This is a genomic window from Agrobacterium sp. 22-221-1 (assembly GCF_053522445.1).
On record NZ_JBNWCL010000016.1, the window covers coordinates 1 to 56,680 of the forward strand.

The window sequence follows — 56,680 nt, forward strand, 5'->3', positions numbered from 1 at the left end:
CCGAAAAAACGGCCGCCTGCCTGCATCAGCCGGGTTTGCGATGCCCGGCTGATGCATCCAGTAAACCACAAATCCTCCACACAAGCCCGAGGATGACGGAGGAGAGGTTTGAAAACTTTCCCCGGCCGTAAGGTGTTCTCACAATGTCGTGTTAACAAGGATCGTTGACGCTGCGTTCGATATCGCGATGCTCCCCTACCCCTCGCTTATGCTAAACTCCCGCCAGACGATACGAGGAGCTTGCGATGTCCTTTTTTCCCGGTAACGATCCCGTCGCGGGTGATGCTTTTGCCTGCGACGCCATCGAGAACCTCATTATTCCCCGCACCAGCGACATTGGCGGCTTTGCCGTGCGCCGCGCCCTGCCGACCCGGCAGCGGCGTCTCGTCGGCCCCTTCATCTTTTTCGACCGCATGGGCCCGGCGATCCTGAAGGCCGGTGAGGCGCTCGACGTCAAGCCGCATCCCCATATCGGGCTTTCCACCGTCACCTATCTGTTCGACGGCGAAATCAAGCATCGCGACAGCCTTGGCACCGAGCTTGTCATCCGCCCCGGCGACATCAACCTGATGACGGCCGGGCGCGGTATCGTGCATTCGGAACGCACGCCGGAAAACCTGCGTGGCCACCCGCTTTCCATGTCCGGCCTGCAGACCTGGCTTGCCCTGCCGGACCATATGGAAGAAATCGACCCCGCCTTTGCCCATACTGCGAAGGAAGACATGCCGCTGATCGATATCAAGGGCGCTTCCGGCCGCGTGGTGATCGGCAAATTCGAGGGTCTCACCTCCCCCGTTTCGGCCTTTACCGATACGCTTTATGTCGACCTGACGCTGGAGCCGGGGGTGAAATTTCCCTTCTCCGCCGATCATGAGGAGCGGGCGATCTATATTCTGTCCGGTTCGCTCGATGTGGCGGGCGATATTTTCGCCGCCGATCAACTGCTCGTCTTCCGGCCGGGCGACGACATCACGCTTCAGGCCGGCAGCAATGGCTGTCACATCATGATCTTCGGCGGGGCGGCGCTCAATCAGCGCCGTTACATCTGGTGGAACTTCGTTTCGTCATCAAAAGAACGCATAGAGCAGGCCAAACAGGAGTGGAGAACCGGACGCTTCGATATCGTTCCCGGCGACGAAGAAGAGTTTGTCCCTTTGCCGGAAGGTTGAAATTCTATAGAAGTGTACGACATGCAGGAATGGACCGTCGGCTTTCCCGATGAAAGACGCTCCGGTGCCCCCTGCTGACCACGAGAAAAGGCCGAACGATTGACCGGAATGCCCCAGACCCCACTGCTCGACCGGGTGAATTTCCCCTCCGATCTCAAGGAGATCGACGATCGCGACCTGCCGGAACTGGCACGGGAACTGCGCGACGAGATGATCGACGCGGTGTCGAAGACCGGTGGCCATCTGGGTGCCGGCCTTGGCGTGGTGGAATTGACGATTGCCATTCACAAGGTCTTCAACACGCCCGAAGACCGGCTGATCTTCGATGTCGGTCACCAATGTTATCCGCATAAAATCCTCACCGGCCGGCGCGACCGCATTCGCACGCTGCGGCAGGAAGGCGGGCTTTCCGGTTTTACCCGACGGGCCGAAAGCGACTATGACGATTTCGGCGCCGGCCATTCCTCCACCTCCATTTCCGCCGGTCTCGGCATGGCCGTGGCGGCGGGGCTGGATCAGAGCGACCGCAAGGTGATCGCCGTGATCGGCGACGGTTCGATGTCTGCTGGCATGGCGTTCGAAGCGCTCAACAATGCCGGCGCGCTCGATGCACGGCTGATCGTCATCCTCAACGATAACGACATGTCGATTGCGCCGCCGACGGGCGCGATGAGCGCCTATCTGGCGCGTCTTGCCTCCGGCCGCACCTATATGGGCTTCCGCGATTTCGGCAAGAAACTGACAGCCTATCTCGGCAAGACCATCGACCGCGCCATTACCCGCGCCGTGACCCACGCACGCGGTTACGTGACCGGCGGCACGCTGTTCGAGGAGCTTGGTTTCTACCACATCGGCCCGATCGACGGTCATTCCTTCGATCATCTCTTGCCGGTGCTGCGCAATGTGCGCGACAACCAGAAAGGCCCTGTCCTCATCCATGTGGTGACGCAGAAGGGCAAGGGTTACGCGCCGGCGGAAGCCGCAGCCGACAAATATCACGGTGTCAACAAATTCGACGTCATCACCGGCGCGCAGGCGAAAGCCAAGCCGAATGCGCCGAGCTATACCAGCGTCTTCGCCGAAGCCCTGATCCAGGAAGCCACCCTCGACGACAAGATCATCGGCGTCACCGCCGCCATGCCGAACGGCACCGGCCTCGACAAGATGGCCGAGCTTTTCCCGACCCGCACCTTCGATGTCGGCATTGCCGAACAGCACGCTGTCACCTTCGCGGCCGGGCTTGCGGCGGACGGTTACAAGCCTTTCTGCGCGCTTTATTCCACCTTCCTGCAACGCGGTTACGACCAACTGGTGCATGATGTGGCGATCCAGAGCCTGCCGGTGCGTTTCCCCATCGACCGCGCCGGTTTTGTCGGCGCGGATGGACCGACCCATGCCGGTTCGTTCGACACGACTTTCCTCGCCACCCTGCCCGGCATGGTGGTGATGGCGGCGTCCGACGAGGCGGAGCTGAAACATATGGTGCGCACGGCGGCGGCCTATGACGAAGGCCCGATTTCCTTCCGTTACCCGCGCGGTGAAGGTGTGGGCGTCGAGATGCCCGCACGAGGTGAGATTCTTGAGATCGGCAAGGGCCGCATCATCAAGGAAGGCACCAAGGTTGCGCTGCTCTCCTTCGGCACCCGGCTGGCGGAATGCCTTGCAGCCGCCGAAGACCTTGAAGCGGCCGGCCTTTCCACGACGGTCGCCGATGCGCGCTTCGCCAAGCCGCTCGATCTCGACCTTATCCGCCAGCTGGCCAGCCATCACGAGGTGCTGGTGACCATCGAAGAAGGCTCCGTCGGCGGTTTCGGCGCGCATGTGCTGCATTTCATGGCGAGCGCCGGCCTGCTCGACCATGGCCCCAAGGTCCGGACGCTGACCCTGCCCGACCAGTGGGTGGAGCAGGCCAAGCCCGAGACCATGTATGCTAATGCCGGCCTCGACCGGGCCGGCATCGTTTCCACCGTGTTCAATGCGCTCGGCCAGCGTCAGGCCGGCGTCGGTTTCGCCGGCTGACACGATTGCCGGGACAGGAGGCGGGACGATCCCGCCTCTGCCTCAGGATGCAGCGCCATCGAGAAAACCGACGACATTTTCGATCCGCCCCTCGGCATTCAGGCTGACGACGTCGGTACCACCCGCAACATCGTCCCCATCAGGCGAAATGAGACGCCATGAGAAACGGGTGAAGTTGCCGTGGCCATCCGGGGTGCCGGCAAGAACGAAACGATATCCCGGAAATTTCTGCCGCGCCGCCTCGATCATCGCGGCGATCCCCTGCTGCCCCTCGCCCTGCATCAGCGGATCGACGTAGCGCGTATTTTCTGCCCATGCCTGACCGACGAGATGCCTGCGGCGTTCATTGTCCTCTTCGTTCCAGGCTGCGAGATAGGTTTCGGCGATTGCGAGATGCTGCGTCATGATTGCGCTCCTTCTGGTTGACGGCCCAAACATGCCGGCGGTCGGGAAGCGGAACAATTACCTCAGAGGTAATCGCATTGCCGCTCTCTTCTGCTAGGCTGCGGGCATGACACATCATCGAGAACATGTCGGCCAGGTGCTGAAGGAATGGCGTGCGCGCCGCAGGTTGAGCCAGCTCGATCTGGCGATGGAGGCGGACATATCCGCGCGCCATCTGAGCTTCGTGGAAAGCGGGCGATCATCTCCCAGCCGCGAGATGCTCGCGAAACTGGCGGAGCAGCTTTCCATGCCCGCCCGCGCCACCAACCGGCTGATGCTGGCGGCCGGTTATGCGCCTGTTCATTCCGAACGGCCGATGGATGCGCCCGATATGGCGGCGGCCCGGCAGGCGATCGAAACCGTGGTGCACGGGCATATGCCCTTTCCCGCCCTTGCCGTTGACCGGCACTGGAACGTCGTTCTCGCCAATGGGGCGATCGCGTCGCTTCTGGCCGGCGTTTCCGAAGAGCTGCTTCGCCCGCCGCTCAACGCCTTGAGGCTGAGCCTGCATCCGCTGGGCCTGAGTTCGCGCATCGTCAATCTCGCCGAATGGCGTCATCACCTGCTGGAACGCCTGCGCCGTCAGGTCGAGGAAACGGGAGACGAGGTGCTTTCCCGGCTGCATGTGGAGCTTGCGGCCTATCCTGCGCCAAAGGTCCCGCCGCATGCGGCCGGGGCCGATCCGCTGGCCATACCATTGCAGCTGCGCGATCCGTCATCGGGCGCAGTCCTGAGCTTCATTTCAACTACCACGGTTTTCGGAACGGCCACAGACGTCACGCTGTCTGAACTGGTGCTGGAATGTTTCTACCCCGCCGACGCGGCAACCCGTGAAGCACTGATGCAAGGCACCAAGGAGTAAGACCCGTGCACACCACTTATCTCATCGGCTTCCAGGTCCGTCCCGGCCAGCGCGAGCGCTTTCTCGAATTGCTGAATGCGCTGCTCGACGCCATGCGGCACGAAAAGACCTTCGTGAACGCAACCCTGCACCGGGATGGTGAAAACGAGAACCGCTTCCTGCTGCATGAGACCTGGAGCGACCATAAGGACGTGATCGACGTTCAGATTCACCGCCCCTATCGGCAGGCATGGCACGATGCCCTGCCCGAGCTTCTCGACGCCCCGCGCAATATTTCCGTCTGGCACCCCATGCGGGCGGATCACGCCGCATAGCGACATGAACGATGGGAAAGCCGCGCGCGCACCCTTTGCGCGCGCTAGGATTTTCGCGACAATATCCGCGGTTCGCCGATTTTGAACCAGGCCCTGGCGATCCTGCCGTTTTCAACTTCATAGATGCAGGCAACGTCGACCTCTCCCTTTCCTTCCGGAAAGTTCCGCGTGACCGTTTCATGGTCGATGACGACATTGCCAACGACAATGCGCGTCAGCAGTTTTCCATGCAAATCCGGCTCCTTGAAGCGCTCGATGTGACGCTCCCGAATCTCTGCCGCGCTTCCTGCCAGAAGCGTCGCCGGGAAAGCATAATACTGGCAATCATCCGCCCACCAGAGCATGAAGGCATCGATGTCACGGGCATTATAGGCCTCAAGCTGCTTTTGTACCGGCAGTTCGATTTCACTATTCAAAACGCACCTCTTCAAAAAACGTCGTGGCGAAATGGGTTCCTAGACGAGTGAATGTCCCGCATTGAAGGGCTCCGCTTAAAGCCTGATGGCCGTTTCCTCTTTCGCCGTCTTGATGACGACCATGGTGACAAAGCGCGCGACATTGTGCTGGTCGCGGAAGAGCCTGTCGCACAGGACGTCGAATTCTTCCATATCCCGCAGGCGCAGCATCAGCACGACATCGGTTGCGCCGGTGACGGCATAGGCCTGCGACACGGCCTCTTCGACACTCGCAATATCCAGAAAGCGGCGCATATGCTGCTCGCCGTGCAATTTCAGCTCCACCGTCACCAGAGCCTTGATCACGCGCCCCGCCTTTGCGGGGTTGAGGATCGCCACGATGCGGTCGATCACACCCGACTTGCGCAGCCGCTGCAGGCGGCGCAGGCAACTGGATGGAGACAACCCGACTTGGTCGGCCATGTCCACATTGGTGCGCGACGCATCGTTCTGCAAAAGGTTCAGAAGTTTTCGGTCGATCCGATCCATGCCGGCAGCATATCGCGCGCCGCCATATTTGCAATAAAATTGCATTAAACTGCAATCTTTGACCGCAAATGCGAAGGGGCCGGGATTAGTGAATGGGAACAACCTTCAGGGAGCCTCACATGTCACTTTTCCTGCCCGTCTGGCAAAAAACGCGGGAAACACTTGCAATCTACTGGGTGCTTGTGCGGATCACGGTTCCCATCGCCATTCTGACCGAGCTGTTGTCGAGGATGGGCGCGATCGAGGCGGTAGCGCCTGCCTTTGCGCCGGTCATGAACCTCATCGGGCTGCCGCCGGAGCTTGGTCTTGCCTGGCTGACCGCGATGCTGGTCGGCATATGGGGTGCGGTGCCGCTCATCTTCACGCTTGTGCCCGCATCGTCACTCACCGTTGCGGATATCACCGTTTTTTCGGCACTCATCCTGTTCGCCCATGGCCTGCCCATCGAACAGAAGATCATTGAAAAGGCGGGACCGGGCATGATCGTCACCACGGCGCTGCGCGTCGGCGGCGGATTGCTCTATGCCTTTATGCTGCACCACGTTCTGGAGGCGATGGGATGGCTGTCCGCGCCGGTAAACCCCGCCTGGATTGCAATGAGCGCCACGCCTGAATGGACCGCCTATTTCCTCGGCCTCGGAGAAACCATGGTCTGGATGCTCGTCATCCTGCTTGCACTTTCCCTTTGCCTTGAAATCCTCAGGCTGACGGGCCTGCTGGCGCTGATGATGAAAGCGCTCTCGCCCCTGCTGCGTCTTGCGGGCATTCGCGGCGAGGCCGAACATCTCACCGCCATCGGATTGTTCCTCGGCATTTCCTACGGCGCCGGCTTCCTGATCCGTGAGGCGCAATCGGGGACGATCTCGCCGCGTCAGGTGTTTCTGTCCTGCGTGTTCATGGGTTTTGCCCATAGCGTGATCGAGGACACGCTCGTGGTGATGTCGCTTGGCGCGGATGTCTATGGCGTTCTGGCCGGGCGGCTTGTTTTCGCCATTGTCGCGACCGCCGGCATTGCCGCCCTGCTTCACCGCCTGTCGGATGAGCTGTTCTTTGCGCGGATGTTCCGGCTACAGGGCACATAGAGCATTTCCAGGAAAAGTGGACCCCGGTTTTCCGTCCGGAAATGCGCCAAAACAAAGAGTTAGAGTGTTTTCGCGTTTCGAAGAAAAGCGAAAAAACTCTAAGCGGCGTTCCCCATCTGAAAAGCCGATGCAAAAAGGGGGCCTTTCGGCCCCCAATTCATAGGTTCAATCTGAAAGCCCGGATCAGAACTCCGTCCAGTCCTCATCCTTGGCAGCCGGCGCTTCGGCCGCACCGCCGAAGGCGCGGGCGAGGCTCTGGCCAAGGGCACGGGCCGGCGAGGCGACAGGCCTTGCGGTTGCGGAGGCCGATTTTACTGGCGCCTTGCGGGCCGGTGCGGCCGGCGCGGGCTGGAAGGCGGGCCTGGCGGAAGACTGGCGCGGTGCGGAATAGCCGCCGGCACTGGCAACGGCGGCGCGTGCGCCATCCATTCTGAACTGGCCGAGCAGGCTGTTCAGCGCTTCCGCTTCGCGAGCCAGCGAATGGCTGGCGGCGGTCTGCTGCTCCACCATGGCGGCATTCTGCTGCGTGCCCTGATCCATGGTGTTCACGGCCGTGTTGATTTCCTGCAGGCCGGTCGCCTGTTCGCGGGCCGCGACGACGATGGCGCTGACATGGGCGTTGATCTCTTCGACTTCCGCCACGATGAGTTCCAGAGCCTTGCCGGTCTCGTCGACCAGATTGACGCCGTTTTCCACCTGTTGGCTGGAAGCGCCGATCAGCGTCTTGATTTCCTTGGCTGCATTGGCGGAACGCTGGGCAAGTTCGCGGACTTCCTGCGCAACCACCGCAAAGCCCTTGCCGGCATCACCGGCGCGGGCGGCTTCGACGCCGGCATTCAACGCCAGAAGATTGGTCTGGAAGGCGATATCGTCGATGACACCGATGATGTTGCCGATTTCGCCCGAAGACTTCTCGATTTCGCGCATGGCGGCAACCGCCTTGCGGACCACGACGCCGGACTTTTCGGCACCGGCGCGGGCGCGCTGGACCAGATTGCCGGCATCTTCCGCGCCGCGGGCGCTATCGCGCACCGTGGTGGTGACTTCTTCCAGGGCTGCGGCGGTTTCTTCGATGGAGGCCGCCTGTTGTTCGGTGCGGCGCGACAGGTCGTCGGCGGCGGAGAGCATTTCCGAAGCACCGGCATTGATCGCGGCTGCGTTCTCACCGACCGTGCGCAACGCCTGCTGGAGTTTTTCGACAGCGCTGTTGAAGTTCACGCGAACCGGATCGATGGCAGGCGCAAAAGGCGTCTCGATGCGATAGGAAAGATCACCATCCGCGAGAGCGGCAAGGCCCTTGCCAAGCTCGGCGCTGGCAAAAGCGCTGGCGGCTTCGTCCTTGGCCTTTTCTTCCTCGTTGCGGCGGCGTTCAGCCTCCGTCGCGGAGCGCATGCGATCGGTCTCGCCGGCAAGGCGGGATTTTTCCAGCCCGGCTTCCTTGAAGACCAGAACGGCCTTCGCCATCTTGCCGACTTCGTCGCCACGATCCGTGGCCGGAACTTCCGTCGTCAGATCGCCATCGGCAAGCCGGCTCATCGCTGCCGTCATGCCGACGATGGGCGTGACGATGGAGCGCGACAGCGCCCAGATGAGGGCAACGGCCAGAAGACCGGCGACAGCGCCGCCACCCAGAAGCGCATATTTCAGGTTCAGTGCGGCTGCCTGCTGTTCTGCCGCGTAAGCGGCGGACAGGCCGTTCAACTGCTCCTTGATCTTGGCGGCGGAGGCGCGGAAGCCATCGAGCTGGCCCTTGGCCTGATTGCGGCCGATTTCGATGATTTCGGAAATCGGCGCTTCGGTCGTCTTGCGTGCGGCGATCTGCGGTTCCGCCAGTTCCTTGAAGAACACGGTGGCGGATTTCTGCATGTCGTCGATGGATGTCAGGATGTCCGGCCGGCCGACAGCCAGCGCACGGGCCTCATCGAGCTTCTTCAGCATCAGGTCGCGCTGGGCGAATACATCGTTGTAGGTACTGTCACTGCGGAACAGCAGGAAGCCGCGCTGGTTGACGGCCTGCTCCAGCATGGCTGCCGTCGCGCCATCCACGGCCTGGATGATATCCTTCGTGCGGTTGTTTTCGATCGTGACACGCTCGCTCCCCAGCGTCTGCCAGAATACGACCGCGGAAGCGAGCAGGCACACGCTCATCAAGGCACAGAAGGTGGCTATGAGCTTCAGATTGATGGGGAGGTTTTTAAGCGACATCGCAAACTCTCTCGGCGACCCGATGCCTCGAAGCAAGCGTCTGCGCTGCAACGGCCGCAATTTTGTGGATGGGAGGAGATGCCGTCATGGCAGGTTCCGGTGGCCGCACGGGCCTTGTGCACAAAGTGCAATACAAGCCTTTATATTGGATTAATCGAACATTCTGACTTTGCGGTGCAACATCAACGGGCGACAGCGGGCATCGCCGGCCCCTTTCAGCGATAAATCGCTTGCATCGGCGGGGTTTGGCGGTCATTGACACGGGACCATGTCCAAAACATCTGAAAATGAACGGCTTGACCAGCTTCTCGTGTCGCTCGGCCACTTCGCCAGCCGCTCGCGTGCGCGCGACGCGGTTGCGCGCGGCACCGTGAGCGTCAACGGTAAAATCGTCACCAAACCGAGCCAGACCGTCGCTGGCGATGCCGAAATCGCCATCAGCGATCCGGCGCAGGCCTATGTTTCGCGCGCAGCGCTGAAGCTCGTGGCCGCGCTCGATCATTTCCGGCTCGACCCGTCGGGCCATGACTGTCTCGATGTCGGCGCTTCGACCGGCGGTTTTACCGAGGTGCTGCTGGAGCGCGGCGCAAAACACGTCACCGCCATCGATGTCGGCCACGGGCAGATGCATACGAGAATCGAGAACGATCCGCGCGTGACCAATCTGGAAGGGCTGAATGCGCGCTTCCTGACGATGGATGATATCGATGACCGGCCCATCGGCTTCATCGTCTCCGACGTGTCCTTCATTTCGCTGAAGCTCGCGCTTGCGCCGGCACTCGAGCTTGCGGAAGCCGGCGCGCTGGCGGTTCTGCTGGTGAAGCCGCAATTCGAGGCGGGGCGCGACGCCATCAGCAAGGCCGGGCTGTTAAAAGAACCGGAAACGGCACCTGCCGTGGCCGCCGAGCTGGAGCGCTGGCTGACCGAGGACATGGGCTGGAAAAGCCTCGGCCTCATTCCCTCGCCGATTTCCGGCGGCGATGGCAACATCGAATTTCTTCTCGGAGGCGAAAAGCCATGAGCACACAGACCGTCACCATCAAGAGCCTCGGCGCGCAGGGCGACGGCATCGCGCACTGTCCCGACGGCCCGGTCTATGTGCCCTTCGCGCTGCCCGGCGAAACGGTCGCGATTGCGAAGGTGAAAGATCACGGCACCGTCATGTCGATAACGGAAGCCTCGGCGGAGCGCCGTGAACCGGCCTGCCGCCATTTCGGCCCCGATGGCAAGAACGGCACCTGCGGCGGCTGTTCGCTGCAACATCTTTCCGATCAGCCTTACCATGCCTACAAGCGGGAGCTGGTGGTTTCGGCGCTGAAATCGAAGGGCTTGACGCCGCCGGTGGACGATCTCGTCATCTGTCGCCCCGGTGAGCGCCGCCGCGCGGTGTTCGCCGCCCGCAAAACGGAAAAGGGCCTGCTGCTCGGTTTCAGCCAGGCGAACAGCCACCACATCGTCGCCATCGAGGAATGTCCCGTCACCTCGCCCGGCATCGTCTCGCGGCTGGATGCCATCCGTGCCATCGGCCTTTCCATGGTGGCGAATGCCGAACCGTTCCGCATCACCGTTCTCGAAACGCTCTCGGGTCTCGATATTTCGGTCGAGGGCATCAAGTCGGTCAGCGACAAGCAGCGGCGCACACTCACGGAAACGGTGCTTGCCATGCGCGGCATTGCCCGTGTTTCGCTCTCAGGCGAGATCCTGATCGAACCGCAAAAGCCGATCATCGAATTCGGCGGCGTTGCGGTTTCACCCCCGGCCGGCAGTTTCACGCAGGCGACGAAACAGGCGGAAGACGCCATGGCCGAGCTGGTGCTTGCCCATATCGGCAAATCCAAGCGCGTTGCCGATCTCTTCTGCGGTTCCGGCACCTTCGCGCTGAGGCTCGCACGCATCGGCAAGGTGCATGCGGTGGAAGCGGAAGACAAGCCGCTGAAGGCCCTGGACTTCGCCGCCCGCAACACACAGGGCCTGAAGCCGGTGAGCGTCGAGAAACGCGATCTCTTCCGCCGGCCGCTGATGACGAGCGAACTGAAGAATTACGATGCTGTCGTGTTCGATCCGCCGCGCGCCGGTGCGGAATTCCAGTGCAAGGAACTGGCCCGCAGCACCGTGAAGAAGATCGTTGCGGTGAGCTGCAATCCGCTGACGCTTGCGCGCGATCTTACCATTCTCACGGAAGGCGGCTATCGCATCACCCGCGTCACGCCGGTCGACCAGTTCCTGTGGTCGCCGCATGTGGAAGCGGTGGCGACGCTGGAGAAATAATCACCAGGCCGTATCGACCGTGCCGTTACCGACCACGCCCGAGCAGCGGCAGGCGCCGCCCACACGGCCGCGTTCCAGCGGGCAGACATAGGGCCGACGGCGGTTGGCGCTCTCCGGCGGGGTGATGACGCAGACGAAACGGGCGCGGCGCTGGCGGTCGCGGTTGCGGCCGGAATAATAATCCGAGCCATCGTCTTCGGTAATGACGGATTGCGCCAGAATGACATTGCCGGCGGAAGCCGCCGGAGGGCGCGTTATCGCCGCCGCTTCAGTGACAGTGGCGGCGCAGAGGAAGACGGACAGGGCGAACACGACGTGACGCATGCGGGTGGCTTTCGGGCGGTGACGTTGCATTATTTAACCCAACCCATATTGCCCGGTTGCTTAACCGCAAGGAATTCCTGCCGGAACGCTTAACGACGCATGAATGCCTCGAAGGCGGCGCGCGCTTCGGCGCTTTGCAGTTGCGCGATGAAATGACGGCCTTCCTCTTCGATGCGGGCGAGAAGATCGTCCGGATTGCCGCGAACCAGATCGCGGGCGATCTTCAGCGCCTGCTGCGGTTTGGCCGCGAGCCGGGTGGCAAGCGCCAACGTTTCGCTCTCCACATGTTCAGGGGCGACGACTTTCCAGATCATTCCGGCCTGCAATGCCTGCTCGGCGGAAAAACCTTCGCCCATGGCAAGCAGTGCAAAGGCGCGCTGGTGTCCCATGAGTTTCGGCACGAGCAGGCTGGAAGCCGCTTCCGGCACCAGAGCGAGATCCACGAATGGTGTCTTGAACAGGCTGCGGCTGGAAGCGACCGTCAGATCGCAATGCAGGTTCAGCGTCGTACCGATGCCGATGGCAAGCCCGTCGACGCCGGATACCATGGGCTTTTCGAAAGCGACGAGCGCTTTCAAAAGCTCAAGCGCGGCAAGCTTGCCCTTTCCGCCCGACATGGCGAAGGCCAGAAAATCGGCCATGTCGTTACCGGCGGAGAAGCAGCCTTCCGTGCCGAGAAAGGCGACAACGCGAATTTCCGGGTCCGCATTGGCAGCGTGGAGGGCGTCTGCCATGCGCAGATACATGGCATCGGTGATGGCGTTTTTTTTGTCCGGCCGGTTGAAGCGGATGGTCAAGACTTCCGGCGCATGGCCGACGCGCTCGACGAGAATGTGATCGTCCGACATCTGAGCCTCCTCAAGCCAATACGGTGCGGGCGGCGGCAAGGCTCGCCGCGCCGGCGATGACGCGATCCTTCAGCGCCGCCGTTTCCGCCAGCAGATTTTCCGCAGCGAAACGGCAAAGGGCTGCGCGATGTCCGCCCCTGCCATCATCGACGGCGGCCAATGCGCCCTTGGCGAGATAGGCGCCGGTGAGCGCCAGACCGAAAAGGCGCTGATAGGGCGTCGCGCCGGCGAGCGCGGTTTCGGTTTCGCCTGCCTTGATGCGGTCCAGCAGCCAGTCGGTCGCCGTCTCCAGATCGGCGAGGCTGGCTTCGAGATAACGGCCGGTCTCGCCGAGATCGTCGCGGTTCGACGCGGCTGTGCGGGCGGCGATCTCGCGCAGTTCGGCGATGAAACCGCGCACCTGTGCGCCCTCGGAGAGCGGCAGCTTTCGCAGCACCAGATCGATGGCCTGAATGCCGTTGGTGCCTTCATAGATCGGCGCGATGCGGGCGTCGCGCAGATAACGCGCCGCGCCGGTTTCCTCGATGAAGCCCATGCCGCCATGCACCTGAATGCCCATAGAGGCAACATCGACGCCGGCATCGGTGGAGAAGGATTTGGCGATGGGTGTCAAAAGGGCAGCGCGCTCCTGCCAGTGAGCGCGCTGCCGGGCGTCTTCAGTCGCATGCGCCATATCGATGGCATGCGCGCAGCTGAAGGAAATCGCCCGCGACCCTTGAGTGAGCGCCTTCATCGTCAGAAGCGTTCTGGCGATATCCGGGTGTTCGATGATCGGGCTCATGCCGGAGCCCTGCCAGCCGGGCGCCTTGCCCTGCGTGCGCTCCCTGGCATAGTCGATGGCCTTCTGGGTCGCCGCTTCGCAGATCGCCACGCCCTGCATGCCAACGGCAAGGCGGGCGTTGTTCATCATGGTGAACATGCAGGCGAGACCCTTGTTCTCCTCGCCGATCAGCCAGCCGAGAGCGCCCTTCCCTTCGCCGAATTTGCCGTCGCCGAAGATCATCGTGCAGGTGGGCGAGCCGTGAATGCCGAGCTTGTGTTCGAGCGAATGGCAGAACAGATCGTTGCGGCTGCCCGGCGCGCCGTTCTCATCGGGCAGGAACTTCGGCACGAGGAACAGCGAGATGCCGCGCGTGCCGGCCGGCGCATCCGGCAGGCGGGCGAGAACGAGGTGGATAATATTGTCCGCCGCGTCGTGTTCACCCCAGGTGATGAAAATCTTCTGCCCGAAGATGCGGTAAGTGCCGTCGCCATTGCGCTCCGCCCGGGTCTTCAGGACACCGAGGTCAGAACCCGCATGCGGCTCGGTGAGGTTCATCGTGCCGGTCCATTCGCCGGAGACGAGTTTCGGCAGATAGGTGCGCTTGAGGTCATCGCTGCCGTGGGCGACAAGGGCTTCCACCGCGCCCATGGTCAGCGTCGGGGCCAGCGCAAAGGCCATGGAGCCGGAATTCCACATTTCGAGAGCGGCGACATTCAGCATATGCGGCAGGTTCTGGCCACCGAATTCTTCCGGCGCCGTCAGGCTGTTCCAGCCCGCTTCCGCCCAGCGACGGTAAAGATCGGCCCAGCCATCCGGTGTCGTCACCTTGCCGTCGGTAAGCTTTGCGCCCTGGCGGTCGCCGATCTCGGCAAGCGGCGCGACCTCTGCGGTGGCGAAACGGCCGGCTTCGTGCAGAATTGCATCGACCAGATCTTCCCCAAGGTCTCCCAGCGCACCCGTCGACAGCGCGTCTTCAAGACCCGCTACATGTTTGAGTGTAAAGGCGATATCGTCCACCGGCGCGCTATACATGCTGCCTCCTCCCGAAGCTTTGGCATCTTGCTACTGCCTTCGGGCTAAATGATTTTTACGTAAACGTCAATTTGAAAATTCCCGTCATTTCGGCGGGATTGTTATAAAACTGTCATATGAATTTGCTCAGCATGCGCTGAAAGGCGCCTCGCCGCACGCCGCTCCCACACCGGAACGACGGACGCCTCCCTCCTCCCATCCAGCCGGTCAGGACTGCCACGATGGATCTCGTAACGCCCGTTATTCCCGGCCTTGTCTGGGCCTATCAATTTCATCCCGGTACGGCCCCCTGCCGGCGGCTTGCGCCCGATGCCGGCTTTCACGAAATGGCAGAGTGCGAAGGCTTCTTCTGGCTGCATCTCAACCTCGCCGATCAGCGTGTGGCGGGTTTTCTCGAGACCATTGACGGTCTCGATCCGGCGGCACGAGCAAGCCTCACCACCCATGAGACGCATCCCTCCATCGTGGTCGATGAAAAATCGCTTTACGGCACGCTTGTCGATTTCCAGCGGGAATTCGACAAGGAGACACGTGACTTCGGCTGGCTGCATTTTGCGGTGAGCGACCGTTTCATCATCACGACCCGCCTGCAGCCACTGCATTCGGTGGACCGGCTGAAAGCGGCGGTCGACAAGAATTCCAACCGCTACCTCACGCCATCACATGTGTTCGAGGGGCTGGTGGCGGAATTCCAGCGCTCGCTCATCAATCTGGTGATGGAGACGACGGAAGAGCTGAACGCCATCGAGGATATGGTCTATGACAGCGAGAACCGTGACGAGCGGCGGCGTCTTGCCCCGCTGCGCCGCACCGTGGTTCGCCTGCACCGGCATCTGCGCACCGTGCTGACCCTGATGCGGCGGGCTTCGGCCGCCGATGATGACGAGATGCCGAATGGTTTCGAGGATGTCGCCTCACGCCTGATGGGTCGTCTGGAGGCTGTCGACCACGATGTCTACGCCCTGCAGGAGCGGGCAAGGCTGCTGCATGAAGAAATCGATTCCAAACTCTCGTCGGAAACCAACCGGCACCTTTATATTCTGTCGCTGATGACGGCATTCCTGCTGCCGCCATCGCTGGTCACCGGTTTCTTCGGCATGAATACGGATGAGCTGCCGTTTACCGTCGGCACGGGCGGCACGCTGTCGGCCAGCATCTTCATCATGATTTCGGTTGCGCTCGCCTGGTTCGTGCTGAAGCGCGCGCGGATCTTGTGACAGCAAAAAGCCGCCCGGTGGCTACCGGACGGCTCTTTCGATTGAAGCGGCTCTATCAGCCGTAAGGCGAATAGCAGGGCTGGCGCGGGCCGTGATACGGCTGGAACGTGTTGCTATAGGCATCGTAGGAACGATAGCGGCCATAGCACCAGTTCACATGCGCGCGGCTCATGCCGCCACGATAGACTGGGCGATATTCGCGATAGACCGGGCGCGGACGATATTCCGGTACCGGGCGGTAGACTTCACGCGGCTGCGAGAGTGCGCCGCCGATGATCGCCCCCGTCGCAAAGGCTGCGAGCGGGAACCAGTAACCGTCATGGTGACGATAGCCCGGACGGTAATCGCGATAACCACGGTGGCCGCGATACCAGCCGCGACGATCGCCCCAGCCGTCGCGATCACGCCAATATTGCACGTTCACGATATTCTTGCTGGCATCGTTGCCTGCGGTCTCAACGCTCTTCGGCGCGATCGGCAAAGGCATTGCTGCTTCCGCCGGAACAATCGCTCCCGCAACCACAATCGCAGAAAGACCGACAGCCAGGATATTCTTCATATAGCTTCTCATCTGACTTCCTCCATTCACGACGGTCAACAGGCCGTTCTCCGTGAATAATAACACTTTTTTATTCTCATTCGGCCAGTTTTTCGGTCTGGCTGGAACATTGCAGGTTGCAGGCTAGGCGTTTTCGCCTGAACCCAGCATTAACGATCCCATCACGCTTCGTTTACCCGATCCGGCAGCGGCAAAACAAAAGCCCGGATCAAAATCCGGGCTTTCGAAAATCCTGTCAGCGGCTGTAAGGCGATACGCATATGCGGCGCGGACCGCTGCTCGGCTGATAGCTGTTGTCGTAAGCGCGGTAGGACCGCCAGCGGTTCTGGCACCAGGAAACATGGCTGCCGCCATAGGTCGGACGCGGCTGCTGCATGGCGCCGCCGATGATCGCACCGGCCGCGAAGGCAGCGAGCGGGAACCAATAACCATTGTGATAACGGTAACCCGGACGACGATCGCGATAGCCGCGGTGACCGTTATAATAGCCGTCACGCGGGGGGCGCGGGCGATACATGCGGTCGCCATGCCTGCGGTCGTATCGGCGATCCCATTCACGGTACTGCACCGGCACGACATTGTCGGTCGAAACCGCCGGCTTGGGCATCGGAACAGGGACCTGGAACGCCTGCGACGGCGTAAAGCTGGTGAGGAACACGATCATCGCCGTGGCGACACTCGTTGTCCGGAAATTCATCATGATCTTCCTCCGTTTGCTTCAGCGCGTTGGACCCGCGCCTTTTCACCCACTCGCTCTTGTCGGAGATATGGGACAGCCCCGTTTCATGCCCGAAAAGAATTCGATGACGTGCAAACGAGTTTAGAGAAATTTGGTTCCAAGACAACCATCCGGTGAAAGGCCGATAAAATGAAACGCCTGCTCGTGTCAGGCTTCCACCTTTACATCGGTCAACGGGCGTGAGCAGCAGGCGAGAATATAGCCTTCCTCGATTTCCTCATCGAGAATGCCGCCATTGTGGTTCATCTCCACCTCACCGGAAAGCTTCAGCACCCGGCAGGTGCCGCAAATTCCCGATTCGCAGGCCGCCCCGATACGGACCCCGGCGGCGCGCGCCGTCATCAGAACCGTCTGGCCTGGCTGGCAGGGCATTTCTTTGCCGGAAAGGGTGAAACCCACCATCGACAGCGCCTCGCCATCCGCCCCGGTGAGGACAGTTTCACCAACGGTGACCGGCGCGGCCGGCGCGAAGCTTTCCTGATGATAGCGGCTCATGTCGAAGCCGGAGGCATCGAGCATCGAGCGGACGGCGGCCATGAACGGCTCCGGCCCGCAGCAGAAAACGGTTCGCTCCATGAAATCATGCGCGAGCAGCGCGATCTTGGCCTTGTCGACCATGCCCTTCAGCCCGGACCACAGATCGGTGCGGCCGCATTTCTCGACAATGAAGCCGAGAGACAGGTTCGGCATGAAGCGGGCGAGATATTCCAGCTCGTGGCGGAAAACGATATCGCCGGGGGTACGCGAACAATTGATGAAGGCAATATCGCTCTGCGGCGCACGGTCGCTCATGTCGCGCACCATCGACATCATCGGCGTGACGCCGGAGCCTGCCGAGATGAATAGATATTTGTCGCCGGGATGCTTGACGTAGGAAAAGTCGCCGAGCGGCCCGAGCGCCCGGATTTTCATGCCGGGTTTCAGATTGTCGAACATCCAGCGCGTGCCGATGCTGTTGGCCTGCGCCTTGACCGTGACCGACAGCGCATAGGGCCGCGACGGGCTGGAGGACAATGTGTAGGTGCGGTAAAGCGGCTCCTTGCCCACCGGCAATTCCAGCGTGACGAACTGCCCCGGCAGATAACGGAACCAGTTCTGATCCTCCGAGCGGAACAGGAACGTCATCACATCAGGCGTCTCGGGCGTCACCGAGATGCACTCCAGAAGCTGGAGCTTGTCGCTCCATGGCTTCATCTCGTCAATATGCTTATAGGTCACAACCATATTCATCTTCGCATCACGCTACAGCCGAAAGCCGGGCCTTATCGCCGGAGAGCCGGTCGACCATGAAATCGGAGTACCAGTTGACGAACTGCATCACGCCGCCCTCGTCCTCCATGGAATAGGGGCCGGGCTCGTAGGCCGGGGAACGAATGCCGAAGGCATTTTCCTCGACAATGCGGCGGTCCTGATCGTTGGTCTCGTTCCAGACGTGGGTGAGGTCTTCCAGATCGTAATCCACGCCCTCGACCGCATCCTTGTGCACCAGCCATTTGGTGGTGACCATGGTTTCCGTGGCGCTGAGCGGCAGCACCCGGAAGGAAATGGTGTGGTCGCCGAGGAAGTGGTTCCAGGTCGTCGGGTAATGGAACAGGAGCAGCGCGCCGATATGGCTGATGCTGACATCGTCAGACAGCGGCCGGCGCACGGCGCGCTTACCGGACATGGTGTAGCTTTCCGCCTCGCCGATCAGCGGCATGCGGGCGACGCGGAACTGGCCCTTGGGGTCGATCTTGAAACGGCTCGGCAGGCCGGCGGCCTCACAGCGCGCCCAATGGCCGCCGATCTCGGGATCGCTTGCACCGCCGTCCGTTCCCGTCACGCTCGGGTTTTCGGGATAGGTGCGGCAGAGTTCCGGGTGGTTGGCGGCGCAATGGTAGCACTCGCGGTTATTTTCCCAGACGAGCTTCCAGTTGCCCTTTTCGATGATCGTGCTCTCATGCGCGACCTTCGCTTCCCAGATGCGGTGCGGCGCCATGTAGCTCTCGACTTCCTTGCGCATGGGCTCGAAATCAGCCGGCTGATCGGCAAGGCAGATGAAGACGTAACCGGCGACGGTTTCGCAGGCGACCGGCTTCAGACCGAAATCGCCCTTGTCGAACTCTTCGCCCATATGGCGCGCGAACAGCAGCTTGCCGTCCAGATCGTAGGTCCACTGGTGATAGGGACAGACGAGGCGGGCCGACTGGCCCTTCTGCGTGGTGCAGACGCGCGAGCCGCGATGGCGGCAGGAATTGTGGAAGGCGCGGATCTGCCCGTCGCGACCGCGAACGATGACCACGGAATAGGCGCCGACCTGCACGGTGAAATAGCTGCCGGATTTCGACACTTCGCAATCATGGCCGACAAACAGCCAGTCGCGATACCAGATCGTTTCCATATCCAGCTTGAAATAATCCGGGTCCGTGTAGAAGGGCTGTTCCAGGCTGAAGCCTTCGCGGCGGTTTTTCAGCTGGCGCAATACGGTATCACGCAATTCCATGGCCAAATCCTCGATCAAACCGCCCTGCCCGACACCATTTGCGGGGTTGCGGAAGCATGTACTCATCTAAACACCGGCGCTCATTTGCGGCAGCACAAACAGCGACATTACCTTCCGCATTGGCGACAAATTGCGACATGCGCAATTCGCCCTCTCAGCCCATTCCGCTGGGAAATCCGACAGCTATTCAATGACGGAAATGACGTCGCAATATGACGCATGATGGCGCGCATCCTGCTCCCCACCCATTAAAAAACGGGGGATGCGGCGCAACGGAGTATTAACGCGCCCTAAATTATCTTGCCGGATCGACAGCAACGAGGGTGTTCCCGGTGGAGAAGGCGACACGCATACGCTATTTCGATGCGAGCAGGCATTCGCTCACACCGATACGCTCGAAGACCGCGCATTCCGATTTCCTCCGGACCGGGCGCATCAGCCGTTATGAAGAGCGCTGGCTGCCGAAAGAACGCGTCTATTACAGCCATGACGAAGTGGCTGCGCTGACCGGGCGAAAGCTGGAAGCTGCCGCCGATGCCACCCACAGCCGACTGAACGGCTTTCACCAGTCCATCCGTTTTCCGAAGATGGTTTTTCACCATCTGCTCAATGACCGGCCGCATCTCGGCTATTGTCACGTCACGGCGGCGAAAACCAGCTTCGACGCCGAGCGCCATGTGCTCTGGTCCTTCTATTTCGCGAATTTCTTCGCCGAGCTGAGCGGGGCTGAAAACTTCTTCGAAAATATCGATGCGCGCTATTCGCGGATGTATTTCGCCGTCGCCATCAACGCGCTTCCCGATCAGGAACTCGCCGTCGATACCTCCGTCCATCGCGGCGGCCTGCTATTCCAGACCCACGATCCGCGGGTGGCGCTGAAAAACGTGCTCATGCTCGGCGCGCGGTCCGAGGAGATGCGCAGGATCATCAAGGCGATATAAAACTTTCCATAAGCCTCTGAAATACGCTATTGACCGCCCTGAAAGGCAGCATCATGGCGCGTCATATCGATATAGACAAAGAGCGGGAAACGGCCCTGCAGGCATCCGTGGCGGAGCTTGCCGCTGGCCAGCCCATCGCCCTGCCGACGGAAACGGTCTACGGCCTTGCCGCCGACGCCACCAATCCGGCGGCGATTACCCGCATTTACGAGACAAAAGGCCGGCCGCAGTTCAACCCCCTGATCTGCCACATGGCCGATATCGCCATGGCCGAACGTTACGCCGTCTTCGACCCCATATCTCTGAAGCTGGCAGAAGCCTTCTGGCCCGGCCCGCTGACGCTGGTGCTGCCGCTGAAACCGGCGAGCGACATTCATTCGCTGGCGACAGCCGGTCTCGATACGGTCGGCATTCGTGTGCCGCAGGGGTTTGCCGGCGATCTGATCCGCCGCTTCGACAGGCCGCTCGCCGCCCCCAGCGCCAATAGTTCCGGCAAGATCAGCCCGACAAGCGCTTCCCATGTGGAGGCGGATCTCGGCCGGAAGATCAATCTCATTCTCGATGGCGGCGCGGCTTCCGTCGGTGTCGAATCCACCATCGTCAAGGTGGAAGAGGATGGCCGGGTGCGGCTGCTTCGTCCCGGCGGCATCGTCACCGCGGACATAGAGCGCATTGCCGGTAAACGGCTCGAACGGCCAAAAAAAGCCGCCGCCGCCATTGAAGCGCCGGGAATGCTGGCCTCGCATTACGCGCCGGGTGCGGCCGTGCGCCTTCACGCCACATCGGTTCTGCCGGGCGAAGCGCTGATCCGCTTCGGCGGCATCGCCATTGCCGGCGAAGACACGGCGCGCACCGTGCTCGATCTCAGCCCTTCCGGCGATCTTTCCGAGGCCGCCGCCAATCTGTTCGATTATCTTAAAGCCGCCGATGCGAGCGGCGCAGACATGATCGCCATTACCGCCATTCCCACCCATGGTCTCGGAGAGGCGATCAACGACCGCCTTTCCCGCGCCGCCGCGCCGCGAGGCTGACGGCACCCAATCCTTTCGCCCATGTTTCAAAAGACAGCGAGACGCCGCCCATGACGACCACCGCCATCCCCTCCTCCGACATCCTCGACCGCTTCACCGCCATTGTCGGCGAAAAAAACGCGGTCCGCGACCCGGCGGAAATGGCGCCGCGCCTGGTGGAAAATCGCGGGCTTTATCGCGGCGCCTCGCCGCTGCTCATCAAGCCCGGTTCGGTCGAAGAGGTTGCCGCCATCCTGAAGCTCGCCAGCGAAACCGGCACCGCCATCGTGCCGCAGACTGGCAATACCGGCCTCGTGGGCGGACAGACACCGCGTGCCGAAGGAACGGACATCATCCTGTCGCTGGAGCGCATGAACCGCGTTCGCGATATCGATCCCGTCGCCAATATCATCGTCGCCGATGCCGGCTGCATTCTCGACGACATCCACAAGGCTGCTGATTCCGTGGAGCGGATGTTCCCGCTGTCGCTCGGCTCGCAGGGTTCCTGCCGCATCGGCGGCAATCTCGCCACCAATGCCGGCGGCACGGCGGTGCTCGCCTATGGCAACATGCGCCAGCTTTGCCTTGGGCTGGAAGTGGTGCTGCCGACCGGCGAAATCTGGAACGGGCTGCGCCGGTTGAAAAAGGATAATACGGGTTACGATCTGCGCGATCTCTTCATCGGCTCCGAAGGCACGCTTGGCATCATCACGGGTGCGGTGCTGAAGCTCTTCCCGAAACCGCTCGGCCATCAGGTGGCCTTTGCCGGGCTCACCTCCACCGAGGATGCGCTGAAGCTGTTCGAGATGGCCTCCAATCTCTGCGGCACGGCGCTCACCGGTTTCGAACTCATGCCGCGAATCGGCGTCGAATTCACCGCCCGGCATATTCCCGGCGTGCGCGATCCCCTGGAACAGCCGCATGACTGGTACGCGCTCATCGATATTTCCACCTCCGACTCGGCCGAAACGGCGGATAGCATGATGCAATCGCTGCTGGAGCGCGGTTTTGAGGCCGGACTGGTCCAGGATGCGGTGATCGCCGCGTCCGAAGCGCAGCGGCAGGCTCTCTGGCACATGCGCGAAAGCATGTCGGAGGCGCAGAAACCCGAAGGCGGCTCGATCAAGCACGATGTTTCTGTTCCGGTGTCGAAAATACCGGAATTCATGGCGACGGCGGAAAAGGCGGTTCTTGCTGCCATACCCGGCGCCCGCGTCTGCGCCTTCGGACATTTGGGCGACGGCAATATTCACTACAATATTTCCCAGCCGGTGGGTGCCAACAAGGCAGAATTCATTGGCCGCTGGCGAGACATGAACGAGATCGTGCACGGCATCGTGCTGTCGCTTGGCGGTTCCATTTCGGCCGAACACGGCATCGGGCAATTGAAGCGCGACGAACTGGCCGCCATCCGCCCCGGCATCGAAATGGAACTGATGCGGCGCATCAAGCACGCTTTCGACCCCGCCGGCATCATGAACCCCGGCAAGGTTCTGGTCGGGTAAAGCGGCCCCGAGGTTAGGCCGAGGCCCGCAGCGCCCAGGCGGGCACCATTTCCGCATTCAGCCGGCGCGGTTTCTGCGCGCCGACAAATTGCGTCAGGCTCATGCCCGATTTCGCAATCGACACCGCATGCTTCTTTGGCAGAAGATATCCGTGTTCCAATGGCGGAATACGCCGCAGCATACGGCTGAAGACATTGCGCCGGTGATAGCGCGAGGGCGAGAAACGGGCCGGCTGCGCGCAGATCGCCACATATTCGAGAATCTCGTCGATCCAGCCCGCCTGCGGGCGCGCGCCCGGCTCGATCAGAAGCAGCCAGCCGCCGCGTGCGGACTTCACGACGTCTTCGATGTCCCACTGCCCATAAAAACGGCAGCCGGCCGCATCGGCGACGCGCGACGATCCATCGCGCGAACCGTGATCGAGAATCACAACATCGCTTACAAGCCCTTCCACGGCCCCGGTTACAAGCGCAGACAATGTGTGCGCCAGTTCCGGCTCGTGATCCCGGCATTCCATTATGACTGTCAACATCTGCATAGCTCTAACGCATCGCACAATAAATTGCCACTATGCTCATCGCTGTAAAATCCAAGGCTGTCCATGCCCACCGACCGCAAAGTCTGCGGACGTGGCCGTGCCTGTCGCGGTCACATCCATCTCTGGAGAACGAGCCGGAATTTGCAATTTTGTTCTTGTATTGTTCTCATTCCTGATGTAGGAATTTAATCATTCGGAAGGCGGTTGAAAGCCTGTCCGGACGGAAACGATTTAGGGCGTTGAGCGTGCCTTGAGAGGCGTGCGGCGTCCTGGGAGCATCCAGATGAGAAACCATACGCTTTCGGGGCAGGCTGCCTTCCAGCCGAGCCATATGCCGGATATTGCCAATGCGTTGGCCGATGCATCCGGCCTGCGCATCGAGATCGACCGCCGTCGCGGCCGTGGCGCCGGGCTGAACCCGGATGGACGCTTCGAGACCCTGCAGCACGAGGTTTTCGACGATGGCTGGCAGACGCTCGAGGACATGCCGGAATTCCGCACCGAGGTGCAGGTGGAAAAGCCGCGCAGCATCATCACCCGCAATGAATCGCCCGATATCCCCTTCGACCGCTCCATCAATCCCTATCGCGGCTGCGAACATGGCTGCATCTATTGTTTTGCGCGCCCCACGCACAGCTATATGGGGCTTTCCGCCGGGCTGGATTTCGAAGCCAAGCTCTTCGCCAAGCCGGATGCGGCAAAGCTGCTGGAACGGGAACTGGCAAAGCCGGGCTACAAGCCGCGGGTGATCGCCATCGGCACCAATACCGATCCCTATCAGCCGATCGAGCGCGAATGGCGCATCATGCGGCAGATACTGGAAGTGCTGGCCAAGGCCGATCATCCCGTCGCCATCGTCACCAAATCGGCGCTGATCAAGCGGGATATCGATATTCTGGCGCCCATGGCCAAAAAGGGGCTCGCCAAGGTCGGTATTTCCGTCACCACGCTGGACCGGAAGCTCGCGCGCAACATGGAACCGCGCGCCGCCACGCCGGAGAAGCGGCTGGAAGCCGTCAAGGCGCTGACCGAGGCCGGTATTCCCGTGGCCGTGATGATGGCGCCTGTCATCCCGGCGCTCAACGATCATGAGATCGAGCGTATTCTCGAGGCCGGCAAGGCCGCCGGCGCCACCGAAGCGTCTTATGTGCTTTTGCGCCTGCCGCTGGAGGTGAGCCCGCTGTTCCGTGACTGGCTGCTGCGCAACTATCCGGACCGCTACCGTCATGTCATGTCGCTGGTGCGCTCCATGCGCGACGGCAAGGATTACGACGCGGAATTCGGAAAACGCATGAAGGGCGCCGGCCCCTATGCCTGGCAGATCGGCAGGCGTTTCGAGATGGCGACAAAAAGGCTCGGCCTCATCCGCCGCGGCATCCACCTGCGCGACGATCTCTTCGTGCCGCCGGGCGGAGCCGGCGTGCAATTGTCGCTGCTTTGAAAGACCGATGCTGAAAACAACTCCGTCTGATCGAAGCACCATACGGAACGTGCGGCGATATCAGGCAGAATATGACAGGGAGCGGCGGCCTCTTTTTTAGACCGGCCACGCTCCCACGAAATGCCCGGCGGGTTTTCCCTGGCCCGCCGGACATCGCTCCCGGAACCGCCGCCTCGCGTGCGATCGTTTTTCCTCCGCCGCCCCGTTGGAGGATCAAAGGTCATGATGACCTTCGGGGCACGGTGAGCCACGCCCCTTGACCCCGGCTCACCATGCCTGTCATCGCCCGCTTCCGGGGGCTTGCAGGAGATCGGGTGTGTGTGCCAGTTTCGCCGCATGAAACGCACGGCCACACCCGATTCTCCTGCTCTTTTTGATCTTGCCGATACCGGCCCCGATTTTTCCTTCGAACTGGAAGCGAAAAAAAAGGGCCTCTGGCCCGTGGCCGGCACGGATGAGGCAGGCCGGGGACCTCTGGCCGGACCGGTGGTTGCGGCAGCCGTCATTCTCGATCCGGACAATATTCCCAAGGGGATGGACGATTCCAAGAAGCTGACGAAGCAGAAGCGGGAAAGCCTGTTCGTACAGATCATGGAAACCTCGATCGTATCCGTCGCCTCTTCCGGCCCCGGCCTGATCGACAGCATGAATATCCTGCGCGCCAGCCTCGACGCCATGCGCCGCGCCGTGCTCGGTCTCGAAATCTCCCCTGCCCTCGTGCTGGCCGACGGCCGCGACCGCCCGCCCGGCATTGCCTGCGAGGCCAAAGCCGTCATCAAAGGCGATTCCCGCTCCCTCTCCATCGCCGCCGCCTCGATCATCGCCAAGGTAACCCGCGACCGAATGATGGAACGCGCGGGTGCGGTGCACACATCCTACGGTTTTGAAGGCCACGCCGGTTACGGCACGCCGGCCCACCTGCGCGCCATCGAAAGCCACGGGCCCTGCCCGCTGCACCGGATGAGTTTCAGGCCGCTGAAGCGGGATTGATGACAAGTAATGGAGTTCCAACCAGAACCTCCGCTATCGACCCGATCTGGACATCGACGAGCAACTATGCGCACCGTAAATCATGTCCCTGACGCAAGACCTCGAGAAAATTCTGGAAACTGTCCTGCCAACCGATCCCAGCTTTCGCCGGATCGAACAACCGACGATAGACAGCTGCATTTGTGACACTCGACGATACGCTTTGGAGGGCTCCAAAGAGGCCTTTCTGTTCTCCGCGATGCGCCTGCTCGCACTTCCCGACAACGGACACACACGGCTGATCCCGAACGATTCCATCGCGGTACTCCCGCTGAGGTTTGTGAGCGTCGGGACGGTGGTACAGTTAACTGACACGGCACTGGAAACAACTGCGCCAAGAGGAGAGCTGATAGCAGTCAACGGCACACCTTTGGGCCAAATTGAAGCCGCCGCAGAGAAATTTCTGGCGGGAACGCGCCAGAGGAAACGGGTCATCGGGCCGATTCTTCTGGCATGGCCGTATGCATTGGCCCACCTCGGTTTTTCTTCAAAAGAGAATACGACCGAATATCGCGTGAAAGACGAGAATGGGCGGATAACCGATTTGAAAGTGGAGAACGGGCATACGGTTCCTGCATCGATGCTCTACCCGAGAAACGAGCATGGTAAGGCTGATCCGGCCTGGAAGCCCGAGAGATTTGTGGAGATCAAGGACTGGCAGGGGCTTGGGCTTTCAATATCATTGCCAAGTTTCTTCGATCCAGGCGAAACTGCGCTGCCGAAGGCCATCTCTGGTGCAGCGGAGCATGTAAGCACCTGCCCGAGCAAAAAACTCTTGATTGACGTTCGCGGAAACACCGGTGGCGACTTCCTTCAAACGATGCCCTTGATCGACGCCATCTCTGAAAACGCAGGCAGGCAGGTTGCTGTGCTTGTCGACAAATTCACGTTTTCCGCAGCGATAGTGTTTGTAGCCATCCTCAAACATCGTTTGGGACGTAGGCTCAAACTTATCGGGGAAGAAATGGGCGACGGGTTAAGGTTTTTTGCCGAGGGAGGGTTGCTCGATTTGCCGATCAGCGGAGCGGTCGTTCGATACTCATCAGCCTTTCACGACTGGGAGAACGGAACCAGCGACGAAACCACACCGGCTGAAATCGCGCAGCAACTGGTCCCGGCAGGAAAACTGAATTTGGATTGGGAATGGGTCGTAAGGTCCAGTGCTGAGAATGCACAAGGCGCGTTCTATCAACAAGTTCTAAAGAGTCTGAACGATTAGACGAACGGCGGCTAAGCCCACACTGTTGACGGTCGACCCTCGGAAAATGCTGCGCCAGGTATGGAATGGCCGCCTTCGTTTTCGGCGCCGCGGCAATCAGGCGACGCACACTTCATCCATCCGCTTCTGGCGCAAAGCGGAAGCGCAATCCGACATTCAGCATCAAAAACACCAAAGCCGATCACCGCCACCTCCGAGGGAGGCCTGCTGGAGCGAATGCCGCATTTCCATAGTTCAGGCTTCACCACATCCGGAACCAGCCTTTACCACCTCAAACAAAAAACCCCTCACGGCTTGCGCCGGAGGGGTTTTGAACAATACCGAGATAAATCTCAGTTCAGCTTCGACTTCACTTCGCCGATCGTGGCGGTGAAAAGCTTGGCCTTTGCGGCGGCGGTGGTCTTTTCGGCAATGAGCTTCTCGGAAGCGGCAATGGCGATATCCACGGCGGCGGCGCGGACGGCGCCGATGGCGTCGTCTTCGGCCTGCTTGATCTTCTGTTCCGAAAGGGCCGTGCGGCGGGCGACGAATTCTTCCGTCTTCTGCTTGGCTTCTTCCGTCAGGGCTGCGGCCTCGCGCTCGGCGGCGGCAACGATACCTGCGGCTTCCGCCTCGGCTTCCTTACGCTTGCGCTGATATTCGGCCAGCAGGTGCTGGGCCTCTTCGCGCAGGCGCTTGGCTTCGGCCAGCTCGTCCTGGATGTTCTGGGCGCGCTCGTCCAGAGACTTGGCGAGCATGCCGGGAACCTTGAGATAGGCAACCAGAACGAAGAAGAGGACGAGACCGACGAGAGCGAAAAATGATGCATCAAATGCCATATCAGGCTCCCTTCACGTTCGAAGCGGCGGCAATCGCTGCCTTGACGTCCGTGTCCTTGACCTTGGCGCCGACCAGCTGGTCGACGATTGCGGTCGCGGTTTCTTCGGCGATTGCGCCGACATCGGCGAATGCCTGTTCCTTGATGCCGGCAATGCGCTTTTCGGCGGCGGCGAGCTTTTCAGCAAGACCGGCTTCGATAGCGGCGCGGTCGGCATCGGCCTTCGCCTTTGCGGCGTCACGGGCCGCAGCGCCGATGGAGCCTGCCTTGGCGCGAGCTGCCGCGAGTTCTTTTTCATAGGTTTCGACGGCAGCGTCGGCTTCGCTTTTCAGCCGTGCCGCTTCATCGAGATCCTGTGCGATACGTCCATGACGGTTTTCGAGAATGCCGCCGACGCGCGGAACGATGACCTTCTGCATGAGCAGGTAGAAAAGGCCGAACGTGATCGCCAGCCAGAGAACCTGCGATGCATAAGTAGACTGGTCGAACGGCGGGAATACGCCGGAAGCGCCGTGTTCGGCGCCGTGCGCCACACCGGTTTCCGTGTGCGTGGCTTCCGGTTGCGGCTGGCCGACAGCCGGAGTTTCCGTATGCGTTTCACCTACGGTCGGTGCTGACTGGGCATAAGCCTCGGTCACGAACATGCTCACCTCCAGGGGTACTGCAAATGCGAAGGATCACGGCACGCCAGTTGCGGGCCGTGATCCAGACCTGATGCCGATATTAAACAGCGAACAGGAGAAGGAGAGCAACGAGCAGCGAGAAGATGCCCAGAGCTTCCGTAACGGCGAAGCCGAATACCAGACGGCCGAACTGGCTGTCGGCAGCAGAGGGGTTGCGCAGTGCGCCGGACAGGTAATCACCGAAGATACGGCCGAGTGCGAGGGACGTACCAGCCATGCCGAGGCATGCGAGACCTGCGCCGATGTACTTTGCTGCTTCCGCTTCCATGTGAGACTCCTTGAGATATTGGTTGTTGCGGCTGTTTTTGACGCCCGTTGCCGGGGCCAGCGACTTTACTTCTCAGTGACCACCATGCACGGCGTCGTTCAGGTACATGCAAGTCAGTACCGCGAAGACATAAGCCTGCAGGAAGGCAACGAGAAATTCGAGAGCGGTCATGGCGACCGTCATGATGAGAGGCAGGACAGCACCGCCGACACCGAGCGCGCCGAGCGCGCTCATGGAGGCGACGAAGCCTGCGAAAACCTTGAGAGTGATGTGGCCGGCCAGCATGTTCGCGAAGAGACGAACCGAAAGGCTGATCGGGCGCGACAGGAACGAGATCATTTCAATCGACGCCACAAGCGGCAAAAGCGCCTTGGGCACGCCCGAGGGGGCGAAGATGCCGAAGAAATGCAGGCCATGCTTCCAGAAACCGTAAACCAGGACCGTGCCGATGACGAGGCAGGCGAGCGCGAAGGTGACGATGATCTGGCTGGTGACCGTGAAGAAATACGGGAACATGCCGAGAAGGTTCGCCGTCAGAACGAACATGAACAGCGAGAAGACGAAGGGGAAAAACACCATGCCCTTCTTGCCGGCGCCTTCGCGCAGCATGGAGGCGATGAATTCATAGGACATTTCAGCGACGGACTGCATGCGGGTCGGGATCAGACCGCGGTTCGACGTTGCGAAATAAAGGAAACCGGAAGCCGCAGCCACGGTCGCGACCATGAAGAGCGACGCATTGGTGAAGGAAAAATCGACGCCGCCAATTTCGATCGGAATGATCGGCTGCACCAAGAACTGATGGGTCGGATCGTTTGCCACCGGCTGCCCTCTTTACCTGTCGCCGCCTGTCGCGGCATCTCAACTGCAAGAAAAAACAGCTTAAACGCCGCCTTTTCCACCCTCGTCTCGCCTGTCCGCCTTCTCCAGCAGCGGCGGCTTGGCCACCGCGCCGATCGAGCGCAACACATTCAATACGCCTGCGCAGAAACCGAGAAGAAGAAGAACGATCATCCCCCACGGCGTCGTGCCGGCAAAATAGTCCAGAAGATAACCCAGCATAGCGCCGACCACGATGGCCGAAATGAACTCCGATGAGAGCTTAACCGCCATCGCAAAGCCCTTCCGGCTTTCCGCAGCGTTGGTCTCCGCCCTCACTTCCGCCTCATCCTCCGCCTTCACCTTCGCCAACTCGTCAGCAAGGCGCTTGCGGCGCTCGTCCAGACTATCGTCACGGTTGCCAGTCATCTTAAAATCCCACCCATTTTCTCCGTTCCAGCCATGCCAGAACCCTTTGGAGTTGTAAACGGTGACGGATTAAGCCTGTTCCAGCCCGCTCTGAAGTCGCGCGCAACATAGTTTTAGGGGCTTCTCTAGTCAAGGCACTGCGAGCGGTTGTTTTGACACAAATTAATCATGCAAAAACAACAGCTTGACATCAAATCGCGGTTTGGCGGCGATGTTTCACCAGGGAATCGGCATTTTTGACACGCAAAATGCGATAAATCGGCGGTGGTATCAGCTCCAGCCGCCACCATAGGTACGGTAAAAGACGTGCAATCCGATTCTGCCGACCTTCTTCATTGTGCGGCCCCAGGCGGGACGCACATAAACGGCGTGATAATGGGTTGCCGAACCCACTTCCTTCATCCAGATTTTGCCGGCGGTGGTGGCCATGGCCACTTCGCGCGCCATTTTCCAGTGGCGTTCGGAATTCACCCGGTCCTTGATATTGTCGCAGGCGAAGGAAAACTGGCAGCGGTTACGCCAGTCCTTGTTCTGATAGACGACGCCGCAGATGGTTTTCGGATAAGCGGGATTGCGCACGCGATTGAGAATGACCTGCGCCACCGCCGCCTGCCCCTTCACCGATTCTCCGCGCGCCTCGAAATAGATGCCGGAGGCGAGGCATTGCTGTTCGGCTGCGGAAAACACGCTGGCGGGCAGCGGGGTGGCCGCCCAGGCGTGGTCGTCCTCGGCGATCTGCGGCACGAAACGGCCAGCCTCGGGCTTTTTGAGAATGGCGTCGAAGGGCGACTCGCGGGCGAAATCCGGTTCGGCCGGCGCATAGGCCGTGGCGAGAATATCCGGCGTGCGATTGGTGATGAGTTCGGCCAGCATCGGCGAGACGCTTCTGTCCGCCTTCTTTTCCTCGCGGCGGAAATAGAAGGAGGCGAGTTCCACATCCTTGCCGCGCTTCGGCTTGACGAAAGCGGTGCGGTCCTTGCGCTTCAGCGGCTCGATACCCAGCATGCTGGTGCGTTGCAGGACGGAACCGGCGGTGAAGGCCTTGGGCGGCTGCATGATTTCGGTGGCGACGATGCGGCCCTTCTTGGCAGCGCGGTTGACGCGCTCGCTGTCGGGCGTCGTTGCCTCGCCCTTCTTGTTGGTGACGAAGGCGACCTTGCTGCCATTGGGCAGGGTCATGCCGCCGCCCTGCAGCGCCGCCTCCCCTGCCGCATCGTTAAAGGTGAGCGAGGCATTGTGCACCGAGCCCGCCGGAGAGGCTGTCAGCACCATGCGCCATTGCTCGCCGCCATTATCAAGACCGGCCAGAAGCGAGGCCAGATCCGCGCGCGCAGCGAGGGAGGGAAAAACGAGCCAGGCGGCAAGGCCGAAGACGACGGGCGAGGTCCATTTTGACGCCCACCCCTGAAGGGACACGGGGGACCGACGACGCATTACTCTTTTCGAACGCAAAACCAGCACTCCGAACACCGACAACCATATTTGCTACAGGTGTTCGAGAATCTCTTATTAACCTTGATGCTTGGTTAACGCCGCGCGCGGACGCGGCTTCACGTTAATGTGTAACCATCCTCCAATAGTCAGACGACGACGTGCGAACCCAGTTCCACCACGCGGTTGGCCGGCAGGCGGAAATAATCGGACGGATCGGCGGCGGTCTCGGCGAGTGCGATGAACAGGCGGTTCTGCCAGCCCGGCATGCCCGATTTCGGGTCCGGCACCAGCTTGCGACGGCCGAGATAAAATGAGGTCGACATGATGTCGAATTTGTAGCCGGTGCGCCGGAGATAGCCCAGCGCCTGGGTGACATTCTGGGTTTCCATGAAGCCGAAATGCAGCTCGACCACGACAAAGCGCTCACTCATCTTCGTCAGCGTATAACGATCTGCGGGATGAACGCGGGGCTGGTCTTCGGTGCGGATCGTCAGGATGACGTTCTTGTCGTGAAGGACGTGGTTATGCTTGAGATTGTGCAGCAGTGCGGCTGGCGCCGCTTCCGGATCGCCGGTGAGGAAGATGGCCGTGCCGGGCACGCGCACCGGCGCATGGGCGCTTTCCTTTTCCACCGAGGCGATGAAAGCCTTCAGCGGCACATCGATACGGCGGGTCTTGGCGAAGAGGATTCTCGAACCGCGCTGCCAGGTGGTCATGATGACGGTGAAGGCGATTGCCAGCAGCACCGGCACATAACCGCCATCGTGAATCTTCAGGAGGTTCGCACCGAGGAAGATCAGCTCCAGCGCCAGAAGCGGGGCCAGCACGGCAATGGCCAGCCAGACCGACCATTGCCAGCGCTTGCGCACGAATTCGAAGAACATCAGGCTGGTGACGACCATCGCGCCGGTGACGGAAATACCGTAGGCGGTGGCCAGCGCATCCGAACTCTTGAAGGTGAGCACCAGCGCCACGACGCCGAACAGCAGGATGGTGTTGACGGCCGGCAGGTAAATCTGCCCCGTATTGGTTTCCGAGGTGAAGAGGATTTCCATGCGCGGCAGGTAGCCGAGATGGATCGCCTGACGCACGAGCGAAAACGCGCCGGTTATGACCGCCTGGCTGGCGATGATGGTGGCGGCGGTCGCCAGAATGACGGCCGGCAGGATCGCCCATTGCGGGAACATCAGGTAGAAGGGATTGGACATCGCCGCAGGGTCTTTCAGCACCAGCGCCCCCTGCCCGAGATAATTCAGCGTCAATGCCGGGAAAACCAGACAGAACCACGCCCACTGGATGGGACGGCGGCCGAAATGGCCGAGATCGGCGTAAAGCGCTTCCGCCCCGGTAATCGTCAGGAAAACCGCGCCAAGCACAACAATGCCGTAGAAGCCTTCACTGGCCAGAAACTCCACCGCATGCCACGGGTTGAAGGCGAAGAGGATGCTGAAATCATCGGCGATATGAAGGAGACCGGCCAGACCCATGACGATGAACCAGACGGCAGTGATCGGTCCGAAGAATTTCGCCACCGTGCCCGTGCCGTGGGACTGGATGGCAAAAAGGCCGATGAGAATGCCGACGGAGATCGGGATGATGAAGGCGTCCATTTCCGGCGTGACGAGCTTCAGGCCCTCCACCGCCGAAAGCACCGATAGCGCCGGCGTAATCATGGCATCGCCCAGAAACAGCGCCGCACCGATGAGGCCGAGCACGATGAGAACGCCGCGATGGGTGCCCGCCGTCTTCATCAGCAGCGCCAGCAGCGACAGCGTGCCGCCCTCGCCGTCATTGTCGGCGCGCAGCAGCAGGGTAATGTATTTGAAGGTGACGATAATGGTCAAAGACCAGATCATCAGCGATGTGAGGCCGATGACTTCTTCCTGCGTCACACCATCATAGGCGATGGGCCGCAGGGCCTCGCGGAAGGCGTAGAGCGGGCTGGTGCCGATATCGCCATAGACGACGCCGATCGAACCAAGGATTGCGGCGTAAAGCCCCTTGTTCTTGTGCTCGTCATCCGCATCCGGTTTCTCGGCAACATCCTTGTCAGCGATCTGGGACATGATGATCCTGGCTCCTCAGAGCCAGCCCTTCCAACGAAAAAAGAGAAACGGGATGATGGCGGACATCAGCATGACGATGAGCGCGAGCGGATAACCAAATGTCCAGTTCAACTCCGGCATGAGCTGAAAGTTCATTCCATAGACAGAGGCCACCAGCGTCGGCGGCAGGAACACCACCGAAGCGATGGAAAAAATCTTGATGATGCCGTTCTGCTCGATGTTGATGATACCAAGCGAGGCGTCCAGCAGGAAGGTCAGATTGCCGGAAACGAAGGAGGCATGTTCGTTCAGCGACTGAATATCGCGGCCGATCGACTTGCCCTGCTCACGCGCGCCCTTGTCTTCGCGCACCTGATCGCTGGTGGACAGAAAGGTCTGAAGGCGCGCCAGAGATGCAAGGCTCACGCGGACCTTCGATATCAGCCGGTGATAGGCGGCGATGTTGCCGAGGCGGTCTTCGAGATAGCGCGGCGCCTTGCGTTTGGAACGAGCCTGGCTACCGAGAATGTCAGCGGCGAGATTGTCGATCCCCGTAACCGAGTTTTCGAGAATCTCCGCCGTGCGGTCGACGATGGTTTCCAGCAGCTTCAGGAGCAGCGCCGCGCCGCTGCGCATCTCGTGCGGAACGCGGGTGATGGCGGCAATGAAGAGATGGAAGGATTTCGGCTCGGCGTAACGGATCGTCACCAGACGCTTGCCGGCAAGGATGAAGGCGACGTCTGTGAGACGGGGATCGTCCGAATCCGCCTTCCACACCAGGGAGGCGGTCATGAAGACATTGCCGTCTTCCATATAAAGCCGGCTGGAGGGTTCGATATCCTTTAGATCTTCGCGGGTGGGCAGATCGAGTCCCAGCAGCTTTTCCACATGCTGCTCTTCCGCCCTGTCCGGATTGACGAGATCGATCCAGACGATGTCGTCGGGAATCTGTCCGGAGCCGTCGTCTGACGACAGGCTGATCGCCTCGCAATTGGCGCGATAGGCTTTTATCAATCCGTTTCTCCGCTCCACATTGCAGGCTTCAGCCGCAATGCTGCTTAACATATCCTGTTTGCGCTCGGCAAACCCTTGGACGACACTTCAGGGAACGCTGGAACGAGCGGGATTTTCACAATCTCGCCAGCCCGATGGACCAAGAGCCAAACGGCGCAGGCGTATGCGCCCAAAGCGAGATGCAATCAAGCAATATTTTTTCTCGACAGCATTGCAGGCGAAGCATTTCTGCAGTTCAAATCCGGAAAGCCTGCGCGATACTGGCGATTAATCTTCTGTTTTCAAAGGATTATTCAAAGTGGGCAGACATCTGCCCGATTTTCCGTCCGTGATTGCCGCGCTACTCGAAAACGATCTTCGGCGCCGCTTTTCTCTCGCCCGCACCGATGCGCGCCCAGACTTTTTCGGCAATATCGCGATAGATCGCGGCCTGCGGGCCATCGGGCTCGGCGGCGACGACCGGCGTTCCGGCGTCCGACATTTCGCGGATGGAGATGGTGAGCGGCACTTCGCCGAGGAAGGGCACGCCTATCCTTTCAGCCTCCGCCTTCGCGCCGCCATGGCCGAAAATATCGTAGCGCGCGCCGGTATCGGGCGCGATGAAATAGCTCATGTTCTCGATGACGCCGAGGAGCGGAACCTCCACCTTGCGGAACATGGTGATGCCCTTGCGTGCGTCGATCAGCGCCAGATCCTGCGGCGTGGAAACGATGACGGCGCCGGCGAGCGGCACCTGCTGGGCGATGGTAAGCTGCGCATCGCCGGTGCCGGGCGGCATGTCCAGCACCAGCACATCCAGTTCGCCCCAGGCCACTTCGCGCAGCATCTGCATCAGGGCGGACTGCACCATCGGCCCGCGCCAGATCATCGCGGCTTCCTCATCCACCAGAAAGCCCATGGACATGACCTTCAGTCCGTAATTTTCCATGGGAAGGATGATGCGGTCTTCCTGCTGCTGCGGGCGGCCGGAAATTTTCAGCAGTCGCGGCAGCGAAGGGCCATAAATATCGGCATCGAGCATGCCGACGTTGAGGCCGAGCGACTGGAGGCCGAGCGCCAGATTGACCGCGGTGGTCGACTTGCCCACTCCGCCCTTGCCCGAGGCGACGGCGATGATGGCCCGCACACCCGGTACGCCCACCTTCGATGAGCCGGGCTGTTGCGCCGGCCGGCCGGTTGCGGCGGCGGGGCGCGCGGGTGCGGGTTGCTGCTGGCCGGGCTTGCGGTCGGCCGTCAGCGCCACGACCGCGCCGACGATACCTTCCACGCTTTTGGCCGCCTGTTCGGCGGCAAGCCGCAGCGGCTCCATCTCCGCAGCCTTGTCGGCCGGGACAGTGATCGAGAAATAGGCCTTCGCATCGGCGATGAAGATTTCCGAGACCATGCCGAGTGCGACAATGCTCTTGCCGCTGCCGGGATAGATCACCGCTTCCAGCGCCTTTTCCACCTGGCTTCTGCTGACCTCTGCCATATTCCTGCTCCGCTTCATCATCCGACCGGGTATTGCGTGCCATCCATAGACAAGCCGGAGCGCTTCGCCAATGCCAAAGCGCGACAGTCCGGCATTCGCGACGATTTAACGCTGCGGTTTCAGATTTCGTCGTCCATCTCGAGCGTTTCCGGATCGAAAACATGGCCGTCGAAAAAACAGTCGGGGCCGAGCACTAGACCCGTGCGCGATGCGCCGACATGAACAGGCTCACGCAGCGTGCCCTCGAGCTTCAGATTAGCACCCGGCACCGGCACGAAAAGCGGTTTCATCGCCTTGCGGAAAATATCCGGCCGGTAGGCGTTGCGGGCCGCCTCCACCACGGCGGGATCGAACCGGTAATCGGCGGAAACCTCGCCCCAGCGCAACATCTGGCTGAAGAACCACAGGGCCTGGCTCTGCCAAGGGAAATTGGCGGCCTTGGCGCTCGTCACGAAAAACTCCTGAAAACGCTGCATGTCCCTCTGCGAGGTGGAAATATAACCCGTCAGCGCCGGCAGCAGGAATTCGCCGTTCTCATCCATATATTGAGGGGCGGCGAGGATGCCGGCCAGTTCCTCGATATTGGCGGCATTGGCGCACCATTCGCCGGCGCGGTAAAGGGCACGCAGCAGCCCTTCAAGAAGGGCGGGATTGTCCTCCGCCCAGCGCTTCTTCGTAGCCAGTATCTTTTCCGGCGCATTGTGCCAGATCAACGCCCCGGTGGTGACGATCCGGCCGGCGCCGCCGAGCACCACGGCGCTGCCCGCCGGTTCGGCGGTACAGAGCGCATCGACCTTGCCGCTTTCCAGGAGCGCCGGCATCGCCTTCGGCAGGGCCTCGACGATTTCCATATCCCGGCCGAGTAGCACGCCGCAGCTTCCGAGCAGGTAACGCAGCGCATAAAACGGTGTGGAGACGATATCCTCGACCGCAAAGACCGGCGGATTTCCGCCCGCCGCCCGGCGCGCGGCGCAGACACGGGCCATGGCGCGTCCAAAAGCCGCCGGGTCCGGCAGCTTCAGCCCTTCGCGGTAGAGTTCGTCATAAAATCCGTGGGAAACGGTCGTTGCGGATCCACCGAGGGAAAGCGTGAAAACGCCGACAATATCGGCCGGCAGGTCATCAAGGCCGACAGCGGAGCCGACCGGAACCGGGGCGGGCAGATGCGCGACGTGAACGCCATCATCGCCAAGCGCCGCAAGCACGGCGCGGGCGGACTGTTTTCGGAAAAGTTCGAGTTCTATGCCTTCATCGGCAGCAAAGCCTTTTTCGGCAGCGGCTATCAGCACGGCGCAATCGATAGTCGGAGAAAATCCTGCTTTTACCTTATGCCGTTCCGGCAAACGATTTCTCCTTTCCGGTGATTCGAAAAGAGGATCGCCCAGGAAGCGGTTTATCACAATGATAAAATTAAGATTTCGCTATTTTATCAGGCCGACCCGCAGCGCTTTTGCGACGGCCTGGGTGCGGTTGACCGTGTCGAGTTTTTTCGTCGCGCGGTTCAGGTAATGATTGATGGTATGTTCCGACAGCATCATGATTTCAGCGATTTCGGCGCTGGTCTTGCCGGCGGCGGTCCAGTTCAGGCAATCGATCTCCCGCTCGCTCAAGGTTTCGGGAACCCTGAGATCGAGGCGACGGATTTCAGACAGCCGGGCAAAGACATGGCTGGAAATGTAAAAAAGCTCCGCAAGCCGGCTGGCGGGCACAGCCGTCTTGTTGCCGGAAAAGGATACCGCGCCCCGTCGCATGGTGATGTCGTGAACGGGGAACCAGACCGAATTGATCATCTCGAACCGTTCGAAAAGGTTGATCACGGTTTTCTTGGCGATTTCTCCGTCGCCTCTGACCAGAAAATCCATGGAGACGGAAAAGGGCACGGTCGATTTTTTCAACTGCGCCATCACCCGGCTGGTCTGGAGCATGCCCTCTTCATCGTAACGCTGCAGAAGCTCGGCCGGCCAGCTGGTGATGATCGTATATTGCGACAGTTCGCTCGCCACTTCCGAAGACAGGTCGAGCACCATGAAAGCCTTGAATTCCCAGGCCTCCGTCAGCCGTTTCAGAAACCGGAATATATCGAATTGCGTGTTGAGATCGGCGATCTCGCGAACGCAATCAACACCAATCGACTGAACGGCGGCCGTCTCTGTTTTCTGCATCAAAGCTGTTCTTCGAGAATGAGAAAATGCCGCCGCAAAGGCCCGCCCTTGCCCGGAAATTGTTGCGGATGTTACTCACCAAAACGATTCATGCAAACAAAAGTTGAAAACTTAATTCAGAATAGTCGAAAATAATGTCGAACGCATCTGAATGGGTGCATGGCCGGCGGTTCCGCACGGGAAAATCCAGGGACTGCGCGCCCTGTTTCCTCAACCATCCGCAACCGGGGATAATCTGCAGGCAAGATCGTCGGAAATCCTGTCGGCAGTCTCGCGCACCAGGGGGGCCCATTTGCGGAGCTGTTCCACATCCACGCGATAGGCCGGACCGGTGACGGAAATCGCCGCGCGAAAATTGCGGCCGGGCGCCCGGACCGGCGCGGCGACGCAATGAATTCCGATCTCGTGCTCCTGAAGGTCGAACCCGTAGCCATTGTCGCGAATGGTCGCCACCTCCGCCATCAGCGCTTCCGGCGTCGTGACCGTGCTTTCCGTGAAGCGATGAAAATCCAGTTCCGCAGCCAGCTGCGCCAGTTCTTCGGCGGAGAGCAGCGACAGCGCCGCCTTGCCCACGCCGGTGCAATAGGCTGGCGAGGTTTTGCCGACCTGCGAATGCATGCGCAATGTGTGCTGCCCCTCCATTTTGTCGAGATAGGTGACCTGCCTGCCGTTCAGCACGGCGAGATGCACCGACTCCTGTGTCACTTCCTGCAAGGCCGCCAGATGGGGGGCCGCGACGCTGCGCAGGTCGTTGCCGCTCCAGGCCTTCGCGGCCAGTTGCAGCAACCTCAGCCCCACGGCATAGGTCTGATCGGCAGCGTGATCGACAAGGCCTTCGGCGACAAGATGGGCGAGCTGACGGTGAACCGTGCCCCGCGGCTGGCCGCAGGCTTCGACCACATCGGTAAAGCGCATCGGTTTTTCAGCAAAGGCGATCAACTCCAGCAGCGAGACGGCCTTGCCGAGCGTGCCTGTCTCAACTCCGGCTTTCCGTTGCGCCATCGGAACCGCATCAGGCTTTTGCCCATTGGGCTTTTTATTATCGGGCATGGCAACATCCACCATCATCTGCCTTGACATAAGCGTGACGCCAAGAGAATAATTCCATTTAGTAAAATCTAGTTCCAAATAATGGAACAATCAAGCCTTTCATGGACGAGATGACGCCGATGACGCAAGCCCAATTTCCGGACCTCAAGGATGCGGGCGTGCTCGTCACCGGCGGCGGTTCCGGCATCGGGGCATCGCTGGTGGAAGCCTTTGCGATGCAGGGCGCGAAGGTTTCGTTCATCGATATCGCCGAAGAGCCAAGCCTTGCGCTCGTCAAGCGGCTTGCAACGACGGCGCCGCATCCGGTCCACTTCTTCAAGACCGACCTTCGCGATATTGCGGCGATCGGAAAGACGGTGGAGGCCGCGGCCTCCGCCACCGGCGGCATCAAGGTACTGGTCAACAACGCCGCCTGGGACGACCGCCACGACATAGACACGGTGACGGAAGCCTATTGGGACGCCAATCAGGCGGTCAATCTCAAGCAGATGTTCTTCACGGTTCAGGCAGCCCTGCCCTATCTGCGGCAGGCGAAGGACGCCTCCATCGTCAATTTCTCGTCCATCTCGTTTCTGCTCAACATGGGCGAGTTGCCCTCCTATGCGGCGGCCAAGGCCGGCATCATCGGGCTGACGAAAAGTCTCGCCGGACGGCTGGGGCCGGAAAATATCCGCGTCAACACGCTACTGCCCGGCATGATCGTGACGGAGCGGCAGAAGGAACTATGGCTGACGGATGAGGGCATTGCCGCCACCACCGCGCGGCAATGTCTGAAACGCACGCTCGTCGCCGCCGATCTGGCGGGCCCGTGCCTGTTTCTCGCATCATCGGCATCGGGCGCCATCACGGCGCAATCCATAATCGTAGACGGAGGCCTTCTATAATGTCCGAACCCGCTTTCATCGCCGTCGACTGGGGCACGACCAGTTTCCGGCTCTGGCTCATGAGCCGATCGGGCGCGGTGCTGGCGGAGCGCAGAAGCACGGAAGGCATGACCACGGCCATGCGAACCGGTTTTGCCGATGTGCTGCAATCGCACCTCGACGCCATCGGTGCGCCGGAAGGTTTGCCGGTTCTCGTCTGCGGCATGGCAGGCGCGCGGCAGGGCTGGGTCGAAGCGGGTTACATCGACGTACCGGCATCGCTTTCGGCCGTTCTCGATGGCGCGGTTCGCGTGCCGGGCCAGGCGCGGGATGTGCGGATTCTGCCGGGGCTGGCGCAACGGGACAAAAACGCGCCCGACGTCATGCGCGGCGAGGAAACGCAATTGCTTGGCGCTCTCGCCTCCTCGGATGCCGGTGAAAAGCTCGTCTGCATGCCCGGCACCCATTCCAAATGGGTAACCGTGAAGGATGGCGGCGTGACGGGTTTCGCCACGTTCATGACCGGCGAACTTTTCGAAGTCGTCTCGAAACAGACGATCCTTTCCCATGCAGTGGCCGAGGCCGAAGCCTTTACCGGCGAGCATGAGGCTTTCACGGCGGCGGTGCGCGACATCTATGCCAATCCGCAGCTTGCGACCAATCGCTTTTTCACCCTTCGCTCCGGCCAGTTGTTGCACGGCCTCACCGCCACCGACGCCAAGGCCAAGCTTTCCGGCATCATGATCGGGCTGGAAATCGCCGGCGCGCATTCGACAGCGCGGCGGGAGACACCGGTGGTGCTGATCGGTTCCGGTACGCTCGGCGCGCTTTACGAAGGCGCCTTCACCGCCCTTGATATCCACTATACGGTCATCGATGCAGACGAGGCCGTGCGGCGCGGATTGCTGGCCGCTGCAAATGCCATATGGCCATAAGAAGAAAGATCGACCATGCGTATTCCCTTCCCTTCCATCAAATATCCGTTGATCGCCATCCTGCGCGGTCTGAAGCCCGAGGAAACCGAGGGCGTCGTCGGCGCGCTGATCGAAACCGGCTTCCGGGCCATTGAAATTCCGCTCAACTCGCCCGATCCGTTCCGCTCCATCGAGATCGCCGCGAAGATGGCGCCCGCCGATTGCCTGATTGGCGCTGGCACCGTGCTCAGCGTGGAAGACGTGGCCTCGCTGGATGCGGCCGGCGGCAAGCTGATGGTGAGCCCCAATGCCGACGCCGATGTGATCGTTGCCGCGCGCGTCAAGGGCATGGTGACGATGCCGGGCGTTCTCACCCCCACCGAGGCGTTGGTGGCCGCGAAGGCCGGCGCGACGGGGCTGAAGTTCTTTCCCGCCAGCATCATCGGCCCCGCCGGCATCAATGCGATCCGGACGATCCTGCCGAAGGATCTGGTGATCGCCGCCGTCGGCGGCGTCTCGGACAAGAATTTCGCCGAATATACCTCGGCCGGTATCGTGGCTTTCGGGCTTGGCACCAGCCTTTACAAGCCGGGCATGACGGCGGCGGAGGTGCGCGAACGCGCCACTGTCACACTTTCAGCCTATGATGCAGCCATCGGAGGATAAGAGCTTGGCGACTGTTTTTCCCTTTGCCGGACGTGTTCTGGACGAGACGCCGATGCTGCTTGGCGAAGGCCCGACCTTCGACCCTGCGACCGGCACCGCCTGGTGGTTCAATATTCTCGAGCGGGAACTGCATGAGCTGCATTTCGCCTCCGGCCGCAAGACCGTGCACGCCCTGCCCTTCATGGGCAGTGCGCTCGCCAAGGTCAGCGACAGCAAACAGCTGATCGCCTCCGATGACGGGCTTTTCCTGCGCGACACGGCAACCGGCGTGCTGACGCTGCATGCGGAGCTGGAAAAGGATTTGCCCGGCAACCGCTCCAATGACGGGCGCATGCACCCCTCCGGCGCGCTGTGGATCGGCACCATGGGCCGCAAGGCGGAGACCGGTGCGGGCAGCATCTATCATGTCGCGAAGGGCACCGTGACCAAGCTGTTTGCCGAGATCAGCATTCCGAATTCGATCTGCTTCTCGCCCGATGGCGCGACGGGATATTACGTCGATACCAAGGTGAACAAGCTGATGCGGGTGCCGCTCGATGCCGAGACCGGCCTTCCCGCAGGCAAGGCTGAAGTCTTCATCGATTCCACCGGTATCAAAGGCGGCATCGACGGGTCGGTCTGCGATGCCGAAGGGCATATCTGGAACGCCCGCTGGGGCGTGGGTGCAGTGGATCGTTACGATGCGGACGGCAATCACATCGCCCGATATGAGGTGCCCGGCGGACAGACGACCTGCCCGGCCTTCATCGGCCCCGACGCATCGCGCCTTCTCGTCACCTCGGCGCGCGAACATCTCGATGATGACGCCATTGCCACCAATCCGCAGCATGGGTTGACGTTCGAGCTGGGGGTTGAGGTGAAGGGTCGGTTCGAGCCGCTTTACAGGCTCTAAGGCGCGGCGCAGGCCGTACGCAACAAAACGTGGAGAGCCTCCTGACAGGGATGCCTTGCGAAGCCACGGCCCTCATTCCTGTGCTTGTCACAAGAATCCAGTCGACGCGCGTCTGCGCGGCGGGAGGCGTCCTTTCAGCCCAAGGACTTGGGCTGGCTGGATTCCTGTGACAAGCACAGGAATGAGGGTTGTGAGGATGCGCCGACGCATACGAGCCTTGGCGGAGATTCTGTGCCGCCAAGCGTCCGGCCAAGCCACACCATCTCAGGAAATATCCGACAATATCTCGCGGTAATTCTCGTGCAGATACCGCTGGGTCGCGGCGGCATCGGCGGGGCGGCCGTAGAAATAGCCCTGCCCCATGGCGCAGCCGAGCGCGCGCAGCTTTTCCTCTTCCGCCCGTTCTTCGATCCCTTCGGCCACGACTTCGAGATCGAGCCCTTCGCACATGGCGACGATGGCCTTGATGATATGTTCCGAGGGGCGGTCGCTGCTGATGCGCGAGACGAAGGCGCGGTCGATCTTCACCTTGTCGAAGGTGAAATCGCGCAGGCGGCCGAGGCTAGACTGGCCGGTGCCGAAATCGTCAAGAGAAATGCGAACGCCGGCGCTCTGCAACTCGCTGATGATGCGCTGGGCGGTATCGGCGGAAGTCATCACAGCCGTTTCGGTGATTTCAAGCTCCAGCCGGTGCGGATCGAGGCCGACACGCGAGAGGATGGAGAGAATATTGTCCGCCGTGCTGGGGTCCATCAATTGCGCGGAAGAGAGGTTGAAGGACAGGAAGAGTTCACGCGGCCAGAACAGGGCCGCTTCCGCCGCCTTTCGGAGCAAAGCTTCCGACAGCGCATCGATGAAACCGCGCTCTTCGGCAAGCGGCACGAAAACGGCGGGCGATACGAAACCGAGGTCCGGATCGTTCCAGCGGGCCAACGCCTCGAAACCGATGACCTTCGCCTCTTCCAGCCTGACGATGGGCTGGAAATGCACGTCGATGGCATCGGTGATGATGGCGTTTCTGAGCGCCTGTTCCAGTTGCGTGGCGCGCTTCATTTCCTGCGCGATTTCGCGCGAATAGACCGTGATCTGGCCGCGGCCACGTCTCTTGGAGCGATAGAGCGCCGTCTCGGCGCTTTTCAGTAAATCCTCGAATTCATCGCCGGCGAAGGGATAGATGGCAAAACCGAAGGAGGAGGACAGGCGGACATTGCGATCGCCGAGATCGTAAGGGGCCGAAAGCACGTCCTTGATCATGTTGCCGATGCGCTCCGCGCCCGTGCGCTCGAACACCAACGGCAGCACGAAGGCGAATTCGTCGCCGTCATGGCGCGTCACGACCGCACCATCGGGAATGCAGGCCTTCAGCCGGTGCGCGACCTGACACAGGATTTCATCGCCCGCCTGCACGCCGAACAGATCGTTGATGGGTTTGAAGCCGTCTATATTGGCGATGCCGACCGTGAAGGGCGCAGGATCGCTGGAGCGCTCGCTGGCAAGCATGCGAATCTTGTCCCGCAGACGGTAGCGGTTGCCGAGCCCCGTCAGCGGGTCGCTGTAGGCCATCGCCTGCAGCTCGTTCTGGCTGACCTGCAACGTTTGCGGCTCTGCCCGTTTCATTCCTGCATCTCGTGAATCCTGTGTCGACCGCGCTCACAATGCAGGGCAAGTATTAAAAAAGCCATAGCCTCCCGACAAAGGCAATGTCAGGCCTGCAGCCGCAGGACATCCTTGCCGAAAAGCCGCAGGAAAACCGCCTCGACCATATCCGGGCTGACGGGTTTCAGCAGCATGTCGTCCATGCCGGACGCGCGGCATTTATCGAGATCGCCCTCGAAAGCGTGGGTGATGACGCCGACGATGGGAATGTGCTTTTCGCCGCAAAGACCGCGTATGCGGCGCGCGACTTCGAAGCCGTCGATATCGCCCAGCGTCGTGTCGAGCAGGACGGCGGAAGGCGGCTGTTCGGCAAAGAGACGCAGCGCTTCCTCGCCCGAGGTGGCGAGCCGCCAGGAAAGCCCGAGGCCCTCGAGTATCTGCGAAAAGACGATCTGGTTGACCCTGTTATCCTCGACGAGAAGTATATCGCAGACGCCCCCGGTCTTGAGGATTTCAGGCAGATCCTCCGTCATGATCTCCCAGTCCTCGTCGGCGGTTTTCTCCTTCGGGGACGATTGCAGCCCGGCCGCAAGATAATGCAGCAGCGAAGCGTCTATCTCCTCTTCCTCGATGGTGACGACGGGCAGATCATGCGCGGCGGCAATATCGAGGCAGGCGACGCTCATCTGGGCGTCGACAACGACCACATCGATGCTCACGCCGGCGGAGGCCGCGACGTCGATGAAGGCACGCTGCTCGTCCTCGCTCGTCACCGCCGCATGGTCCATGCCGCCCGCCGTCAGCCGGCGACCGGCGGCTTGCGCAAAGCGTCCGTTTTCAGAGACGATCAGCACCGCCTTGCTCTTTAAAACCCCGCCGCGATTGTCCGTTTCTTCGTCCTTGCCATAGGTGGAGGCGACGAAAGGGACATGTTCGAGCGAGGGGATGACGGGCATGCCGTTGGCATCGATGGTGGCGAGAGCAGTCACGTCCTCCATCGTCGTCACCAGGAAATATCGACCGGGCCTGCCCACACGCTGCTTGCGGGTGATGGTCAGCACCTCTTCGCCGTTCAGCCGCCGCACCCTTTCGGGGATGACGCTCGGCGTGCCGCTATCCAGCACCATACGATCAGCAATATCGATCCTTCCGGCGACCTTGCGCGAGTGGAGATCGAAAACGGTGCGGCCAAGAATGCTCTCGGGGCTGGTTTCGACCAGGGCGCAGGCGGATTTGTTGACGGCGGCATAGGCCATGTTCCGGTCCTTGACGAAGACGGGAAACGGCAGATTGTCGAGAATATCCTCGATGAGCTGCACGCGCTCGAGGTCGATGCGCCATTGCTCTTCACGCTTCTTCTGTTCGGAAATATCGGCAACCACGCTGATGCCGAGGCCGGACGGCAGGCGGTTCATGACGAAGCGCAGGAAACGTTCTCCCTTCAGCCGCTCGGTTTTTTCCGATCTTTCCTTCCAGTGCAGCGCCAGCCGCTCGCCGATCCATTCCTCCCGGCCGAGCGGGCGGGCATTGGCGGAGAGGCTCTCCGCCTCGAGCAGATAACAATCGTAAAGTGCACTCAGATAGTCGCGCAGCCGCGCGCCCGGGCCGATGACGGCCTCTTCCAGCGGAAAAAAGCTCAAGAGTTTCCGGCTTGCGAAAATAATGTGATCGTTCCGGTCGTAAACGACGATCGCCGCGCCAAGCGCGTCGCAAAGGGCATCAAGCATCACCGTATGAACGCCCGCGCCAGAGGACGCCAAATCACTCAACTGCAAACTCCCGCCTGTTTTAAAGGGTCAGGCTTATGTTTCTATTGGAATCGTCCAAAGCGGATGCCGGGATGAAACGATAAATTCCGAAAAAGAGACATCAGGGTTTGCAACTTGAAGCAGTCTTGAGGGGAAGATGACGCTCACCCATATTCGACGTCACACACCGCCCGGCGAAGGCGGCCCCGTTCCTGCGGTCATTTCAAGCCGCCTCACCATAATCAAGGCCGATTAAAGGCGGATTAACGCTTAACGCCATGTTGACGGAAATGATCGAATGCCAGACAGGCCGCAAAACATGTGCAAATTTCCGCAGTTCGAGTTTTTTGCTTTCGAAGCCAGGGCGAATCCGCGAAAATGACGATCATGGCCATCAAGCAGCTTTCAGAAACCCTCATCAACCAGATCGCCGCCGGCGAGGTCATCGAAAGGCCCTCCAGCGCCACGAAGGAACTGGTGGAAAACGCCATCGACGCGGGCGCGACCCGGATCGAGATCGCCACGGCGGGCGGCGGCAAGGGGCTGGTGCGGATCACCGACAACGGTTCCGGCATGTCGCCTGCCGATCTGGAGCTGGCGGTCCGGCGTCACTGCACCTCGAAAATTTCCGATACGCTGGACGATATCCGCACGCTCGGGTTTCGCGGCGAGGCGCTGCCCTCCATCGGCTCGGTCGCCAAGCTGACAATCACCAGCCGACAACAGGGCGCGGAACAGGGTTCGGTGATTTCCGTTACCGGCGGCAAGGTGTCCGATGTGCGGCCCGCCGCCTCGAATGCCGGTACCATCGTCGAGGTGCGCGACCTGTTTTTCGCCACGCCGGCGCGGTTGAAGTTCCTGAAGACGGAACGCGCCGAGGCGGCCGCCATCACCGAGGTGGTCAAACGGATGGCGATCGCCTTTCCGCATATCCGCTTCGTGCTCTCCGGCACTGACCGTTCGACGCTCGAAATTCCTTCGACCGGCGACGATCATCTCGCCCGCATGGCGCAGATTCTCGGTGCCGAGTTCAAGGACAACGCCATCGAAATCGATGCCGGGCGCGAGGATGTGACGCTGACCGGTTTTGCCGGCGTGCCGACCTTCAATCGCGGCAACTCGGCGCATCAATATGTCTTCGTCAATGGCCGCCCGGTGCAGGACAAGCTGCTTTTATCCGCCATTCGCGGCGCCTATGCCGAAACCGTGCCGCATGGGCGATATCCGGTCGCGGTGCTATCCATCACGCTCGATCCCGCCTTTGTGGATGTGAACGTGCACCCGGCAAAATCCGACGTGCGTTTCCGCGATCCCGGCCTCATTCGCGGGCTGATCGTCGGCGCGATCCGGCAGGCCCTGACGCGTGACGGCGACAGGGCCGCAACGACGGGTGCGAGCCAGATGATGAACGCCTTCCGCCCCGGCTACAGCCCGTCCGGCCTCCGGCCCTCGTCTTCCATGGCAGCCCCCGCGCCATGGTCCGCCGCCACCTCGCCCTCCCGCCCGCTTGCGGTTTCAGGCGGGGCGCAATTTGCAGAGGCCGTGCAGTCACGCTTTTCCGACATCACCATGCCGACGGCGAGGGCCGAGCCTCGGGACACTGACGAGACCGCCGCAAGCCCCTCGCCGGAGCCTGTGCTTTATCCTCTCGGAGCCGCGCGGGCGCAGCTCCACGAGAACTACATTATCGCGCAGACGGAAAACGGCCTCGTCATCGTCGACCAGCATGCCGCGCATGAGCGGCTGGTGTTCGAACAGATGCGCAATGCGCTGCATTCCAGGCGGCCGCCTTCGCAGGTGTTGCTCATCCCCGAAATCATCGACCTGCCGGAAGAGGATTGCGACCGGCTGATGGATCACGCCGCCGGTTTCGATGCGCTGGGGCTCGTCATCGAGCGTTTCGGGCCGGGCGCCGTCGCCGTTCGCGAAACGCCCGCCATGCTGGGCGAAGTCAATGTGCAGGGGCTGGTGCGCCAGCTTGCCGACGAGATCGCCGAATGGGACGCCGCCTCCACGCTTGCCAACAAGCTGGAATATGTCGCGGCCACCATGGCCTGCCACGGCTCCGTGCGTTCCGGCCGGCGCATGCGGCCGGAGGAGATGAATGCGCTTCTGCGGCAGATGGAAAACACACCGGGTTCCGGCCAGTGCAATCACGGCCGTCCGACCTATATCGAACTGAAACTTTCCGATATAGAACGGCTCTTCGGCCGTAGCTGACGCCGCAAGCAGGCGGGGCTGGCCTTGCGCCGCGCCGGGTTATATAAATTTGAGATACTGGAGCACCCAATTGTTCAGGAAAACGCTGCGCCGTTTCGGACTGGGTGCCCTGACGGGACAGAGCAGGAGACGAAAACGGATGAACAGATTTGAAGGAGGCGGCAACCGCCTCGCCGTCATCGAATATCTCGACGGTGACTTCCGCATCGTCCAAACCGGCTCGCACGTCATCTGCGCCATCACCGGCAAAAGCATTCCGCTCGATGAGCTGCGCTACTGGAGCGTGGCGCGGCAGGAGGCCTATGTGGATGCGGCGGCTTCGCTGGAAGCCGAAAAGAAGGCTGGCAATTTGCCGGCGTGAGTTGGCAAGCGGCGCGTTGAGTATAGCGCGTGTGCCTCCCCTCATCCCTGTGCTTGTCACAGGGATCCAGCCAGCCCAAGTCCTTGGGCTGAGAGGACTCTTCCCGCCGCGCAGACGCGCGTCGGCTGGATTCCTGTGACAAGCACAGGAATGAGGAGAAGTGGGTGCACGGCGGTTTATCTTCTTCGGTACTCTAAACCGACGTCCGCGCATTGTCCCGCAGCAGACGCGCACGGCAGTTCCTCACCGCCGTATCGATGATCGTCGCGGCCGCGTTGGGGTCGTCGAACACCATGTCGATTTCGATCACCAGGCTGTTCCACAGCAATTCTTCCGCCCGGCCGTGGTGCCCGTTAAGCCGCACCGCGTCCTTGGCCGTCGTCACCAGTTGCAGGTTCTCTTTGCCGGCGTCCTGTAGAAGATCGGCAATTTCGTCATCGCTGAAATGATGATGATCCGGGAAAGAGCGCTGCAGCACGATGTCGCCGCCGAGCGCCTCGACGGTTCGATAAAATTTGGCCGGGTCGGCGATGCCCGCATAGGCCAGCACGCGCCTTCCCCTGAAATCCTGCGGCTCCTGCGGCGTGATCGCCGCAACGAAAACGGGTTTGGCGGCCTTTGCCGCCTGCCGGACCAGGGCATCGGCCGCATGGCCATTGCCGACCTTCAGGAGCCCGGTCATGTGCCGCATCTGCTCGGCAAGCGGCGCCCTCACCGGACCGCCCGGCACGAGATGGCCGTTGCCGATGCCGCGCAGCGTATCGATGACGACAAGCGCATAATCCAACGTCAGGCGTGCGCTTTGGAAACCGTCATCCATGATGATGAGATCGACGCCCTCCTTCACCAGCCGGTGTGCGCCTTCCACCCGCTTGCGGGAAATGACCGTGACCGCCTCTCGCGCCAGGAGCAGCGGCTCATCGCCGACATCGGCCGAGCGGTGCTGTCCGGGATCGACAAGGGTGGTGACGTCGAGCGTGCCGCCGTAACCGCGGCTGAGAAATCCGGGTTTCAGGCCCTTTGCGGCGGCGGCTCTCGCAATTGCCATCGCCGTCGGTGTCTTGCCGGCGCCGCCCACGGTGAAGTTGCCGATGCAGATGACCGGAACAGAAACGCCTGCCCTCTTCGCCGTTCGCATCCGCCGGCCGGCGATCTTGCCGTAAAGAAGCGAGAAAGGAGACAGGAGCCACGCCTGCCAGCCCGCTTTCTGCCACCAGAACGGCGGCGCTTCAGAAACCATCTATTCCCGCTCCCGGCCGCGTCGCCCACGGCATTCCGTTCGCCCGTCACATGTCAGGAGGTTGTTTGCCAGAAAAAACCGTAAATTGCAAAAATGGAATAAACGGGTTTGATGGAGCCGCACCCGGCCCGGCGGAAATTCCACCGGGTTCAGAGAGCCCGTTCCGGCAAAAGCGCTTCAAGCGCGGTAATGTCGTCGAAACAATAGTCGGCGTCGGCGCCGAGGCTTTCGCGCGAGCCTGTTCCGGTCAAAACGGCGATACGCAGACCGGCACCGGCATTCTTCGCCATATGCAGATCGTGATTATTGTCGCCGACCACCGCCACACGCTCCGGCGGGAAGCCTATCGCCTCGCAGAAACCGAGAACCATGCCGGGCTGCGGCTTGGTGCCGTAACCGCTGTCATATCCCGCGACAAAATCGACGTCCTTTTCGAAACCGAAGCGGATGGCCGTCTGGCGGATGGAATTTTCATTGTCGCTGGAGGCGATGCCGAGCTTGTAGCCGCGCGCCTTCAGCCTTGCGAAAAACGCCTTGAGATCGGTGACGGGTACGGATTTATCCGCCGCCTCGGTGAACAACCGGTCGAGGCGCGCCGTCAGCTCCCCGACATCGCAGGGCGAGCCGGCGGCAACCAGACCGGCGGCGATTTCCGCGGTGTTGCCGGCGGCCAGAAGGCTGTCCGGTACGACATGACCGGTAACGGGGTCCATGCCGCAGGCGGAAAGAAGCCGGTCGGCAAGAACGGGATCGCCCTTGGCGGCAATCGCCGCAAGCTCGCGGTTCACCGGACCCCAGCTGGCGTCATAGCCGAGAAGCGTGCCGTCCTTGTCGAAAAGGACTGCGGCGATCGATTGCGCCGCGTTGAGTTCGATATCCGCTACCATGAACCGATGGCGCTCCGCGGTTGCAGCTTGGCGGAAACGGTGAGCGGATTGATATAGGGTTCCAGCGCCTTGACGGTGGAGGACAGCGCACCGCGCATATCCTGAATGACCCGGTTGCCCGCATCGATCATCTTGTAACGCTCATTGTCGTTGACCAGCAGATAATGCACCGCCTTGGCCAGCATCTCCACATCGCGGATGATACGACCGCCGCCGGCGCGGATCAGCTTCTGATAGGCCTCGCGGAAATTCTGCACATGTGCGCCAGACAGGACGGCGCAGCCGAGCATTGCCGGCTCCAGCGGGTTCTGCCCGCCCTCGGCCGTCAGGGAGCGGCCGACGAAGGCAAGCTCGGTCAGGCGCAGATAAAGCCCCATTTCGCCGATGGAATCGCCGAGGAAAATATCGGTTTCCGGGGTGATCACGTCATTGCGGCTGCGGCGGGCGACCGAAAGATTCATGCCCTTCAGCATCGCCTCGACATCGTCGCCACGCTCGGGATGGCGCGGCACGATGATGGTCAACTGACCATTGCGCGACTTGATCGCCGCATGCACGGTGGCGGCAGCCTTCTCTTCGCCGTCGAAAGTGGAGATGGCGGCCCATGTCTTGCGATTGCCGACCTGCTTGCGATAGCTCTCCAGCAGCGCCTCGTCGCAGGGCGGCGGGTCGGTGTCGCCCTTGAGGTTGCCTGAAATCACCACCGGCCAGGAGCCGAGATCGCGGAAACGTTCGGCATCGAGATCGGATTGCGCAACCACCAGCGCCAGCTTGGAAAACAGCGATTCAGCAATGTCATGCCGAGCTTTCCAGCGGTCGAAGGAACGGTCGGAGAGACGTGCATTGACCCGGATCTGCGGAATGTGCCGGCGTTCCAGCTCCATCATCGTTACCGGCCAGATTTCCGATTCAGCGGTGATGGCGGCATCCGGCGCCCAGTAGGTCAGGAAACGGTTGACCGCGATCTTGATATCGAGCGGCACATATTGGTGGATCACATCGTCGCCCAGCCGCGTGCGGGTCAGTTCGGCCGACGTGACGGTGCCGGTGGTCAAAAGCACGAAGATATCGCGCTTGCGGATTTCGCGGATCAGCGGAATAAGCGCCAGCGTTTCGCCCACGCTTGCGGCATGGAACCAGACCAGCGGCCCGCGCGGGCGCTCGGCGCTGGCATAACCGAAGCGTTCGAGCCGACGGCGCTTGTCTTCCTTGCCCTTCGCCGCCCGATAGGAAAGATAGGGCTTCGCGAACGGGTAAGCGGCGATACCGGCAATGCGGTAACCGGAAAGAGCGAAACGTGCGATACGGCTGCTCATGACATTCTGCCCTTGATCATTCCGCGCAATGCCCTTCCCCTGTTTTTGGTTGTTATCGCCGCCTACTTCTTCTCAAATTGCGTCATTTTTTGTCATCGGAAACGAAAGCGCGATCACATTTTCTCGCCCCGGTATTCCCGGCCTGCGCCGCTCGCGCAGGAATCACGGGAAAACTCGCTTTCACCCAATAGTATTACAACGCAAGGGCAAAAGGACTCAAATTTTGTCGTCCGGATTGAGAAGACGGTGCATATGCACGATAAAATAACGCATATGGGCGTTATCGACAGTCATCTGCGCCTTGGACTTCCATGCGGTGAGCGCGGAAGCATAGTCCGGATAGATACCGACGATATCGAGCGCCTTCAAATCCCGGAACTGAACATCCTGAAGGTTTTCCAGTTCGCCGCCGAATACGAGGTGCAGCAGCTGTTTCTGTTTGCCAGATTCCGTCATGTCTTTGTCTCTTTCTTAAACTCTGAGAGAGGCATTCATCTGCGGGATTTCCCGGCAAACGTCAACTGTCAGACAGATGTGAAAACGCTTTCAAAAGTGCAGGCAGCGCATAATCTGCTGCGGCGCACAATGCGGGGTGGTTCACCTGCCGGCGATTATACATCAGAGGTTTTCCATCGAGCCCGACCAGCCGGCCGCCGGCCTTCTCCAGAATGAGGTCGGCGGCGGCGAGATCCCACTCGTGCGAGTTGGCCTTGACCAGCGTTCCGTCGATACGGCCATCCGCCACCATGGCCAGCCGGTAGGCGAGCGAGGGCACGTGCGGAATGCGCTTGACGCCGCCCCGCACCTCTTCTGGCAGATGCGCGATCACGTCTTCGGGCGCCGCCAGATGGAAGATGCCGGCGTTTTCGCGCGCGGCAAAAACGGGCGCCCCGTTTTTCAGCGCTTCGCCGCCTTCAAATGCGGTGAATTCCTCGGCAAGCGCCGGGGCGACAAGGGCCGCGACCACCGGCCGCCCCTCATGCACCACCGCAACGCTGACGCACCAGGTGTCCCGGCCGCCGATGAAGGCGCGGGTGCCATCGATGGGATCGACAACGAAGACGGTGGAACGGGAAAGCCTGTCCGTATCGTCATCCGTCTCTTCGGAAAGCCAGCCATAATCCGGCCGGGCGGAGCGCAGGATGGTTTCGAGAATTTCATTGGCGGCGTAGTCGGCCGCGCTGACCGGCGAAAGCCCGCCATTCTTCCACCAGACCTCGGGATCCTTGCGGAAGAAACCGAGGGCCGTCTCGCCCGCCTTGCGGGCGGCTTCAAGGACCAGCCTCAGATCGGAGGCCCAGCGGGCCTCAGCCATATCGTTCATTTTGCCGTCTTTTCCGCGCGCCTCACACGGCGCGCCCGTTTTTCTTTTCGCACTTGCACACAAAGTGCCGGCGAAAACAACCCGCAGGCCGCCTCACTTGCCCGCGATCGTCATGCCTTCAATGGCGAGCGTCGGGGCCGCGACGCCGTATTTGCGGTCGATATCGTTAGCCGGCGTGACCCGCATGAACATGTCCTTCAGGTTCGAGGCGATGGTGACCTCGGAAACCGCAAAGGTCTTTTCGCCGTTCTCGATCCAGAAACCGCTCGCCCCGCAGCTATATTCACCCGTGATCATATTGGCGCCGTGGCCGATCAGCTCGGTGACGTAAAAGCCGGTTCCGACCTGTCGCAGCAGATCCTCCGGCGAGAGATCCCCCGGCTCCAGCGCCAGATTGGTGGAGGCCGGCGAAACCGCCGTGCCGCCGCGCACGCCGCGACCGTTGGTTTCAAGGCCGAGTTCCCGCGCCGCCGAGGTGGACAGGAACCAGTGCTTGAGAACACCGTCCTCGATCATCGTCATCTTCTCGCCGCGCACGCCCTCGCCATCGAAGGGACGCGAGGACGGGCCGCGCACGATCTGCGGATCGTCGGTGAGATAAAGGCCCTTTTTCAGAACCTGCTGGCCCATTTTATCGCGCAGGAAGCTGGTCTTGCGGGCAACCGACGCGCCGTTGATGGCGCCGGCAATCGCACCGACGAAACCGCGGGCGATGCGTGGATCGAAAACCACGGTGATGTTGCTGCCGGTATCGACCTGACGCGGACCTACACGGCGCACGACTTTTTCACCGGCGCGGCGGCCGATTTCTTCAGCCGCATCGAGATCGGCATAATAAAGGCGGCTGTCGAAATCGTAGTCGCGCTCCATCTTCGTGCCTTCGCCGGCGATGACGCTGACGGAGCGACTGAAACGGCTGCCCATATAGCTGCCGGAAAAACCGTGGGATGTGGCAAGGACAAGGCCGCCCATGCCGCTCGATGCGCCGGCGCCTGAGGAATTGCTGACGCCCTTGACCGCAAGTGCTGCCTCTTCCGAAGCAAGGGCCGCCTCACGCAGCTGATCGGCCGACACTTCCGTCGCATCGAAAAGCTGAAGATCGTCATAGGAAGTGGCCAGTCGTTCCTGGTCCGCAAGGCAGGCAAAGGGGTCTTCCGGCGAGACCTTCGCCATGGCCACGGCCCGTTCCGCCAAGGTCTTCAGGTCGAAACCCGGATTGGCCGAAACGCTCGCCACCCGGCGGCCAACGAAGACGCGCAGGGAAAAATCGTCGCTTTCGGAGGATTCAGTGCTTTCCACCTTGCCGAGCCGAACGCCGACCGATTGCGAGCGGGAGCGAACGACAACGGCATCCGCCTCATCCGCACCGGCGGCGCGGGCAAGATCGACAAGCTGGCTGGCGCGATCGAGAAGTTTGGAAGAATCTATTTCTGAGGACATGAGTTGGCCTTTCATTCCTGTTCCATTTATTGTGCCAGCAACCCCGCATCAAGGGCGAAACGCCGCTTTCTCCATTCGCACGGTATTGTCGCCACCCTATTCGAAAGTCCGCCCGCATGACCGAGCACGACGCTCTCTTTTCCGAACCCCTGCTGCTTCTGGCCGGCGCGGTCATCGCGGCCTCGGTTTTCCGCAAGCTGGGGCTCGGCACCGTGCTCGGTTATCTGGTGGCAGGCATCATCATCGGGCCGTTCCTGCATCTGGTCACGGATGCGAAGGACATCTTCAACGTCTCGGAACTGGGCGTGGTTTTCCTGCTCTTCATCATCGGGCTGGAACTGAAACCGTCGCGCATCTGGCAGATGCGGCGCGATATTTTAGGGCTGGGGATGGCGCAGGTGCTGGTGACTGGCAGCGTGCTGGCGGCCATTGCCTGGTGGGCGGGGTTGATCGATGCACGCGGCAGTCTCGTCGCCGGTTTCGGCCTTGCGCTTTCCTCCACCGCCTTTGCGCTGCAAATCCTTGCCGATGACGGCGACATGAATACGCGTCACGGCAACCGGTCCTTCTCGATCCTGCTGTTTCAGGACCTCGCCATCGTGCCGCTTCTTGCTCTCGTCACCATTCTTTCCAACCGGCCGGATGTGCCGACGGATTCCATGGTGTCCGATCTCATCGCCTCCGTCGTTGCCGTGGCCGGCATGGTGCTGGCCGGGCGTTATCTTCTGACGCCGATGTTCCAAATCATCGCCCGCACCGGTGCGAGGGAGGTGATGATCGCCGCCGCCCTCTTCGTCGTCATCGGCGCCGCCGCCATCATGGAGGCGGTGGGCTTGTCGATGGGCATGGGCGCGCTGCTGGCGGGGCTGATGCTGTCGGAATCTTCCTACCGGCATGAGCTGGAAGCCGATATCGAGCCGTTTCGCGGGTTGTTTCTGGCGCTGTTCTTCATGGCGGTCGGCATGTCGCTGCATATCCATATCGTCTATGAGCATATTTTGCTCATCCTGATCGCCGTGCCGGCGATGATGGCGGTGAAGGCGGCGCTGATCTATGGCCTCTGCCGCATCGCCGGCTCGTCGCGTTATGCATCGAGCCGCATCGCGCTGCTGCTGGCGCAGGGCGGCGAATTCGGCTTCGTGCTCTTCACCACGGCTGCCGCCTCCGGGCTGTTTCCGCAGGCGACGGCCTCGATCCTCGTTGCCGTCGTCACGCTTTCCATGGCGCTGACGCCGCTTCTGGCGGTGATTTCGCGCCGGCTGACGGCGGAGGATGCGGAAGAGGACAAGCTGGAAGAGGATTTCGACGGCGCGGGCGCGGATGTGTTGATGATCGGTTTTTCCCGCTTCGGCCAGATCGCCTCGCAGATCCTTCTCGCCGGCGGGCGCGACGTGACCGTCATCGACAGCTCGGCCGACCGTGTGCGCCAGGCCGCCCGTTTCGGCTTCCGCATCTTTTTCGGCGATGGCACCCGCAAGGACGTGCTGATCGCCGCCGGCATCGAGCGGGCCGATCTCGTTGCGGTCTGCACCCACAAGAAGGAGGTGACCGACCGTATCATCGACATGATCCAGTCGGAATTTCCGAGCGTGCGCATCTATGCCCGCTCCTATGACCGCGTGCATTCCCTCGACCTCAGGAAAAAGGGCGTGGAATATGAAATCCGCGAGACGCTGGAATCGGGCCTCCTGTTCGGCAGGCGCATTCTGGAAGGGCTGGATATGGATGGCGAAAGGGCGCTGGCGATTGCTGACGACATTCGAGAACGCGACGAAGAGCGGCTTCAGCTACAGGCCGTGGAAGGCCTCGCCGCCGGCCGGCAGATGTTGCACAACAAGCCGGTGCGCGAGGTGAAGCCCGAACCGCTGATGAAGCCGAAGACCAAGGCGGAAAAGTGGGAAGAAGAAGAGGATGCGGAGGACAGCGAGACGGAAGTTTCGCTGTGAATTGAGTTCAACTTAGTGACTGGGAGCGCACCGCTTGTTTCTTCTCCCCGCCGGGGAGAAGTCCGCGGCAGCGGGATGAGGGGGCAAGGGTAGCGATAGTCGGAGAGGGCGCCCCCTCATC

Annotated in this window: 53 protein-coding genes; 21 read left to right on the forward strand and 32 right to left on the reverse strand. The window is 61.2% G+C overall.

The window, feature by feature from the left end; translation table 11 throughout:
- Positions 1-245: 245 nt before the first annotated feature.
- Together ACQZ5N_RS20490 and dxs are read left to right on the forward strand one after the other, a co-directional pair.
- Complete coding sequence (locus ACQZ5N_RS20490; RefSeq protein WP_448733948.1) at positions 246-1,169, forward strand: pirin family protein; 924 nt, start codon at positions 246-248, stop codon at positions 1,167-1,169.
- Between the two features lie 99 nt (positions 1,170-1,268).
- Positions 1,269-3,188, forward strand: a complete 1,920-nt coding sequence (dxs, locus tag ACQZ5N_RS20495) for a 1-deoxy-D-xylulose-5-phosphate synthase (protein ID WP_059760815.1) — start codon at positions 1,269-1,271, stop codon at positions 3,186-3,188.
- A gap of 42 nt (positions 3,189-3,230) precedes the next feature.
- Here dxs and ACQZ5N_RS20500 read toward each other — a convergent pair whose 3' ends face one another.
- On the reverse strand, positions 3,231-3,593 hold the full coding sequence (locus ACQZ5N_RS20500; RefSeq protein ID WP_174056401.1) for a nuclear transport factor 2 family protein: 363 nt from the start codon (positions 3,591-3,593) through the stop codon (positions 3,231-3,233).
- A 106-nt stretch (positions 3,594-3,699) separates the two neighbouring features.
- Here ACQZ5N_RS20500 and ACQZ5N_RS20505 point away from each other — a divergent pair, with 106 nt between their 5' ends.
- Both ACQZ5N_RS20505 and ACQZ5N_RS20510 read left to right on the forward strand, forming a co-directional pair.
- Entirely contained in the window at positions 3,700-4,494 is a 795-nt protein-coding gene (locus ACQZ5N_RS20505; RefSeq protein WP_448733949.1) for a helix-turn-helix domain-containing protein, read from the forward strand.
- 5 nt (positions 4,495-4,499) lie between these two features.
- Complete coding sequence (locus ACQZ5N_RS20510; protein ID WP_448733950.1) at positions 4,500-4,808, forward strand: putative quinol monooxygenase; 309 nt, start codon at positions 4,500-4,502, stop codon at positions 4,806-4,808.
- Between the two features lie 44 nt (positions 4,809-4,852).
- Here ACQZ5N_RS20510 and ACQZ5N_RS20515 read toward each other — a convergent pair whose 3' ends face one another.
- The gene (locus ACQZ5N_RS20515; RefSeq protein WP_448733951.1) at positions 4,853-5,224 is read right to left on the reverse strand and encodes a nuclear transport factor 2 family protein; all 372 of its coding nucleotides are present in this window, start codon (positions 5,222-5,224) and stop codon (positions 4,853-4,855) included.
- A 75-nt stretch (positions 5,225-5,299) separates the two neighbouring features.
- Entirely contained in the window at positions 5,300-5,752 is a 453-nt protein-coding gene (locus ACQZ5N_RS20520) for an Lrp/AsnC family transcriptional regulator (protein ID WP_448733989.1), read from the reverse strand.
- Between the two features lie 119 nt (positions 5,753-5,871).
- Here ACQZ5N_RS20520 and ACQZ5N_RS20525 point away from each other — a divergent pair, with 119 nt between their 5' ends.
- Positions 5,872-6,834, forward strand: coding sequence for a nucleoside recognition domain-containing protein (locus tag ACQZ5N_RS20525; protein ID WP_448733952.1), 963 nt, complete (start codon positions 5,872-5,874; stop codon positions 6,832-6,834).
- Positions 6,835-7,017: 183 nt separating this feature from the next.
- On the opposite strand, the gene ACQZ5N_RS20530 is transcribed toward ACQZ5N_RS20525, so the two are convergent.
- A complete protein-coding gene (locus tag ACQZ5N_RS20530) occupies positions 7,018-9,039 on the reverse strand; it encodes a methyl-accepting chemotaxis protein (RefSeq protein WP_448733953.1) in 2,022 nt (673 codons plus the stop codon).
- A gap of 268 nt (positions 9,040-9,307) precedes the next feature.
- On the opposite strand from ACQZ5N_RS20530, the gene ACQZ5N_RS20535 reads away from it, so the two are divergent.
- Positions 9,308-10,060, forward strand: coding sequence for a TlyA family RNA methyltransferase (locus ACQZ5N_RS20535; protein WP_448733954.1), 753 nt, complete (start codon positions 9,308-9,310; stop codon positions 10,058-10,060).
- Positions 10,057-11,307, forward strand: coding sequence for a class I SAM-dependent RNA methyltransferase (locus ACQZ5N_RS20540; protein ID WP_448733955.1), 1,251 nt, complete (start codon positions 10,057-10,059; stop codon positions 11,305-11,307). Before ACQZ5N_RS20535 ends, ACQZ5N_RS20540 begins: the two co-directional genes overlap by 4 nt.
- On the opposite strand, the gene ACQZ5N_RS20545 is transcribed toward ACQZ5N_RS20540, so the two are convergent.
- From ACQZ5N_RS20545 to ACQZ5N_RS20555, 3 genes are all read right to left on the reverse strand, one after another.
- Entirely contained in the window at positions 11,308-11,631 is a 324-nt protein-coding gene (locus ACQZ5N_RS20545; protein ID WP_448733990.1) for a hypothetical protein, read from the reverse strand.
- Positions 11,632-11,720: 89 nt separating this feature from the next.
- Entirely contained in the window at positions 11,721-12,479 is a 759-nt protein-coding gene (locus tag ACQZ5N_RS20550) for a crotonase/enoyl-CoA hydratase family protein (protein WP_448733956.1), read from the reverse strand.
- 10 nt (positions 12,480-12,489) lie between these two features.
- Complete coding sequence (locus ACQZ5N_RS20555; RefSeq protein WP_448733957.1) at positions 12,490-14,274, reverse strand: acyl-CoA dehydrogenase; 1,785 nt, start codon at positions 14,272-14,274, stop codon at positions 12,490-12,492.
- A 221-nt stretch (positions 14,275-14,495) separates the two neighbouring features.
- On the opposite strand from ACQZ5N_RS20555, the gene ACQZ5N_RS20560 reads away from it, so the two are divergent.
- The gene (locus ACQZ5N_RS20560; RefSeq protein WP_269830373.1) at positions 14,496-15,491 is read left to right on the forward strand and encodes a transporter; all 996 of its coding nucleotides are present in this window, start codon (positions 14,496-14,498) and stop codon (positions 15,489-15,491) included.
- Between the two features lie 55 nt (positions 15,492-15,546).
- Here the strand turns inward: ACQZ5N_RS20560 and ACQZ5N_RS20565 are convergent, their stop codons facing one another.
- The 4 genes from ACQZ5N_RS20565 to ACQZ5N_RS20580 form a co-directional block, all read right to left on the reverse strand.
- Positions 15,547-16,062: a BA14K family protein gene (locus ACQZ5N_RS20565; RefSeq protein WP_020808794.1), complete on the reverse strand. Its 516-nt coding sequence runs from the start codon at positions 16,060-16,062 to the stop codon at positions 15,547-15,549.
- 223 nt (positions 16,063-16,285) lie between these two features.
- Entirely contained in the window at positions 16,286-16,750 is a 465-nt protein-coding gene (locus ACQZ5N_RS20570) for a BA14K family protein (protein ID WP_080852582.1), read from the reverse strand.
- 186 nt (positions 16,751-16,936) lie between these two features.
- Positions 16,937-18,019, reverse strand: a complete 1,083-nt coding sequence (locus ACQZ5N_RS20575) for an FAD-binding oxidoreductase (RefSeq protein WP_035237666.1) — start codon at positions 18,017-18,019, stop codon at positions 16,937-16,939.
- A 7-nt stretch (positions 18,020-18,026) separates the two neighbouring features.
- Positions 18,027-19,271: an aromatic ring-hydroxylating oxygenase subunit alpha gene (locus tag ACQZ5N_RS20580; protein ID WP_059760874.1), complete on the reverse strand. Its 1,245-nt coding sequence runs from the start codon at positions 19,269-19,271 to the stop codon at positions 18,027-18,029.
- Between the two features lie 332 nt (positions 19,272-19,603).
- Here ACQZ5N_RS20580 and ACQZ5N_RS20585 point away from each other — a divergent pair, with 332 nt between their 5' ends.
- The 3 genes from ACQZ5N_RS20585 to ACQZ5N_RS20595 are packed head-to-tail and all read left to right on the forward strand — an operon-like array spanning position 19,604 to position 22,727.
- A complete protein-coding gene (locus ACQZ5N_RS20585) occupies positions 19,604-20,212 on the forward strand; it encodes a DUF6656 family protein (RefSeq protein ID WP_059760871.1) in 609 nt (202 codons plus the stop codon).
- Positions 20,213-20,265: 53 nt separating this feature from the next.
- Complete coding sequence (locus tag ACQZ5N_RS20590; protein WP_448733991.1) at positions 20,266-21,243, forward strand: L-threonylcarbamoyladenylate synthase; 978 nt, start codon at positions 20,266-20,268, stop codon at positions 21,241-21,243.
- 50 nt (positions 21,244-21,293) lie between these two features.
- Complete coding sequence (locus ACQZ5N_RS20595) at positions 21,294-22,727, forward strand: FAD-binding oxidoreductase (protein ID WP_448733958.1); 1,434 nt, start codon at positions 21,294-21,296, stop codon at positions 22,725-22,727.
- A gap of 13 nt (positions 22,728-22,740) precedes the next feature.
- Here ACQZ5N_RS20595 and ACQZ5N_RS20600 read toward each other — a convergent pair whose 3' ends face one another.
- On the reverse strand, positions 22,741-23,259 hold the full coding sequence (locus ACQZ5N_RS20600) for a glycosyltransferase family protein (protein ID WP_003521054.1): 519 nt from the start codon (positions 23,257-23,259) through the stop codon (positions 22,741-22,743).
- A 289-nt stretch (positions 23,260-23,548) separates the two neighbouring features.
- Here ACQZ5N_RS20600 and ACQZ5N_RS20605 point away from each other — a divergent pair, with 289 nt between their 5' ends.
- From ACQZ5N_RS20605 to ACQZ5N_RS20615, 3 genes are all read left to right on the forward strand, one after another.
- Entirely contained in the window at positions 23,549-24,706 is a 1,158-nt protein-coding gene (locus tag ACQZ5N_RS20605) for a PA0069 family radical SAM protein (protein WP_020810756.1), read from the forward strand.
- Between the two features lie 336 nt (positions 24,707-25,042).
- Entirely contained in the window at positions 25,043-25,696 is a 654-nt protein-coding gene (locus ACQZ5N_RS20610; RefSeq protein WP_448733992.1) for a ribonuclease HII, read from the forward strand.
- 82 nt (positions 25,697-25,778) lie between these two features.
- Positions 25,779-26,954, forward strand: a complete 1,176-nt coding sequence (locus ACQZ5N_RS20615; protein ID WP_448733959.1) for a peptidase S41 — start codon at positions 25,779-25,781, stop codon at positions 26,952-26,954.
- A 332-nt stretch (positions 26,955-27,286) separates the two neighbouring features.
- Here ACQZ5N_RS20615 and ACQZ5N_RS20620 read toward each other — a convergent pair whose 3' ends face one another.
- The 12 genes from ACQZ5N_RS20620 to ACQZ5N_RS20675 all read right to left on the reverse strand — a co-directional run bounded on the left by ACQZ5N_RS20620 (position 27,287) and on the right by ACQZ5N_RS20675 (position 39,176).
- Positions 27,287-27,772 carry a F0F1 ATP synthase subunit B gene (locus tag ACQZ5N_RS20620; protein ID WP_020810758.1) on the reverse strand — a complete coding sequence of 162 codons (486 nt, stop codon included), beginning with the start codon at positions 27,770-27,772 and terminating at the stop codon, positions 27,287-27,289.
- Between the two features lies 1 nt (position 27,773).
- Entirely contained in the window at positions 27,774-28,415 is a 642-nt protein-coding gene (locus ACQZ5N_RS20625) for a F0F1 ATP synthase subunit B (RefSeq protein ID WP_059760786.1), read from the reverse strand.
- 79 nt (positions 28,416-28,494) lie between these two features.
- Entirely contained in the window at positions 28,495-28,722 is a 228-nt protein-coding gene (locus ACQZ5N_RS20630; RefSeq protein WP_003494147.1) for a F0F1 ATP synthase subunit C, read from the reverse strand.
- 72 nt (positions 28,723-28,794) lie between these two features.
- A complete protein-coding gene (locus ACQZ5N_RS20635) occupies positions 28,795-29,544 on the reverse strand; it encodes a F0F1 ATP synthase subunit A (RefSeq protein ID WP_003521045.1) in 750 nt (249 codons plus the stop codon).
- A 60-nt stretch (positions 29,545-29,604) separates the two neighbouring features.
- Complete coding sequence (locus ACQZ5N_RS20640) at positions 29,605-29,970, reverse strand: AtpZ/AtpI family protein (RefSeq protein ID WP_448733960.1); 366 nt, start codon at positions 29,968-29,970, stop codon at positions 29,605-29,607.
- Positions 29,971-30,240: 270 nt separating this feature from the next.
- On the reverse strand, positions 30,241-31,404 hold the full coding sequence (locus ACQZ5N_RS20645; protein WP_448733961.1) for a cell wall hydrolase: 1,164 nt from the start codon (positions 31,402-31,404) through the stop codon (positions 30,241-30,243).
- 146 nt (positions 31,405-31,550) lie between these two features.
- Entirely contained in the window at positions 31,551-33,470 is a 1,920-nt protein-coding gene (locus tag ACQZ5N_RS20650) for a potassium transporter Kup (RefSeq protein ID WP_020809266.1), read from the reverse strand.
- Between the two features lie 15 nt (positions 33,471-33,485).
- Positions 33,486-34,463, reverse strand: coding sequence for a magnesium transporter CorA family protein (locus tag ACQZ5N_RS20655; RefSeq protein ID WP_448733962.1), 978 nt, complete (start codon positions 34,461-34,463; stop codon positions 33,486-33,488).
- Between the two features lie 340 nt (positions 34,464-34,803).
- A complete protein-coding gene (locus ACQZ5N_RS20660; RefSeq protein WP_448733963.1) occupies positions 34,804-35,934 on the reverse strand; it encodes an Mrp/NBP35 family ATP-binding protein in 1,131 nt (376 codons plus the stop codon).
- 119 nt (positions 35,935-36,053) lie between these two features.
- A complete protein-coding gene (locus ACQZ5N_RS20665) occupies positions 36,054-37,277 on the reverse strand; it encodes a CmpA/NrtA family ABC transporter substrate-binding protein (RefSeq protein WP_448733964.1) in 1,224 nt (407 codons plus the stop codon).
- A 78-nt stretch (positions 37,278-37,355) separates the two neighbouring features.
- On the reverse strand, positions 37,356-38,096 hold the full coding sequence (locus tag ACQZ5N_RS20670) for a helix-turn-helix transcriptional regulator (protein ID WP_020809269.1): 741 nt from the start codon (positions 38,094-38,096) through the stop codon (positions 37,356-37,358).
- A 210-nt stretch (positions 38,097-38,306) separates the two neighbouring features.
- Positions 38,307-39,176: an IclR family transcriptional regulator gene (locus tag ACQZ5N_RS20675; protein ID WP_448733965.1), complete on the reverse strand. Its 870-nt coding sequence runs from the start codon at positions 39,174-39,176 to the stop codon at positions 38,307-38,309.
- 71 nt (positions 39,177-39,247) lie between these two features.
- On the opposite strand from ACQZ5N_RS20675, the gene ACQZ5N_RS20680 reads away from it, so the two are divergent.
- From ACQZ5N_RS20680 to ACQZ5N_RS20695, 4 genes are read left to right on the forward strand one after another with little or no spacing between them, the layout of a single operon-like run.
- Positions 39,248-40,030 (forward strand): SDR family NAD(P)-dependent oxidoreductase, encoded by a 783-nt coding sequence (locus ACQZ5N_RS20680; protein ID WP_162935924.1) that lies wholly within the window; start codon positions 39,248-39,250, stop codon positions 40,028-40,030.
- Positions 40,030-40,944, forward strand: coding sequence for a 2-dehydro-3-deoxygalactonokinase (locus ACQZ5N_RS20685; protein ID WP_448733966.1), 915 nt, complete (start codon positions 40,030-40,032; stop codon positions 40,942-40,944). Before ACQZ5N_RS20680 ends, ACQZ5N_RS20685 begins: the two co-directional genes overlap by 1 nt.
- 15 nt (positions 40,945-40,959) lie before the next feature.
- Positions 40,960-41,589 carry a 2-dehydro-3-deoxy-6-phosphogalactonate aldolase gene (locus ACQZ5N_RS20690; RefSeq protein ID WP_003521032.1) on the forward strand — a complete coding sequence of 210 codons (630 nt, stop codon included), beginning with the start codon at positions 40,960-40,962 and terminating at the stop codon, positions 41,587-41,589.
- Between the two features lie 4 nt (positions 41,590-41,593).
- A complete protein-coding gene (locus tag ACQZ5N_RS20695) occupies positions 41,594-42,481 on the forward strand; it encodes an SMP-30/gluconolactonase/LRE family protein (RefSeq protein ID WP_448733967.1) in 888 nt (295 codons plus the stop codon).
- A 264-nt stretch (positions 42,482-42,745) separates the two neighbouring features.
- Here the strand turns inward: ACQZ5N_RS20695 and ACQZ5N_RS20700 are convergent, their stop codons facing one another.
- Both ACQZ5N_RS20700 and ACQZ5N_RS20705 read right to left on the reverse strand, forming a co-directional pair.
- The gene (locus ACQZ5N_RS20700; RefSeq protein ID WP_003521030.1) at positions 42,746-44,098 is read right to left on the reverse strand and encodes a putative bifunctional diguanylate cyclase/phosphodiesterase; all 1,353 of its coding nucleotides are present in this window, start codon (positions 44,096-44,098) and stop codon (positions 42,746-42,748) included.
- An 86-nt stretch (positions 44,099-44,184) separates the two neighbouring features.
- Positions 44,185-45,804: a response regulator gene (locus ACQZ5N_RS20705; RefSeq protein WP_448733993.1), complete on the reverse strand. Its 1,620-nt coding sequence runs from the start codon at positions 45,802-45,804 to the stop codon at positions 44,185-44,187.
- A 408-nt stretch (positions 45,805-46,212) separates the two neighbouring features.
- On the opposite strand from ACQZ5N_RS20705, the gene mutL reads away from it, so the two are divergent.
- Positions 46,213-48,045: a DNA mismatch repair endonuclease MutL gene (gene mutL / locus ACQZ5N_RS20710; protein ID WP_448733994.1), complete on the forward strand. Its 1,833-nt coding sequence runs from the start codon at positions 46,213-46,215 to the stop codon at positions 48,043-48,045.
- A 139-nt stretch (positions 48,046-48,184) separates the two neighbouring features.
- Entirely contained in the window at positions 48,185-48,406 is a 222-nt protein-coding gene (locus ACQZ5N_RS20715) for a DUF2093 domain-containing protein (RefSeq protein ID WP_020809536.1), read from the forward strand.
- A 193-nt stretch (positions 48,407-48,599) separates the two neighbouring features.
- Here ACQZ5N_RS20715 and lpxK read toward each other — a convergent pair whose 3' ends face one another.
- From lpxK to ACQZ5N_RS20745, 6 genes are all read right to left on the reverse strand, one after another.
- Positions 48,600-49,646 (reverse strand): tetraacyldisaccharide 4'-kinase, encoded by a 1,047-nt coding sequence (gene lpxK / locus ACQZ5N_RS20720; protein ID WP_448733968.1) that lies wholly within the window; start codon positions 49,644-49,646, stop codon positions 48,600-48,602.
- Positions 49,647-49,795: 149 nt separating this feature from the next.
- Entirely contained in the window at positions 49,796-50,533 is a 738-nt protein-coding gene (locus tag ACQZ5N_RS20725; protein ID WP_020809538.1) for an HAD family hydrolase, read from the reverse strand.
- Complete coding sequence (gene waaA, locus ACQZ5N_RS20730; protein WP_003521024.1) at positions 50,527-51,849, reverse strand: lipid IV(A) 3-deoxy-D-manno-octulosonic acid transferase; 1,323 nt, start codon at positions 51,847-51,849, stop codon at positions 50,527-50,529. Before waaA ends, ACQZ5N_RS20725 begins: the two co-directional genes overlap by 7 nt.
- Positions 51,850-52,065: 216 nt before the next feature.
- Complete coding sequence (locus tag ACQZ5N_RS20735) at positions 52,066-52,305, reverse strand: DUF4170 domain-containing protein (RefSeq protein WP_003521023.1); 240 nt, start codon at positions 52,303-52,305, stop codon at positions 52,066-52,068.
- A gap of 61 nt (positions 52,306-52,366) precedes the next feature.
- Positions 52,367-53,173, reverse strand: coding sequence for a 3'(2'),5'-bisphosphate nucleotidase CysQ (locus ACQZ5N_RS20740; protein ID WP_020809540.1), 807 nt, complete (start codon positions 53,171-53,173; stop codon positions 52,367-52,369).
- A gap of 93 nt (positions 53,174-53,266) precedes the next feature.
- Positions 53,267-54,613 carry a TldD/PmbA family protein gene (locus ACQZ5N_RS20745; RefSeq protein ID WP_448733969.1) on the reverse strand — a complete coding sequence of 449 codons (1,347 nt, stop codon included), beginning with the start codon at positions 54,611-54,613 and terminating at the stop codon, positions 53,267-53,269.
- A 116-nt stretch (positions 54,614-54,729) separates the two neighbouring features.
- Between ACQZ5N_RS20745 and ACQZ5N_RS20750 the strand changes: the two genes are divergently transcribed.
- Positions 54,730-56,559, forward strand: a complete 1,830-nt coding sequence (locus tag ACQZ5N_RS20750; protein ID WP_448733970.1) for a monovalent cation:proton antiporter-2 (CPA2) family protein — start codon at positions 54,730-54,732, stop codon at positions 56,557-56,559.
- The last annotated feature ends 121 nt before the right edge of the window (positions 56,560-56,680 follow it).

Bases quoted from the DNA above. Each gene is read 5' to 3' on its own strand.
- ACQZ5N_RS20565 (WP_020808794.1), bottom strand. From the start codon at position 16,062: ATGAGAAGCTATATGAAGAATATCCTGGCTGTCGGTCTTTCTGCGATT.
- waaA (WP_003521024.1), bottom strand. From the start codon at position 51,849: ATGAGCAGCCGTATCGCACGTTTCGCTCTTTCCGGTTACCGCATTGCC.
- ACQZ5N_RS20520 (WP_448733989.1), bottom strand. From the start codon at position 5,752: ATGGATCGGATCGACCGAAAACTTCTGAACCTTTTGCAGAACGATGCG.
- ACQZ5N_RS20750 (WP_448733970.1), top strand. From the start codon at position 54,730: ATGACCGAGCACGACGCTCTCTTTTCCGAACCCCTGCTGCTTCTGGCC.
- ACQZ5N_RS20650 (WP_020809266.1), bottom strand. From the start codon at position 33,470: ATGTCCCAGATCGCTGACAAGGATGTTGCCGAGAAACCGGATGCGGAT.
- ACQZ5N_RS20505 (WP_448733949.1), top strand. From the start codon at position 3,700: ATGACACATCATCGAGAACATGTCGGCCAGGTGCTGAAGGAATGGCGT.
- ACQZ5N_RS20550 (WP_448733956.1), bottom strand. From the start codon at position 12,479: ATGTCGGACGATCACATTCTCGTCGAGCGCGTCGGCCATGCGCCGGAA.
- ACQZ5N_RS20500 (WP_174056401.1), bottom strand. From the start codon at position 3,593: ATGACGCAGCATCTCGCAATCGCCGAAACCTATCTCGCAGCCTGGAAC.
- ACQZ5N_RS20615 (WP_448733959.1), top strand. From the start codon at position 25,779: ATGTCCCTGACGCAAGACCTCGAGAAAATTCTGGAAACTGTCCTGCCA.
- ACQZ5N_RS20735 (WP_003521023.1), bottom strand. From the start codon at position 52,305: ATGACGGAATCTGGCAAACAGAAACAGCTGCTGCACCTCGTATTCGGC.
- ACQZ5N_RS20625 (WP_059760786.1), bottom strand. From the start codon at position 28,415: ATGTTCGTGACCGAGGCTTATGCCCAGTCAGCACCGACCGTAGGTGAA.
- ACQZ5N_RS20575 (WP_035237666.1), bottom strand. From the start codon at position 18,019: ATGAATATGGTTGTGACCTATAAGCATATTGACGAGATGAAGCCATGG.
- ACQZ5N_RS20675 (WP_448733965.1), bottom strand. From the start codon at position 39,176: ATGTCAAGGCAGATGATGGTGGATGTTGCCATGCCCGATAATAAAAAG.
- ACQZ5N_RS20595 (WP_448733958.1), top strand. From the start codon at position 21,294: ATGACGACCACCGCCATCCCCTCCTCCGACATCCTCGACCGCTTCACC.
- ACQZ5N_RS20580 (WP_059760874.1), bottom strand. From the start codon at position 19,271: ATGGAATTGCGTGATACCGTATTGCGCCAGCTGAAAAACCGCCGCGAA.
- ACQZ5N_RS20525 (WP_448733952.1), top strand. From the start codon at position 5,872: ATGTCACTTTTCCTGCCCGTCTGGCAAAAAACGCGGGAAACACTTGCA.
- lpxK (WP_448733968.1), bottom strand. From the start codon at position 49,646: ATGGTTTCTGAAGCGCCGCCGTTCTGGTGGCAGAAAGCGGGCTGGCAG.
- ACQZ5N_RS20740 (WP_020809540.1), bottom strand. From the start codon at position 53,173: ATGAACGATATGGCTGAGGCCCGCTGGGCCTCCGATCTGAGGCTGGTC.
- ACQZ5N_RS20630 (WP_003494147.1), bottom strand. From the start codon at position 28,722: ATGGAAGCGGAAGCAGCAAAGTACATCGGCGCAGGTCTCGCATGCCTC.
- ACQZ5N_RS20700 (WP_003521030.1), bottom strand. From the start codon at position 44,098: ATGAAACGGGCAGAGCCGCAAACGTTGCAGGTCAGCCAGAACGAGCTG.
- ACQZ5N_RS20745 (WP_448733969.1), bottom strand. From the start codon at position 54,613: ATGTCCTCAGAAATAGATTCTTCCAAACTTCTCGATCGCGCCAGCCAG.
- ACQZ5N_RS20685 (WP_448733966.1), top strand. From the start codon at position 40,030: ATGTCCGAACCCGCTTTCATCGCCGTCGACTGGGGCACGACCAGTTTC.
- ACQZ5N_RS20690 (WP_003521032.1), top strand. From the start codon at position 40,960: ATGCGTATTCCCTTCCCTTCCATCAAATATCCGTTGATCGCCATCCTG.
- ACQZ5N_RS20645 (WP_448733961.1), bottom strand. From the start codon at position 31,404: ATGCGTCGTCGGTCCCCCGTGTCCCTTCAGGGGTGGGCGTCAAAATGG.
- ACQZ5N_RS20680 (WP_162935924.1), top strand. From the start codon at position 39,248: ATGGACGAGATGACGCCGATGACGCAAGCCCAATTTCCGGACCTCAAG.
- ACQZ5N_RS20660 (WP_448733963.1), bottom strand. From the start codon at position 35,934: ATGGCAGAGGTCAGCAGAAGCCAGGTGGAAAAGGCGCTGGAAGCGGTG.
- ACQZ5N_RS20705 (WP_448733993.1), bottom strand. From the start codon at position 45,804: ATGCTTGATGCCCTTTGCGACGCGCTTGGCGCGGCGATCGTCGTTTAC.
- ACQZ5N_RS20555 (WP_448733957.1), bottom strand. From the start codon at position 14,274: ATGTATAGCGCGCCGGTGGACGATATCGCCTTTACACTCAAACATGTA.
- ACQZ5N_RS20640 (WP_448733960.1), bottom strand. From the start codon at position 29,970: ATGACTGGCAACCGTGACGATAGTCTGGACGAGCGCCGCAAGCGCCTT.
- ACQZ5N_RS20715 (WP_020809536.1), top strand. From the start codon at position 48,185: ATGAACAGATTTGAAGGAGGCGGCAACCGCCTCGCCGTCATCGAATAT.
- ACQZ5N_RS20530 (WP_448733953.1), bottom strand. From the start codon at position 9,039: ATGTCGCTTAAAAACCTCCCCATCAATCTGAAGCTCATAGCCACCTTC.
- ACQZ5N_RS20560 (WP_269830373.1), top strand. From the start codon at position 14,496: ATGGATCTCGTAACGCCCGTTATTCCCGGCCTTGTCTGGGCCTATCAA.
- ACQZ5N_RS20545 (WP_448733990.1), bottom strand. From the start codon at position 11,631: ATGCGTCACGTCGTGTTCGCCCTGTCCGTCTTCCTCTGCGCCGCCACT.
- ACQZ5N_RS20570 (WP_080852582.1), bottom strand. From the start codon at position 16,750: ATGATGAATTTCCGGACAACGAGTGTCGCCACGGCGATGATCGTGTTC.
- ACQZ5N_RS20605 (WP_020810756.1), top strand. From the start codon at position 23,549: ATGAGAAACCATACGCTTTCGGGGCAGGCTGCCTTCCAGCCGAGCCAT.
- ACQZ5N_RS20725 (WP_020809538.1), bottom strand. From the start codon at position 50,533: ATGGTAGCGGATATCGAACTCAACGCGGCGCAATCGATCGCCGCAGTC.
- ACQZ5N_RS20610 (WP_448733992.1), top strand. From the start codon at position 25,043: ATGAAACGCACGGCCACACCCGATTCTCCTGCTCTTTTTGATCTTGCC.
- ACQZ5N_RS20590 (WP_448733991.1), top strand. From the start codon at position 20,266: ATGGCGCGTCATATCGATATAGACAAAGAGCGGGAAACGGCCCTGCAG.
- ACQZ5N_RS20535 (WP_448733954.1), top strand. From the start codon at position 9,308: ATGTCCAAAACATCTGAAAATGAACGGCTTGACCAGCTTCTCGTGTCG.
- ACQZ5N_RS20490 (WP_448733948.1), top strand. From the start codon at position 246: ATGTCCTTTTTTCCCGGTAACGATCCCGTCGCGGGTGATGCTTTTGCC.
- mutL (WP_448733994.1), top strand. From the start codon at position 46,213: ATGGCCATCAAGCAGCTTTCAGAAACCCTCATCAACCAGATCGCCGCC.
- ACQZ5N_RS20600 (WP_003521054.1), bottom strand. From the start codon at position 23,259: ATGTTGACAGTCATAATGGAATGCCGGGATCACGAGCCGGAACTGGCG.
- ACQZ5N_RS20540 (WP_448733955.1), top strand. From the start codon at position 10,057: ATGAGCACACAGACCGTCACCATCAAGAGCCTCGGCGCGCAGGGCGAC.
- ACQZ5N_RS20670 (WP_020809269.1), bottom strand. From the start codon at position 38,096: ATGCAGAAAACAGAGACGGCCGCCGTTCAGTCGATTGGTGTTGATTGC.
- ACQZ5N_RS20620 (WP_020810758.1), bottom strand. From the start codon at position 27,772: ATGGCATTTGATGCATCATTTTTCGCTCTCGTCGGTCTCGTCCTCTTC.